Source organism: Pseudomonas palmensis (assembly GCF_049942755.1).
Classification (GTDB): domain Bacteria; phylum Pseudomonadota; class Gammaproteobacteria; order Pseudomonadales; family Pseudomonadaceae; genus Aquipseudomonas; species Aquipseudomonas palmensis.
Map to the genome: position 1 here is coordinate 1,143,289 of NZ_CP187958.1, position 56,272 is coordinate 1,199,560.

53 protein-coding genes, 1 tRNA gene and 2 pseudogenes (2 of these 56 running past the window's edge) are annotated in these 56,272 nt (G+C 62.6%); 18 read left to right on the forward strand and 38 right to left on the reverse strand.

Annotation, left to right across the window (positions count from 1 at the left end):
- Positions 1 to 954: the 5' portion of a FecR family protein gene (locus ACPRTJ_RS05330; RefSeq protein ID WP_426428297.1), read on the reverse strand. 21 nt of this gene lie to the left of the window's left edge; 954 of the gene's 975 nt are visible here — the first part of the coding sequence; it begins with the start codon at positions 952 to 954; its stop codon lies off the left edge, out of view.
- Positions 955 to 971: 17 nt separating this feature from the next.
- Positions 972 to 1,460 carry an RNA polymerase sigma factor gene (locus ACPRTJ_RS05335; protein ID WP_043862508.1) on the reverse strand — a complete coding sequence of 163 codons (489 nt, stop codon included), beginning with the start codon at positions 1,458 to 1,460 and terminating at the stop codon, positions 972 to 974.
- Positions 1,461 to 2,080: 620 nt separating this feature from the next.
- Between ACPRTJ_RS05335 and ACPRTJ_RS05340 the strand changes: the two genes are divergently transcribed.
- Positions 2,081 to 3,244 carry a type III PLP-dependent enzyme gene (locus tag ACPRTJ_RS05340; protein WP_043862509.1) on the forward strand — a complete coding sequence of 388 codons (1,164 nt, stop codon included), beginning with the start codon at positions 2,081 to 2,083 and terminating at the stop codon, positions 3,242 to 3,244.
- Positions 3,245 to 3,310: 66 nt separating this feature from the next.
- Here ACPRTJ_RS05340 and ACPRTJ_RS05345 read toward each other — a convergent pair whose 3' ends face one another.
- The 3 genes from ACPRTJ_RS05345 to ACPRTJ_RS05355 form a co-directional block, all read right to left on the reverse strand.
- Entirely contained in the window at positions 3,311 to 3,790 is a 480-nt protein-coding gene (locus tag ACPRTJ_RS05345; protein WP_054916403.1) for a hypothetical protein, read from the reverse strand.
- A gap of 111 nt (positions 3,791 to 3,901) precedes the next feature.
- Entirely contained in the window at positions 3,902 to 4,684 is a 783-nt protein-coding gene (locus tag ACPRTJ_RS05350; RefSeq protein WP_426428299.1) for a tetratricopeptide repeat protein, read from the reverse strand.
- A 3-nt stretch (positions 4,685 to 4,687) separates the two neighbouring features.
- A complete protein-coding gene (locus ACPRTJ_RS05355; protein WP_043862512.1) occupies positions 4,688 to 5,368 on the reverse strand; it encodes a Fe2+-dependent dioxygenase in 681 nt (226 codons plus the stop codon).
- Positions 5,369 to 5,585: 217 nt separating this feature from the next.
- Here ACPRTJ_RS05355 and ACPRTJ_RS05360 point away from each other — a divergent pair, with 217 nt between their 5' ends.
- Both ACPRTJ_RS05360 and ACPRTJ_RS05365 read left to right on the forward strand, forming a co-directional pair.
- Complete coding sequence (locus ACPRTJ_RS05360) at positions 5,586 to 7,877, forward strand: TonB-dependent receptor (protein ID WP_058541413.1); 2,292 nt, start codon at positions 5,586 to 5,588, stop codon at positions 7,875 to 7,877.
- A gap of 106 nt (positions 7,878 to 7,983) precedes the next feature.
- Positions 7,984 to 10,533 carry a PepSY domain-containing protein gene (locus ACPRTJ_RS05365; protein ID WP_123752923.1) on the forward strand — a complete coding sequence of 850 codons (2,550 nt, stop codon included), beginning with the start codon at positions 7,984 to 7,986 and terminating at the stop codon, positions 10,531 to 10,533.
- A 77-nt stretch (positions 10,534 to 10,610) separates the two neighbouring features.
- On the opposite strand, the gene ACPRTJ_RS05370 is transcribed toward ACPRTJ_RS05365, so the two are convergent.
- The 21 genes from ACPRTJ_RS05370 to trmJ form a co-directional block, all read right to left on the reverse strand.
- Positions 10,611 to 11,402 carry an amidohydrolase gene (locus ACPRTJ_RS05370; RefSeq protein WP_043862515.1) on the reverse strand — a complete coding sequence of 264 codons (792 nt, stop codon included), beginning with the start codon at positions 11,400 to 11,402 and terminating at the stop codon, positions 10,611 to 10,613.
- Positions 11,390 to 12,538, reverse strand: coding sequence for a pyridoxal phosphate-dependent aminotransferase (locus ACPRTJ_RS05375; RefSeq protein WP_116052914.1), 1,149 nt, complete (start codon positions 12,536 to 12,538; stop codon positions 11,390 to 11,392). Before ACPRTJ_RS05375 ends, ACPRTJ_RS05370 begins: the two co-directional genes overlap by 13 nt.
- A 145-nt stretch (positions 12,539 to 12,683) precedes the next feature.
- The gene (der, locus tag ACPRTJ_RS05380; RefSeq protein WP_043862517.1) at positions 12,684 to 14,147 is read right to left on the reverse strand and encodes a ribosome biogenesis GTPase Der; all 1,464 of its coding nucleotides are present in this window, start codon (positions 14,145 to 14,147) and stop codon (positions 12,684 to 12,686) included.
- Positions 14,148 to 14,264: 117 nt separating this feature from the next.
- Positions 14,265 to 15,416: an outer membrane protein assembly factor BamB gene (bamB, locus tag ACPRTJ_RS05385; RefSeq protein WP_054916600.1), complete on the reverse strand. Its 1,152-nt coding sequence runs from the start codon at positions 15,414 to 15,416 to the stop codon at positions 14,265 to 14,267.
- The gene (locus ACPRTJ_RS05390) at positions 15,409 to 16,050 is read right to left on the reverse strand and encodes a YfgM family protein (protein ID WP_043862519.1); all 642 of its coding nucleotides are present in this window, start codon (positions 16,048 to 16,050) and stop codon (positions 15,409 to 15,411) included. Before ACPRTJ_RS05390 ends, bamB begins: the two co-directional genes overlap by 8 nt.
- Before the next feature lie 39 nt (positions 16,051 to 16,089).
- A complete protein-coding gene (hisS, locus tag ACPRTJ_RS05395) occupies positions 16,090 to 17,379 on the reverse strand; it encodes a histidine--tRNA ligase (RefSeq protein ID WP_054916601.1) in 1,290 nt (429 codons plus the stop codon).
- Positions 17,380 to 17,407: 28 nt separating this feature from the next.
- On the reverse strand, positions 17,408 to 18,517 hold the full coding sequence (gene ispG / locus ACPRTJ_RS05400) for a flavodoxin-dependent (E)-4-hydroxy-3-methylbut-2-enyl-diphosphate synthase (RefSeq protein ID WP_043862521.1): 1,110 nt from the start codon (positions 18,515 to 18,517) through the stop codon (positions 17,408 to 17,410).
- 3 nt (positions 18,518 to 18,520) lie between these two features.
- Positions 18,521 to 19,513 carry a RodZ domain-containing protein gene (locus tag ACPRTJ_RS05405; protein ID WP_078479945.1) on the reverse strand — a complete coding sequence of 331 codons (993 nt, stop codon included), beginning with the start codon at positions 19,511 to 19,513 and terminating at the stop codon, positions 18,521 to 18,523.
- Entirely contained in the window at positions 19,513 to 20,271 is a 759-nt protein-coding gene (gene pilW, locus ACPRTJ_RS05410; protein WP_043864471.1) for a type IV pilus biogenesis/stability protein PilW, read from the reverse strand. Before pilW ends, ACPRTJ_RS05405 begins: the two co-directional genes overlap by 1 nt.
- Before the next feature lie 7 nt (positions 20,272 to 20,278).
- Complete coding sequence (rlmN, locus tag ACPRTJ_RS05415) at positions 20,279 to 21,427, reverse strand: 23S rRNA (adenine(2503)-C(2))-methyltransferase RlmN (protein ID WP_054916603.1); 1,149 nt, start codon at positions 21,425 to 21,427, stop codon at positions 20,279 to 20,281.
- Positions 21,428 to 21,455: 28 nt separating this feature from the next.
- Entirely contained in the window at positions 21,456 to 21,881 is a 426-nt protein-coding gene (gene ndk / locus ACPRTJ_RS05420; RefSeq protein ID WP_043864469.1) for a nucleoside-diphosphate kinase, read from the reverse strand.
- A gap of 91 nt (positions 21,882 to 21,972) precedes the next feature.
- On the reverse strand, positions 21,973 to 22,173 hold the full coding sequence (iscX, locus tag ACPRTJ_RS05425; RefSeq protein WP_054916604.1) for a Fe-S cluster assembly protein IscX: 201 nt from the start codon (positions 22,171 to 22,173) through the stop codon (positions 21,973 to 21,975).
- Between the two features lie 14 nt (positions 22,174 to 22,187).
- Positions 22,188 to 22,529, reverse strand: a complete 342-nt coding sequence (gene fdx, locus ACPRTJ_RS05430) for an ISC system 2Fe-2S type ferredoxin (protein WP_043864467.1) — start codon at positions 22,527 to 22,529, stop codon at positions 22,188 to 22,190.
- Between the two features lie 3 nt (positions 22,530 to 22,532).
- Positions 22,533 to 24,395, reverse strand: coding sequence for a Fe-S protein assembly chaperone HscA (gene hscA, locus ACPRTJ_RS05435; RefSeq protein ID WP_426428304.1), 1,863 nt, complete (start codon positions 24,393 to 24,395; stop codon positions 22,533 to 22,535).
- 41 nt (positions 24,396 to 24,436) lie between these two features.
- On the reverse strand, positions 24,437 to 24,958 hold the full coding sequence (gene hscB, locus ACPRTJ_RS05440; RefSeq protein ID WP_043864465.1) for a co-chaperone HscB: 522 nt from the start codon (positions 24,956 to 24,958) through the stop codon (positions 24,437 to 24,439).
- An 8-nt stretch (positions 24,959 to 24,966) separates the two neighbouring features.
- Entirely contained in the window at positions 24,967 to 25,290 is a 324-nt protein-coding gene (iscA, locus tag ACPRTJ_RS05445) for an iron-sulfur cluster assembly protein IscA (protein WP_043864464.1), read from the reverse strand.
- A 28-nt stretch (positions 25,291 to 25,318) separates the two neighbouring features.
- Entirely contained in the window at positions 25,319 to 25,705 is a 387-nt protein-coding gene (gene iscU / locus ACPRTJ_RS05450; protein WP_002552476.1) for a Fe-S cluster assembly scaffold IscU, read from the reverse strand.
- Positions 25,706 to 25,751: 46 nt separating this feature from the next.
- Positions 25,752 to 26,966, reverse strand: coding sequence for an IscS subfamily cysteine desulfurase (locus ACPRTJ_RS05455; RefSeq protein WP_043864463.1), 1,215 nt, complete (start codon positions 26,964 to 26,966; stop codon positions 25,752 to 25,754).
- A gap of 43 nt (positions 26,967 to 27,009) precedes the next feature.
- Complete coding sequence (iscR, locus tag ACPRTJ_RS05460; protein ID WP_043864462.1) at positions 27,010 to 27,501, reverse strand: Fe-S cluster assembly transcriptional regulator IscR; 492 nt, start codon at positions 27,499 to 27,501, stop codon at positions 27,010 to 27,012.
- A 154-nt stretch (positions 27,502 to 27,655) separates the two neighbouring features.
- On the reverse strand, positions 27,656 to 28,438 hold the full coding sequence (cysE, locus tag ACPRTJ_RS05465; RefSeq protein WP_054916605.1) for a serine O-acetyltransferase: 783 nt from the start codon (positions 28,436 to 28,438) through the stop codon (positions 27,656 to 27,658).
- Positions 28,439 to 29,212: a tRNA (cytosine(32)/uridine(32)-2'-O)-methyltransferase TrmJ gene (gene trmJ / locus ACPRTJ_RS05470; protein ID WP_043864460.1), complete on the reverse strand. Its 774-nt coding sequence runs from the start codon at positions 29,210 to 29,212 to the stop codon at positions 28,439 to 28,441.
- A gap of 145 nt (positions 29,213 to 29,357) precedes the next feature.
- Between trmJ and suhB the strand changes: the two genes are divergently transcribed.
- A complete protein-coding gene (gene suhB, locus ACPRTJ_RS05475) occupies positions 29,358 to 30,176 on the forward strand; it encodes an inositol-phosphate phosphatase (protein ID WP_043864459.1) in 819 nt (272 codons plus the stop codon).
- Between the two features lie 136 nt (positions 30,177 to 30,312).
- On the opposite strand, the gene ACPRTJ_RS05480 is transcribed toward suhB, so the two are convergent.
- From ACPRTJ_RS05480 to queA, 6 genes are all read right to left on the reverse strand, one after another.
- Positions 30,313 to 30,861: a glycine zipper 2TM domain-containing protein gene (locus ACPRTJ_RS05480; RefSeq protein WP_043864458.1), complete on the reverse strand. Its 549-nt coding sequence runs from the start codon at positions 30,859 to 30,861 to the stop codon at positions 30,313 to 30,315.
- Positions 30,862 to 30,982: 121 nt separating this feature from the next.
- On the reverse strand, positions 30,983 to 31,894 hold the full coding sequence (gene secF, locus ACPRTJ_RS05485; RefSeq protein ID WP_043864457.1) for a protein translocase subunit SecF: 912 nt from the start codon (positions 31,892 to 31,894) through the stop codon (positions 30,983 to 30,985).
- A 9-nt stretch (positions 31,895 to 31,903) separates the two neighbouring features.
- Entirely contained in the window at positions 31,904 to 33,772 is a 1,869-nt protein-coding gene (gene secD, locus ACPRTJ_RS05490; RefSeq protein WP_054916607.1) for a protein translocase subunit SecD, read from the reverse strand.
- A gap of 63 nt (positions 33,773 to 33,835) precedes the next feature.
- The gene (gene yajC, locus ACPRTJ_RS05495; RefSeq protein ID WP_043864455.1) at positions 33,836 to 34,177 is read right to left on the reverse strand and encodes a preprotein translocase subunit YajC; all 342 of its coding nucleotides are present in this window, start codon (positions 34,175 to 34,177) and stop codon (positions 33,836 to 33,838) included.
- 51 nt (positions 34,178 to 34,228) lie between these two features.
- Positions 34,229 to 35,344: a tRNA guanosine(34) transglycosylase Tgt gene (gene tgt / locus ACPRTJ_RS05500; RefSeq protein ID WP_162484886.1), complete on the reverse strand. Its 1,116-nt coding sequence runs from the start codon at positions 35,342 to 35,344 to the stop codon at positions 34,229 to 34,231.
- A gap of 14 nt (positions 35,345 to 35,358) precedes the next feature.
- Complete coding sequence (gene queA / locus ACPRTJ_RS05505; protein ID WP_043864453.1) at positions 35,359 to 36,408, reverse strand: tRNA preQ1(34) S-adenosylmethionine ribosyltransferase-isomerase QueA; 1,050 nt, start codon at positions 36,406 to 36,408, stop codon at positions 35,359 to 35,361.
- 108 nt (positions 36,409 to 36,516) lie between these two features.
- Here queA and ACPRTJ_RS05510 point away from each other — a divergent pair.
- The 4 genes and pseudogenes from ACPRTJ_RS05510 to ACPRTJ_RS05525 all read left to right on the forward strand — a co-directional run bounded on the left by ACPRTJ_RS05510 (position 36,517) and on the right by ACPRTJ_RS05525 (position 40,761).
- A tRNA-Leu gene (locus ACPRTJ_RS05510) sits at positions 36,517 to 36,601 on the forward strand.
- Positions 36,602 to 36,808: 207 nt separating this feature from the next.
- A pseudogene (locus ACPRTJ_RS05515) lies at positions 36,809 to 37,627 on the forward strand (tyrosine-type recombinase/integrase); the annotation flags it as partial.
- A gap of 62 nt (positions 37,628 to 37,689) precedes the next feature.
- A pseudogene (locus ACPRTJ_RS05520) lies at positions 37,690 to 38,829 on the forward strand (IS3 family transposase).
- A 150-nt stretch (positions 38,830 to 38,979) separates the two neighbouring features.
- Positions 38,980 to 40,761 (forward strand): DUF4209 domain-containing protein, encoded by a 1,782-nt coding sequence (locus ACPRTJ_RS05525; protein ID WP_426428309.1) that lies wholly within the window; start codon positions 38,980 to 38,982, stop codon positions 40,759 to 40,761.
- Positions 40,762 to 40,907: 146 nt separating this feature from the next.
- Here the strand turns inward: ACPRTJ_RS05525 and ACPRTJ_RS05530 are convergent, their stop codons facing one another.
- Positions 40,908 to 41,642, reverse strand: coding sequence for a hypothetical protein (locus ACPRTJ_RS05530; protein WP_426428311.1), 735 nt, complete (start codon positions 41,640 to 41,642; stop codon positions 40,908 to 40,910).
- Positions 41,643 to 41,960: 318 nt separating this feature from the next.
- On the opposite strand from ACPRTJ_RS05530, the gene ACPRTJ_RS05535 reads away from it, so the two are divergent.
- A complete protein-coding gene (locus tag ACPRTJ_RS05535; RefSeq protein ID WP_426428313.1) occupies positions 41,961 to 42,458 on the forward strand; it encodes a hypothetical protein in 498 nt (165 codons plus the stop codon).
- 695 nt (positions 42,459 to 43,153) lie between these two features.
- Here ACPRTJ_RS05535 and ACPRTJ_RS05540 read toward each other — a convergent pair.
- The gene (locus ACPRTJ_RS05540; protein WP_426428314.1) at positions 43,154 to 43,714 is read right to left on the reverse strand and encodes a hypothetical protein; all 561 of its coding nucleotides are present in this window, start codon (positions 43,712 to 43,714) and stop codon (positions 43,154 to 43,156) included.
- 453 nt (positions 43,715 to 44,167) lie between these two features.
- Positions 44,168 to 45,073, reverse strand: coding sequence for a LysR family transcriptional regulator (locus ACPRTJ_RS05545; protein WP_058541407.1), 906 nt, complete (start codon positions 45,071 to 45,073; stop codon positions 44,168 to 44,170).
- A 107-nt stretch (positions 45,074 to 45,180) separates the two neighbouring features.
- On the opposite strand from ACPRTJ_RS05545, the gene ACPRTJ_RS05550 reads away from it, so the two are divergent.
- Genes ACPRTJ_RS05550 through ACPRTJ_RS05560 form a run of 3 tightly spaced genes read left to right on the forward strand, consistent with a single transcriptional unit; the run spans position 45,181 to position 47,731 of the window.
- On the forward strand, positions 45,181 to 46,422 hold the full coding sequence (locus ACPRTJ_RS05550) for a D-amino acid dehydrogenase (protein WP_426428315.1): 1,242 nt from the start codon (positions 45,181 to 45,183) through the stop codon (positions 46,420 to 46,422).
- 25 nt (positions 46,423 to 46,447) lie between these two features.
- Positions 46,448 to 46,798 (forward strand): RidA family protein, encoded by a 351-nt coding sequence (locus tag ACPRTJ_RS05555; RefSeq protein ID WP_043864449.1) that lies wholly within the window; start codon positions 46,448 to 46,450, stop codon positions 46,796 to 46,798.
- Between the two features lie 30 nt (positions 46,799 to 46,828).
- Complete coding sequence (locus ACPRTJ_RS05560) at positions 46,829 to 47,731, forward strand: transporter substrate-binding domain-containing protein (RefSeq protein ID WP_054916324.1); 903 nt, start codon at positions 46,829 to 46,831, stop codon at positions 47,729 to 47,731.
- Positions 47,732 to 47,949: 218 nt separating this feature from the next.
- Here the strand turns inward: ACPRTJ_RS05560 and ACPRTJ_RS05565 are convergent, their stop codons facing one another.
- Both ACPRTJ_RS05565 and ACPRTJ_RS05570 read right to left on the reverse strand, forming a co-directional pair.
- Positions 47,950 to 48,249 (reverse strand): addiction module antidote protein, encoded by a 300-nt coding sequence (locus ACPRTJ_RS05565; protein ID WP_426428317.1) that lies wholly within the window; start codon positions 48,247 to 48,249, stop codon positions 47,950 to 47,952.
- 254 nt (positions 48,250 to 48,503) lie between these two features.
- Complete coding sequence (locus tag ACPRTJ_RS05570; protein ID WP_426428319.1) at positions 48,504 to 49,412, reverse strand: EamA family transporter; 909 nt, start codon at positions 49,410 to 49,412, stop codon at positions 48,504 to 48,506.
- 93 nt (positions 49,413 to 49,505) lie between these two features.
- Between ACPRTJ_RS05570 and ACPRTJ_RS05575 the strand changes: the two genes are divergently transcribed.
- The 6 genes from ACPRTJ_RS05575 to ssuD (ACPRTJ_RS05600) all read left to right on the forward strand — a co-directional run bounded on the left by ACPRTJ_RS05575 (position 49,506) and on the right by ssuD (ACPRTJ_RS05600) (position 55,783).
- Positions 49,506 to 50,288, forward strand: a complete 783-nt coding sequence (locus ACPRTJ_RS05575) for an AraC family transcriptional regulator (RefSeq protein WP_100633017.1) — start codon at positions 49,506 to 49,508, stop codon at positions 50,286 to 50,288.
- A gap of 238 nt (positions 50,289 to 50,526) precedes the next feature.
- A complete protein-coding gene (gene msuE, locus ACPRTJ_RS05580) occupies positions 50,527 to 51,105 on the forward strand; it encodes an FMN reductase (RefSeq protein WP_043864443.1) in 579 nt (192 codons plus the stop codon).
- Complete coding sequence (gene ssuD / locus ACPRTJ_RS05585) at positions 51,102 to 52,247, forward strand: FMNH2-dependent alkanesulfonate monooxygenase (RefSeq protein WP_043864442.1); 1,146 nt, start codon at positions 51,102 to 51,104, stop codon at positions 52,245 to 52,247. Before msuE ends, ssuD (ACPRTJ_RS05585) begins: the two co-directional genes overlap by 4 nt.
- On the forward strand, positions 52,244 to 53,434 hold the full coding sequence (locus tag ACPRTJ_RS05590) for an acyl-CoA dehydrogenase family protein (RefSeq protein WP_043864441.1): 1,191 nt from the start codon (positions 52,244 to 52,246) through the stop codon (positions 53,432 to 53,434). Before ssuD (ACPRTJ_RS05585) ends, ACPRTJ_RS05590 begins: the two co-directional genes overlap by 4 nt.
- 9 nt (positions 53,435 to 53,443) lie before the next feature.
- Positions 53,444 to 54,544, forward strand: coding sequence for a sigma-54 interaction domain-containing protein (locus tag ACPRTJ_RS05595; RefSeq protein ID WP_043864440.1), 1,101 nt, complete (start codon positions 53,444 to 53,446; stop codon positions 54,542 to 54,544).
- A 99-nt stretch (positions 54,545 to 54,643) separates the two neighbouring features.
- On the forward strand, positions 54,644 to 55,783 hold the full coding sequence (ssuD, locus tag ACPRTJ_RS05600) for an FMNH2-dependent alkanesulfonate monooxygenase (protein WP_043864439.1): 1,140 nt from the start codon (positions 54,644 to 54,646) through the stop codon (positions 55,781 to 55,783).
- Positions 55,784 to 55,821: 38 nt separating this feature from the next.
- Here ssuD (ACPRTJ_RS05600) and ACPRTJ_RS05605 read toward each other — a convergent pair whose 3' ends face one another.
- A protein-coding gene (locus tag ACPRTJ_RS05605) for a methionine ABC transporter ATP-binding protein (protein WP_058541401.1) crosses the window boundary here: on the reverse strand, positions 55,822 to 56,272 show its 3' end. It continues 602 nt past the right edge of the window; the window shows 451 of its 1,053 coding nt (coding positions 603–1,053); its start codon lies off the right edge, out of view; it ends in the stop codon at positions 55,822 to 55,824.

Sequence of the window (56,272 nt, forward strand, 5' to 3'; positions counted from 1 at the left end):
CGAGCCATCGGCATGGGCCTTGATGGCCACCGGCAGGATGCTGGGCAAGGCGCGCAGCAGGGCGTCGGTGTCATCGGTGCTGAAGCTGCTGCTGAGGCGCAGCGCCGCCGTTTTGCCGGGGGCCACGCGCAGCGGGTGTTCGCGGTAGCGCGACACCTCGCGCACCACCTCGCCCAGCGGCACATCGTTGAACACCAGTTTGCCGCCGCGCCAGGCGGTCAACGCGGCGGCGTCCACCGTATAGGGCGCTGCCACCGCGCCATGGGCATCGATGTGCGAACCGAGGCCGGCGCTCAGCAGCGCCTGCCCCTGGCCGTCGCCCTGCACGCGCACCGAACCCTGCTCGACCGCCACACGGGTCTGCTCGCTGTCGCGGCGCACATCGAAGCGCGTACCGGTGACCGTGACCTTGCCATGGCCGGTGCTGACCACGAAGGGGCGGGCCGTATCATGGGCAACGCTGAACATCACCTCGCCCTGCTCCAGGCGAATGTCCCGCTGCCCGGCACTGAAACTCACCTGCACCCGCGTGCGGCCGTTGAGCTCCAGGCGCGAGCCATCGGGCAGGTCGAGCTGGCGACGCTCGCCCAGGCCGGTCTGCATCTGGCCCTGGTAATTGAGCTGGTGCTGCTGCCAGCCTAACCAGCCAAGCCCTGCCGCGACCGCCACCACACTGGCTGCCAGGGCCTGGCGCAACAGGCGTCGACGCGGCAGCTGGCGCACCGGGTCGGGCGCGCACAAGGCCTGCAGGCGCTCGCGCGGCAGCAGGTCGGCCGCGCCCCACAGGCGCCCGAGCAGGTCGTACTCATATTTATGCTGGGGGTGCTGCGCCAGCCAGGCATGCAGTTGCGCCTGCTGCTGGGGCGTCAGGGGCGCATCGCGGCCACGGGCGAACCATTCGGCGGCCTGGTCGCGCACGGCGTCATCGCCGCAGGGGCATGTGCCCTGATTCATGAAAACATTTGCCTGACTCATCTCGTTGACACATCCAGGTGCTCACGCAGATGCCGGAGCGTGCGGATCATATACTTTTCGACCATGTTCTTGGTCAAGCCCATGCGCTCGGCGATCTCGGCCTGGGTCAGGCCTTCGAGCTTCTGCCAGATGAACACCTTGCGGCAGTTGAGCGGCAGCTCGGCCAGGGCGCGTTCCACGCTGTCGGCCAGCTCCAGTGCATGCACATAGGCCTCGGGGTCATCGCCCGGGGTGGGCGACAGGTCCAGCCCTTCCTGCTCCAGGGCCTGGCGCCGGTCTTCGCGCCGGTAGCCGTCCACGGCAATGTTGCGTGCCGTCTGGTGCAGATAGGCGCGCGGCTGCTCGACTGGCAGGGCGGGGTTTTCCAGCACCCGCACAAAGGCATCGTGCGCGAGGTCCTCGGCCTGCTGACGACTGCGCAGCTTGCGTGTCCAGGTGCCGATCAGCTCATGGTAGTGGTCGAGGAAGCCTTTGTGTCGAGACACGGTGCGGGGGTCGTCGCTAGGCGGGAGGGAGGTTGCGAATAGTAATGTTTCTTATTAAACCCGGCAATCACCGCCGAGCGATTGCCCTGCAACAGCGCCCATGCGAGCGGCTAAAAATATGCACACACGCCCCGCTGCGAACGGTGCCCGTGCCCTGCCCGTTCAAGCTGTTTGCGTGCGCTTGCCCAACCTTTTGGGGCCATCGTCGCCGAAGTTGACGCCATCGTTGTTTTAGCTGAGTTGGCCTGCAAAAGCTGCGAACGTGCGGGTATTTTTAACGCTTCGCAAAACTTCGGGAACATCTGCCTGTCATCCGGGTCGGTTAAAACGAGGGGTGTCTGCAACGTGCGTCAGCGTAGCGAAAAAACGCGAGATTTTTTGTTGATCTTGAATCCTTCAGGTCCTAAAGTTCGCGCCGAGCGTCCATGCTGGAAACGATCCATCCGGCTCAAGTACTGACGACGAGACAGCAAGGTCACCCGCTGCGCAGCTTCTGCGACCCGGTTGACCTTTTTGCTTTCGGCGACATGCCTTGGGAAGTAGGCGAACCAAAGTGGGGATACGGAGGGCGCTCAGTTGCAGCCACTTATTCATTCAGTTTGCCCATGGAGTCCCCCAGCATGTCGATCCAGGTCGAAGACTACTTCGCACGCGATACCTTCAACAAAATGAAGGCGTTCGCCGACAAGCAAGAAACCCCGTTCGTGCTCATCGACACGGCCATGATCAGCAAGGCCTATGACGACCTGCGCGCCGGTTTCGAATTCGCCAAGGTGTACTACGCGGTCAAGGCCAACCCTGCGGTCGAAATCATCGACCTGCTCAAGGACAAGGGCTCGAACTTCGACATCGCCTCGATCTACGAGCTGGACAAGGTAATGGCCCGCGGCATCGGCCCGGAGCGCATCAGCTACGGCAACACCATCAAGAAATCCAAGGACATCCGCTACTTCTACGAGAAGGGCGTGCGCCTGTACGCCACCGACTCCGAAGCCGACCTGCGCAATATCGCCAAGGCCGCACCGGGCTCGAAAGTGTATGTACGCATCCTTACCGAAGGCTCCACCACCGCCGACTGGCCGCTGTCGCGCAAGTTCGGCTGCCAGACCGACATGGCCATGGACCTGCTGATCCTGGCCCGCGACCTGGGCCTGGTGCCTTACGGCATTTCCTTCCACGTGGGTTCGCAGCAGCGCGACATCAGCGTGTGGGATGCGGCCATCGCCAAGGTCAAGGTGATCTTCGAGCGCCTGAAGGAAGAAGACGGCATCGTGCTCAAGCTGATCAACATGGGTGGTGGCTTTCCGGCCAACTACATCACCCGTACCAACAGCCTGGAAACCTACGCCGAAGAGATCATTCGCTTTCTCAAGGAAGACTTCGGCGACGACCTGCCGGAAATCATCCTGGAGCCTGGCCGCTCGCTGATCGCCAACGCCGGCATCCTGGTCAGCGAAGTGGTGCTGGTGGCGCGCAAGTCGCGTACCGCCGTGGAGCGCTGGGTATACACCGACGTGGGCAAGTTCTCCGGCCTGATCGAAACCATGGACGAGTCGATCAAGTTCCCGATCTGGACCGAGAAGAAAGGCGAGATGGAAGAGGTGGTGATCGCCGGCCCGACCTGCGACAGCGCCGACATCATGTACGAACACTACAAGTACGGCCTGCCGCTGAACCTGGCCATCGGTGACCGCCTGTACTGGCTGTCGACCGGCGCCTACACCACCAGCTACAGCGCGGTGGAGTTCAACGGCTTCCCGCCGCTGAAGGCGTACTACCTGTAACCACGGGTCAGTTGCACACGAAAGGCGACGGTTGCAACCGTCGCCTTTTTTCATGGGCCCACGCGGTCAGCTCAGCACACGCAGTACATGTGCCTCGAACTCGAGGTTCTCCCCGCTGATCACATTCAGGTAATCCATGCCGTCGGAGTGACGGTAGTTGCCGATGCTGCACTCGTAGGTGTCATAGAGCTTCAGTCGCAGCACGTCATGGTCGCCCCACTCCCCCATGGGCTTGACCAGCCAGGGCTCGCTGGTACCCCCCGGGAACAGGCCCACATAGTGATTGAAGTTCTTGCCCACCGCCGCGCCCCGATAGAACCCGGTATCCGAAGAGCTGGAGATGTTGTAGGTAATGCGCCGGTCGGTGTGGGAGACGTAGTCGAAACGAAAATTGACCGGCTTGATGAGCCGGGTGTCGGTCATCACCTGCAACCAGCCATCGTTGTCGATGCCGCCTTCGACCAGGCTGATACCGATACGGCCCTTGTGGCCCGGCGTCACCGAGTAGAGGCTGGCGATGAATGAGAAATTCCAGGTGTCACTCATGGCGACCCCCTGCGCAGGCAAGGCCCGGGTGACTGGCAAGACGGTGGTTGCTGTTCATGGTCGATCTTCCTTGAGAAGCATGGGAGTGATCGAGCATAGAAAGGCGGCAGGCTAAACCCGAGAGTGAAGGCTTTCCGTGGCCTGCCGCGACACCTGCTCCAGACGTTGCCGATAGGCCCCCGCCATCGCCTGGATCTGCGGCTGCTCGGCCTGCTCCAGGCTGGCCACTGCAGCACGCAGGAAGTTGCCGTTACCCTGCTCCAGGGCCTTTTGCAGCCACGCCAGCGACTGCTCCATGTGGCCTTGCTCGGCAAGGATCGCCGCATGGCTGAACTGCCCGCGAAAATCGCCGGCCTCGGCAGAAAGACGGTACCAGTGCATGGCGGCGTGCCGGTCGGCCGCGCAGGCCAGCCCCTGCTCCAGGTAACGTCCCAGCAGGTTCATCGACTTGGCGTGGCCGGCGTGGGCGGCCTGCTGATACAGGTGCAGGGCCGCAGCATGGTCCTGGCCCACACCCCGCCCCGTGGCCAGCAGGTTGGCCAGGTTGTACTGACCCCAGTCCAGCCCTGCGGCAGCGGCCGCACGGTAGTGAGCGGCCGCCGCCGCCAGGTCGGCCTGCCCTCCCCACCCATGCTCCAGGCAGCGCCCGAGCATGTTGTGCCCCATCGCACTGCCCTGGCGGGCGGCAATGCCGAACCAGGTCCGCGCCAGTGCCGGGTCCTGCTCGATGCCACGCCCGTCGAGCAGGATCTGCCCCAGCAGCAGCTGGGCCTCGACAACGTTCTGCGCGGCAGCCGCCAGCAGGGCCTGGGCCGCCTTGCCCGGGTTGTGTTCGATGAGTTGATGCAACTGGTCGATATCGACCTGTTCTTCACGACGCAGGCTGAAGGTCACGGCTCAGACCTCTGCCCAGCGGCGCAGCAGGTTGTGGTAGGTGCCGGTGAGCTGAATCAGCGACGGGTGGTCGGGCACATCCACCGTGAGCTGCTGGATGGCGTTGTCCATCTCGAACAGCAAGGCCCGCTGGCTGTCCTCGCGCACCATGCTCTGGGTCCAGAAAAACGCCGCATAGCGCGCCCCACGGGTTACCGGGTTGACCTTGTGCAGGCTGGTGCCGGGGTACAGCACCATGTCGCCTGCCGCCAGTTTGACCTGCTGCAGGCCATAGGTGTCCTGGATCTCCAGCTCGCCACCGTCGTATTCGTCGGGGTCGCTGAAGAACAGCGTCGACGACAGGTCGGTACGTACCCGCTCATGGCTGCCGCGCGGCTGGCGAATGGCGTTGTCGATGTGAAAGCCGAAGCTGCCCCCTTCGCGGTAGCAGTTGACCAGCGGCGGGAACACCTTGAACGGCAGCGCCGCCGACATGAAGCGCGGGTTGCTCCACAGGCGCTCGATCATCGCGCTGCCGATTTCCTTGGCCAGCGGGTGCGCCTCGGGCAGCTGCAGGTTGTGCTTGGCCTTGGCCGACTGGTAGCCCGCGGTGATCTTGCCGTCGGCCCAATCGGCCTGCTCCAGCGCCTGGCGAATACGCTGCACTTCTTCGCGGGTGAACAGGCCGGGAATGTGTAAAAGCATGGCGCAGGCACCAGGGGTCGGCTAAAGGGCGTCAATGGTATTGATTCTTATTGAACCAGTACAAGCCCCTTGCGAGGGGCGGGACGTTTCAGCAGGCATAAACCGCCACACAAAGGTGTAAAGAATGTAAATTCAGTACGAATAGCAATTGATCTCAATTGTTACTCATATTTGTTTACATTATATTTCGGCGCCTTCACACCTTGGGGACCTTCCGATGTCGCGCCATTACGTGCCTACCGCTGTCAGTTCACCACGCCTGCTTGCTTCTGCCATCGGGGTCGCGTTGAGCGCCACGTCCGCCGGCCACCTGGCCTATGCGGCCGACGCAGCCCCGGCCACAAGCGGCTCGATCGCGCTGGATGCCACCAGCATCAATGGCCAGGCCGATACCGCCAGCACCGACTACAAGGTCGAGAAGTCCTCATCGCAGAAGTACACGGCGCCGCTGGTGGACATCCCGCGCAGCGTGACCGTGGTGCCGCAACAGGTCATCAAGGACACCAACGCCCTGACCCTGCAGGATGCCCTGCGTACCGTGCCGGGCATCACCATGGGCGCCGGCGAAGGCGGCAACCCGTCGGGCGATCGCCCTTTCATTCGCGGCTTCGACTCGCAAGGCTCGATGTACCTGGACGGCGTGCGTGACGTGGGCTCGCAGACCCGCGAGATCTTCGCCATCGAATCGGTTGAAGTGGCCAAGGGCCCCAACTCGACCATCGGCGGGCGCGGTGCAGCCGGCGGCACCATCAACCTGGTGACCAAGAAGGCCCACCTGGGCAACAGCACCGACGGTGCCTTCACCTGGGGCTCGGACCAGACCAAGCGCTACACCTTCGATGGCAACTACCAGTTCCTCGACACCGCAGCGTTTCGCCTGAACCTGATGAGCCACGAAAGCAACGTGGCCGGTCGCGACGAGGTCAACTACGACCGCTGGGGCGTGGCCCCGTCCCTGGTATTCGGCCTGGGTACCCCGACCCGCGTGAGCCTGGACTACTACCACGTGGAGAGCGACGACCTGCCGGATTCGGGCATCCCCTACGGCCTGCGCTCGGGCAGCACCGCCGGGCGCACCTCGGCCAACCCGGACAAGCCTGACGATGGCGGCCGCAGCAGCAACTACTACGGCCTGGTCGATCGCGACTTCTACAAGACCCGTGCCGATATCGCGACCATCGCCGTCGAGCACGACCTGAACGATGCGCTGACCCTCAAGAACACCCTGCGCCACGGCAACACCCTGCAAGACTTCATCTACAGCCAGCCCGACGACAGCAAGGGCAACATCCTCAACGGTGAAGTCTGGCGCCGCCCGAACAACCGCGTGGCCAACACCCGCACCACCACCAACCAGACCGACCTGTTCGGCGAGGTGTACATCGGCGGGTTCAAGAACACCTTCTCCACCGGTATCGAGCTGAGCCGCGAGGCCTCCACCAAGGAAGGCTACGACATCACCGGCTTCCGTTCCGGCAACTGCTCTTCGGCCACCGGCCAGATCCCGGGTGTGTGCACCTCGTTCCCCAATCCCAACCCGAACGAGGCCTGGGGCGGCGACGTGACCCGTACCGATGCCGGCGCCGACACCACCAGCAGCACCCGCGCCATCTACCTGACCGACACCCTGGAGCTGAACCCGGCCTGGCTGCTGACCATGGGCCTGCGCTACGACCACTTCGACACCAAGGCCAAGACCAAGGTGGCGGGCGGTGCGACCAGCTTCAAGACCGAAGACACCAGCGAGTTCGTGACCGGCCAGCTGGGCCTGACCTGGAAGCCGACCGACAACGGCAGCGTGTACATCTCGTATGCGACCTCGGCCACCCCGGCCGGCGCTTCGCTGGGTGAAGGCAGCGACGGCAACCCGCTGCTGACGCCGACCACCACCAGCGACCTGAAGGCCGAAGAGACCACCAACTACGAAATCGGCACCAAGTGGGACCTGCTCGATCAGCGTCTGAACCTGACCGCCGCGATCTTCCGCACCGAGAAGGAAAACGCCCGCGTACTGGTCGATGCCAACACCTACCAGAACGCCGGCAAGAGCCGCGTCGATGGCCTGGAGCTGACCGCCACCGGCAAGCTGACCAATGACTGGCAGGTGTTCGCCGGCTACACCTACATGGACGCCAAGCTGGTCGACGGTGGCGCGCAGTCGGTCGGCGGTGTGCTGGTGGACGGCTACAACGACGGCAACCAGATGCCCAACACGCCGAACAACAGCCTGACCCTGTGGACCACCTACAACGTCACGCCAAAACTCACCCTCGGCGGTGGTGCCTTCTACGTCGACGACGTGTTCGGCAACGTGACCAACAGCGTGATGGTCGATTCGTACTGGCGCTACGACGCCATGGCCAGCTACAAGCTGACCAAGAACGTCGACCTGCAGCTGAACGTGCAGAACCTCACCAACGAGGTCTACTACGACAAGGCCTACGCGGCGCACTACGCCAACCAGGCGGCCGGTCGCACGGCGCTGCTGACCACCAGCTTCCACTTCTGACGGCAGCTGGCAGGCCCGGCCCCGTTCACTTCGGTGATCGGGGCCTTTGTGTATCAAGGCATAATGCGCGGCGCATTCACGCAACCCGCAACACAAGGTGGTCGATGTGGTGAAGAAAAGCCTGTTTCAACTGCACTGGTTCTTCGGCATCACCGCCGGGCTGGTGCTGGCGCTGATGGGAGTGACCGGGGCAACCTGGTCGTTCCAGGACGAATTGCTGCGCCTGTTCAACCCACAGGTGCTCAAGGTGCAGGTGCGCGACGAAGGCGTGCTGCCGCCGGCCGAACTGGTGCGCCGCGTCGAGGCCGAACAGGGCGACAAGGTGTCGATGCTGTGGGTGAACGTGCGCAGCGACGAAGCTGCGCGCATCTTCTTCACCCCACCGCCGGGCGAGCGCCGCGGCACCCTGCGCTATGCCGACCCCTACACCGGCAAGCTGCAGCCCCCGGTCAGTGGCCAGGGGTTCTTCGACCTGATGCTGCAGTTGCACCGCTTCCTCGCCATGGGCGACACCGGCCGGCAGATCACCGGCGCCTGTACCCTGATGCTGATCTTCTTCTGCCTGTCGGGGCTGTACCTGCGCTGGCCGCGCCAGGCGCTGAACTGGCGAACCTGGCTGACCCTGGACTGGGCGAAGAAAGGTCGTGCCTTCAACTGGGACCTGCACGCGGTGGCCGGTACCTGGTGCCTGCTGTTCTACCTGCTGTTTGCCCTGACCGGGTTGTTCTGGTCCTACGAGTGGTACCGCGAGGGGCTGAACCGGTTGCTGGGCGATGCACCGGCCGCTGGCGAACAGCGCAAGCGCGGCGAAGGCCGTGGCCGCCCGCCCGCACCCGGCAAGGATGCGGCGCCGCTGGTGGTGGACTACGACGCCATCTGGACCAGCCTGCAGGCAGCGGCCGGCCCGGGCCTGCGCACCTACAACCTGCGCCTGCCACCGGCCGGCGGCCAGCCCGCCACCCTGTTCTACCTGCTCGACAACGCCGAGCACGAGCGCGCGCTCAACACCCTGAGCCTGGACCCGGCCACCGGCGTGGTACGCCAGCACGATCGCTACACCGACAAGTCGTTCAAGGCGCAGCTGCTGGCCAGCGTGTATGCCCTGCATGTGGGCAGCTACTTCGGGCTCACCGGGCGCATCCTGGTGACCCTCGCCAGCCTGAGCATGCCGCTGTTCTTCATCACCGGCTGGCTGCTGTACCTGGACCGCAGGCGCAAGAAGCGCCAAGTACGCGAGGCCCGCAAGGGCCTGAACCCGGCCGGCGACACAGGCAACGGATGGCTGGTGGGGTTTGCCAGCCAGAGCGGCTTCGCCGAACAACTGGCCTGGCAGAGCGCCGGGCAACTGCAGGCGGCGGGCCTGGCGGTGCGCGTGCAGCCTCTGGCGACGCTGACCGAAACCGATCTGCAGCAGGCGCAACGCGCGTTGTTCGTGGTCAGCACCTTTGGCGACGGCGAGGCGCCGGACAGCGCCCGCGGCTTCGAGCGCAAGGTGCTTGGCCAGCCGTGGACGCTGGGTAACCTGAACTACGCCCTGCTCGCACTGGGAGACCGCCAGTACCCGCATTTCTGCGGGTTTGCGCGCAGCTTGCAGCACTGGCTGGAGGCTCGCGGTGCCACCGCCAGTTTCTCTGCCGTGGAAGTCGACAGTGCAGATCCTGCTGCCTTGCAGCAATGGCAGCAGCAGTTGGCGGCATTGACCGGCGCAGCGCCGCTGTCTGCCTGGCAGCCGCCGCAGTTCAGCGCCTGGACCTTGACCCGGCGCGAGCTGCTCAACCCCGGCAGCCAGGGCGCACCGGTGTACCTGCTCGGCCTGCAACCGTCGCAGCCAGAGCGCTGGGATGCCGGGGACCTGGTCGATGTACTGCCGCGCAATGCCGGTTCGACGGTCAAGGCGTTGCTCGACGGACTTGGCCTTGAGCCTCACACGCCTGTGCGAGTGGACGGCCTGGAGGAGCGCCTGGACCATGCACTGGGCGGGCGGCTGTTGCCGGCCAGCCGCGGCCACCTGATCGGCCTGCACGCGCAGGCGCTGGTGGATGCGTTGATCCCGGTGGCAGCGCGCGAATACTCCATCGCCTCGATTGCCAGTGACGGTGTGCTGGAGCTGATCGTGCGCCAGGAGCGTCATCCGGACGGCACGCTGGGCCTGGGCTCGGGCTGGTTGACCGAACACCTGGCGCTGGGCGCGAGCGTGAGCGTGCGGTTGCGCCGCAACAGCGGTTTCCATCTGCCGACGGCTCCGGCACCGATGATCCTGATCGGCAACGGTACCGGGCTGGCCGGGTTGCGCAGCCTGCTGAGGGCGCGAATCGTGGACGGCGAGCAACGCAACTGGCTGCTGTTTGGCGAACGTAACCGGGCGCATGACTTCCTGTGCGAGGAGGAACTGCAGGGCTGGCTGGCGAGTGGTGAACTGGCGCGGCTGGACCTGGCGTTCTCGCGGGACCAGGCGCAGAAGGTGTATGTGCAGGATCGGCTGCGCGAACAGGCTGATGAGCTGCGCCGATGGCTGGCGGAGGGAGCGTCGATCTATATCTGCGGCAGCCTTGAAGGCATGGCGGCGGGTGTGGATGCGGTGCTGGCCGAGGTGCTGGGGGCTGAAGAGCTTGAGCAGTTGATCGAGCTGGGGCGGTACCGGCGGGATGTGTATTGAGCGTCACTCTTTGCCGGCAAGGCCGGCGCCTAGGGGCTGGTGGATGCCCGTAGGCGCCGGCCTTGCCGGCGAAGGGGTCAGTGCAGGTCGAAGGTATCGGCATCCAGGTTGGCCGGGAACCGCGTGCGGTATGCAGCCAGGTCCGCCGCACTCAGCACCACGGTGAACACGCCGTCGGCCTCGCCGGCACTGAGCAGGCTCTCGCCCTGGAAGTCCAGCACCTGGCTGTCGCCGCTGTAGCCAAAGCCCTTGCCATCGGTGCCCACGCGGTTCACTGCCGCCACATAGCACAGGTTCTCGATGCCCCGTGCCGGCAGCAGGCGGTTCCAGTGCAGGCGCCGTGCCGCCGGCCAGTTGGCGGTGTACAGCAGCAGGTCGGTGTCCTGTGCATCGCGGCTCCACACCGGGAAGCGCAGGTCGTAGCAGATCAGCGGGCGCACCCGCCACCCCTTGAGCTCGAACTGCACCTGGCGCTCGCCGGGGGTGTAGTGCTTGTGCTCGCCGGCCATGCGAAACAGGTGGCGCTTGTCGTAGAACAGGATCTCGCCGTCCGGGCGCGCCCACAGCAGGCGGTTGCGGTGGCTGCCGTCCTCGGCCTGGATGATCACGCTGCCGGTCACCACGGCATCGAGCTTCCTGGCCTGGCTCTTGAGCCATTTGTAGGTGGGGCCGTTTTCCGGCTCGGCCAGGCTTTCGGAGTCCATCGAAAAACCGGTGGTGAACATCTCCGGCAGGATGATCAGGTCCGCGCCGCGGGCCTGCTCCAGCAGCACCTCGAAATGCTCGTAGTTGGCCATGCGGTCCTGCCAGGCCAGGCTGGTCTGCACCAGCGCCACGGTCAGGTTGGGCAATGTACTCAGATCGCGCATAGTTTTTCCGCTGCCTGACGCAGCGTCTCCTCGCGTTTGGCGAAACACAGGCGCACCAGGCGCTGCTCGGGAATGGGTTGCTGGTAGAACACCGACACCGGAATGGTCGCCACGCCGTGTTCGCGGGTCAGCCATACCGACATCTGCACGTCGTCGAGGTCCGGGCGAATCGCCGAATAGTCCACCAGCTGGAAATACGTACCGGCCACCGGCTTGAACTGGAAGCGAGAGCCTTGCAGCAGGCCACAGAACAGGTCGCGCTTGGCCTGGTAGAACGCCGGCAGCTCTTCGACATGTTCCGGGTGCTCGGCCATGAAATCGGCCAGCGCCCACTGCAGCGGCGTCACGCCGCAGAAGTTGACGTACTGATGCACCTTGCGCAACTCGGCACTCAGGGCTGGCGGCGCGATCACATAGCCGGTCTTCCAGCCGGTCACGTGGTAGGTCTTGCCGAACGAACTGACCACGAAGGCCCGCGCGTACAGGGCCTCGTGGGCCAGCACGCTGGCGTGGCGCGCGCCGTCGTACACCAGGTGCTCGTACACCTCGTCGCTGAGCACATAGATGTCACGGTCGGCGATCAGCGCCGCCAGCTGGTCCAGCTCGGCACGGGTAATCAGCGCGCCGCTGGGGTTGTGCGGCGAGTTGATGACGATCATGCGGGTACGCGGGCTCAGCGCATCGCTGAGTTTCTGCCAGTCGATGGCAAAGCTGTCGGCGCCCAGTTGCACGTGCACGCAACGACCACCGGCCAGTTCCACGGCGGGTTCGTAGCTGTCGTAGCAGGGGTCGAAGACGATGACTTCGTCGCCGGGGCGGATCACCGCGTGGATGGCGCAGAAGATCGCGGCCGTGGCGCCGGGGGTGATGGTCACCTCGTGGTCGGCATCGACCGTCACGCCATACTGGCGAGCGACCTTGGCCGCTACCTGCTGACGCAGGGCCGGCAGGCCGGTCATGGGGGAATACTGGTTGTGGCCGGCACTGATGTGCCGCCCTACCGCGTCCAGCAGCGCTTGCGGGCCGTTGAAATCGGGAAAGCCCTGGGACAGGTTCAGGGCGCCGGTTTGCACGGCGAGCTGGGACATGGTGGTAAAGATGGTGGTGCCGACGTTCGGCAACTTGCTGCTGATCATGGAGCCCTCTTTCCTGCGCGGTCAGGCTCCGAGCATAGCGGATTGGACCGCCAGGTTGTAGGAGCCAGCGTTGCTGGCGAAAGGGTAAGCGCGGTTCAGTTGATCCGCGCTGCCCATTTCGCCGGCAAGGCCGGCTCCCGCACCATCAGCGCTTGTCCTTGCGCTTCTTGGCCGACTTCTTGTGGTGCGACATCAGGCGGCGCTTCTTGTTGACCTGGCGGTCGGTCAGGGTGTTCTTGTTGCCTTCGTACGGGTTCTCGCCACCCTTGTACTCGATGCGAATCGGCGTACCGACCAGCTTGAGCACACGGCGGTAGGTGTTTTCCAGGTAGCGCGAGTAGGACTTGGGCACCTTCTCCACCTGGTTGCCGTGGATCACGATGATCGGCGGGTTGGCCCCCCCCAGGTGGGCATAGCGCAGCTTGATGCGACGGCTGTTGACCATCGGCGGCTGGTGCTCGCTGACCGCGTCTTCGAGGATCTGGGTCAGGCGGCTGGTCGGCCAGCGGGTGACCGCCGACTTGAACGAGTTCTGCACCGACTGGTACAGGTTGCCCACGCCAGTGCCGTGCAGTGCCGAAATGAAGTGAATGTCGGCGAAGTCGACGAAAAACAGCCGTCGTTCCAGCTCGGTCTTCACGTAGTCACGCTCGCCCGGCTGCATGCCGTCCCACTTGTTGAGCGCGATCACGATGGCGCGACCGGCTTCCAGGGCGAAGCCCAGCAGGTTCAGGTCGTGGTCCACCACGCCTTCGCGGGCATCCATGACGAAGATCACCACGTTGGCGTCCTTGATCGCCTGCAGGGTCTTGACCACCGAGAACTTTTCGACTTCCTCGTGGATCTTGCCGCGCTTGCGCACACCGGCGGTGTCGATCAGCGTGTACTTCTCGTCATTGCGCTCGAAGGGAATGTAGATGCTGTCGCGGGTGGTGCCGGGCTGGTCGTACACGATCACACGGTCTTCACCGAGCATGCGGTTGACCAGGGTCGACTTGCCGACGTTGGGGCGACCGATGATGGCGATCTTGATGCCATCCTTCTCGCTGGGGCCAGGAATGCGCACGGCTTCCTCGCCCTCGGCGACGTTCATGTCGATCTCTTCTTCTTCCTTGTCCCGCGGGAAGTCGCTGAGCACAGCCTCGAGCAGGTTGTTCACGCCACGGCCCTGGGCGCCGGCCACGCCGATGGCGTTGCCCATACCCAACGGTGCGAACTCGGCAATGGCGGTGTTCGGGTCGATGTTGTCGATCTTGTTGGCCACCAGGAACGAGCGCTTGTTGCGCTTGCGCAGGTGCTCGGAAATCATCTGGTCGGCAGCGGTCAGACCGGCACGGGCATCGACCAGGAACAGCACCACATCGGCTTCTTCGATGGCCAGCAGCGACTGCTCGGCCATTTTTTCGTCCATACCATGTTCGTCACCGGAGATACCACCGGTGTCGACCAGGATGTAGGAGCGCCCTTGCCAGCGCGCCTCGCCATATTGACGGTCACGGGTCAGGCCAGACAGGTCGCCAACGATGGCATCGCGGGTCCTGGTCAGGCGGTTGAACATTGTAGATTTGCCGACGTTCGGTCGGCCCACCAGGGCGATTACGGGAACCATGCGGCTCTCCACTGCTTGAATTCAAAAAATACAAAGGCCGCTGCAGTGCAGCGGCCGGAGTTCGGGCGGCGCCCCGAAGGCGCCGCAGCCCGAGGCCCGCAGGCCTCAAGCATAGACTCAGCGAATGGTCAGCGCCTCGAGTTTGCCGCTGTTGCCAAACACATAAATCATGTCACCTACCACCAGCGGGCGTGCACGCAGGCCATCGCTGTCGATGCGCTCGCGACCCACGAAGCGGCCGTCCACCTGGCTCAGCAGGTGCAGGTAACCTTCCAGGTCACCCACGGCCACGTAGCTGGAGAACACTTCCGGTGCCGACAGCTGGCGACGGGCCAGCGAGTCGTTGCTCCACAGCGCCGACGAAGAACGCTCGTCGATGCCTTCGACCGTACCGGACGCCAGGCTCACGTAGACGTTGCCAAAGCCCTGGGCCACACCGGCGTAGCTGGAGGCATCGCGCTGCCACAGCACGCGACCGCTTTCCAGCTCGAGGCCGGCGACGCGCCCCTGGTAGCTGGCCACGTACAGCACACCGCCCGACAGCAGCAGGCCGCCGTCGATATCCACCACGCGGTCCAGCTCGGAACGCCCTTGCGGAACGGCAACGCGTTGCTCCCAGACCGGCACGCCGTTCTGGGTGTCCAGCGCCACGACCTTGCCGGTCGAGAGGCCGGCCACGGCCAGGCGGTTGGTCACGATCGGCGCACCGGTACCGCGCAGGGTCAGTACAGCCGGGGTGCTTTCGTAGATCCAGCGGCGGTCGCCGGTGCTGGCATCCAGGCCGATCACGCGATCGTCCTGGGTCTGCACCACCACCACGTCACCGTTGGTCGCCGGGGGCGCCAGTACTTCACTGGTGACCCGCGCACGCCACTTTTCTTCGCCGGTGCTGGCATCCATGGCGATCACTTCACCCTTGAGGGTGCCGAGCATGACCAGGCCGTAGCCGACACCCACCGCACCGGATACCGGCAGGTCGAGGTCTTTCTTCCAGATCACGTCGCCGTTCATGCGGTCCAGCGCCATCACCACGCCGGTCACATCGGCGGCGTAGATGCGGTCGTTCTCGATGGCCGGGACGAGCATGTTGAAGCTCTCGCCCTGGCCGTCACCGATCGAACGGCTCCACTGCTTCTTCAGTACCACCTCTTCGGTGAACTTGGTCAGCTCGGCCGGCGGCAGTTCCTTTTTGCTGTTGCTGCTGCAACCAACGGCCAGAAGGGCCACGGCCAGCACTGCTGCATGTTTCCAACCGATCACGTCACGCATCCCCTTTGGCAAGGTCGTCGAGCTTGAGTTGCAGGCCACCGATCGCGGCGTCATCCGACAGCGCGGCCTTGGCCTTCTGATACGCGGCGTGAGCATCATCGGCGCGACCCAGCTGTACCAGCAGGTCGCCCTTGAGTTCTTCACGGCTGGCCAGGAAGGCCTTGTCGGCATCGCCATCGAGCAGCTTCAGGGCGTCATCGACCTTGTTCTGCGCGGCCAGTACACGGGCCAGGCGCTGACGGGCAATTTCGCCCAGGGTGGCGTCGGCCGGCTTGTCGAGCACGCTTTTCAGTTCGCTGGCGGCGTCGTCGAGCTTGCCGCTCTCGACCGCGACCTTGGCCACGAACAGGCTGGCGTACTGCGCGTAGGCCGTGCCGCCGAACTCGCTCTTGAGCTTGCCCGACAGGTCCGCGACCTGGGCCATGTCCGGCTGGCCGGTCGGCGTCAGGGTGGTTTCAAGCAGGGCCTGATAAAGGTTCGAAGCACCTTGGGACTGGTTGCCCTGGTACTTCTGCCAGGTCTGCCAGCCCAACACTACCACCAGCGCCAACAGGCCACCGGTCAGCAGTGGTTTGCCGTTGCGCTGCCACCAATCCTTGAATGCGGCCAGTTGTTCATCATCGCTACTCGACACCCCAATACTCCTTTTCACCAAATCGGCTGTTGACCCGCTTCACGCCTGCGCGAGGGAAGCTTCCAGGTGCTCGGCCAGAGCATCCCAGGCAATGTTTTGTTGTTCGCCCTGACCACGCAGGGGTTTGAAACCTACCACTTGTTGCGCCAGTTCGTCGTCCCCCAGGATCAAGGCATACAGAGCGTTGCTCTTGTCGGCCTTCTTGAACTGGCTCTTGAAGCTGCCGCCACCGGCATTGACCTGCAGGCGCAAGCCCGGCAGGCGGTCACGCAGACGCTCGCTCAGGGCCAGCCCGGCGAGTTCGGCCTGTTCGCCAAAGGCGCACAGGTAGACGTCGATCTGACGCGAAATCGACTCGGGCACCTGGCCCAGGGTCTCGATCAGCAGCAGCAGACGCTCGATGCCCATGGCAAAACCCACGCCCGGGGTCGGCTTGCCGCCCATCTGCTCGACCAGGCCGTCGTAGCGGCCACCGGCACATACGGTGCCCTGGGAACCGAGCTTGTCGGTGACCCACTCGAACACGGTCTTGCTGTAGTAGTCCAGGCCACGCACCAGCTTGGTGTTGATCACGAACGGAATGCCGGCGGCGTCCAGACGAGCCTTGAGGCCCTCGAAGTGCACGCGCGATTCTTCGTCCAGGTAGTCTTCGAGCTTCGGTGCACCCACCAGCGCCGCCTGGGTGTTGGCGTCCTTGCTGTCGAGGATGCGCAGCGGGTTGGTCTTGAGGCGACGTTGGCTGTCTTCGTCCAGTTGCTCCAGGCGCGCCGAGAGGAACTCGACCAGCGCGTCACGGTAACGGCCGCGGGCTTCGCTGGTACCCAGGCTGTTGAGTTCGAGCTTGACCGCATCGCGGATGCCCAGCAGGCCCCACAGGCGCCAGGTGAGCACGATCAGCTCGGCGTCGATGTCCGGGCCATCGAGGTTGAACACCTCCAGGCCGATCTGGTGGAACTGGCGATAGCGGCCCTTCTGCGGGCGCTCGTGGCGGAACATCTGGCCGATGTACCAGAGCTTCTGCACCTGGCCACCACCGCTGATGCCGTGTTCGAGCACGGCGCGCACACAGGCGGCGGTGCCTTCGGGGCGCAGGGTCAGGGAGTCGCCGTTGCGGTCGGCGAAGGTGTACATCTCTTTTTCGACGATGTCGGTCACTTCACCGATGGAACGCTTGAACAGCTCGGTCGGCTCGACGATCGGGGTGCGGATCTGGCGATAGCCGTAGGTGTCCAGCAGGCCGGCCACGGTGCTCTCGAAATAGCGCCACAGCGGGGTCTGCTCGGGCAGGATGTCGTTCATGCCACGAATGGCTTGCAGCGATTTGCTCACGGTAAATCCTTAACGAAATCGGTGTCGGTCAACCGCGGGCAATCACTGCCGCGTCGGCCTCGGCCTTCTCGGCCGCTTTCTGGCGGATGAGTTTTTCCAGCTCATCCACCAGGTTGTCATTGGTCAGCTTCTGCGCCGGCTTGCCATCGATGTAGATCAGGTTCGGCGTGCCGCCGGTGAGCCCCACGTGGGCTTCCTTGGCTTCGCCGGGGCCGTTGACCACACAGCCGATCACCGCCACGTCCAGCGGTACCAGCAGGTCTTCGAGGCGCCCTTCGAGCTCGTTCATGGTCTTGACCACATCGAAGTTCTGCCGCGAGCAGCTCGGGCAGGCGATGAAGTTGATGCCACGCGAACGCAGGTGCAGCGACTTGAGGATGTCGTAGCCGACCTTCACTTCCTCGACCGGGTCGGCGGCAAGCGAGATGCGGATAGTATCGCCAATCCCTTCGGCAAGCAGCATACCGAGGCCCACGGCCGATTTCACCGTGCCCGAGCGCAGGCCGCCTGCTTCGGTGATGCCCAGGTGCAGCGGCTGCACGATCTGCTTGGCCAGCAGGCGATAGGCCTCGACGGCCATGAACACGTCGGAGGCCTTCACGCTGACCTTGAAGTCCTGGAAGTCCAGGCGATCGAGGTGCTCCACATGACGCATGGCCGACTCGACCAGGGCCGCCGGGGTGGGCTCGCCGTACTTCTTCTGCAGGTCCTTTTCCAGGGAGCCGGCGTTGACGCCGATACGGATAGGGATGCCGCGATCACGCGCGGCATCCACCACCGCGCGCACGCGGTCTTCACGGCCGATGTTGCCGGGGTTGATGCGCAGGCAGTCCACACCCAGCTCGGCCACGCGCAAGGCGATGCGGTAGTCGAAGTGGATATCGGCCACCAGCGGCACGCTGACCCGCTGCTTGATGCGGCCGAAGGCTTCGGCCGCGTCCATGTCCGGTACCGAGACGCGCACGATGTCGACGCCGGCATCCACCAGGCGGGTGATCTGTGCGACGGTGGCATCGACGTCGTTGGTGTCGGTGTTGGTCATGCTCTGGACGGCGATGGGTGCATCGCCGCCGACAGGCACATTACCTACCCAGATTTTGCGCGATTCGCGACGTTTGATCGGAGATTCGCCGTGCATGACTTATTGTCCCAACTTCAGGCGAGCAGTCTCGCCACTGGTGAACGGCGCCACGTCGACGGGCTGGCCGTTGAAACTGATCTGTGCGCCACGGGCAAAGCCCAGGCGTACCGCGAACGGCGGCTTGCCGGTGAGCTCGAGGGTCTCGCCCTTGCGCTTGGTGGCATTGACCAGCACCTTGCCGTTGCCGTCGGTGACCGAAGTCCAGCAATCGGCAACGAACTGCATGTGCAACGAGGCGCTGCCGGCAGCCGGTGCAGCCGCTGGCGCAGCGGGGGTGGCAGGCGCAGGGGCGGCAGCCACAGCCGGGGCGCTGGCCGCAGGGGCCGGCGCTACGGGAGCCGGGGCTACGGGTGCGGCAGGCGCAGCTGGCGCCGGGTTGCTGGCGGCCGGGGCCTGTGCGGCAGCCTCGTCGGTGGCAGGCTGGGCCTGCTCGGCCGGTGCGCTGGCAGCCGGCGCTTCCTGGCTTTCGGCCACGGCCTGGTCTTCAGGCTCGTCCAGCGGGTGGATCTGGGTGGTACCGTCGGCGCTCTCGACCTCGACGTGTTCCATGGCCAGGCTGGCCAGGTCCTTGCCGCGCAGGCTGGTCTGGTCCTGCCACCAGAAGAAGCCACCGCCGATCACCAGGATCAGCAGCAACAGGCTGACGATGCGCAGGATGTTGTGCGACAGGCGTACCGGCTCTTCGATACGCCCCAGCGCATGCACGTCGCTGCCCTGGGAATTGCTGCCAGTGGCCTGGTCGAAGGCCAGCACCAGTTCGGCCTGGTCCATCTCGAACAGCTTGGCGTAGGCACGGATATAGCCGCGGGCGAAGGTATGCCCTGGCAGCTTGTCGAACGCGCCGGTTTCAAGGTTGTTCAGGGAACTCACGGTCAGGTTGAGCTTGCGGGCCACTTCGGCCTGCGACAAGCCCTTGCTTTCACGGGCCTGACGCAAGGTCTCACCGGGATTCTGGCGAGTCGCTGCTGCTACTTCGGGATGCGCCGCTTTCATCATTGCTCCGACAGGTATTGCTGATATTCCGGCGTACCGGGATAAAGTCGTTGTAATTGCACGCCCAGTTCGGCGGCCTTGTCAGGTTCTTCGAATACAGTTGCCAGGCGCGAACCCAGCAGCAGGCTGCGGGGGCCGTGATCGCTCAGCTGGCTGAAACGATCGTAGTAGTCGCGCGCCGGCACATAATGCCTGTCTTCGTAAGACAACTCAGCCATTTCGAGCAACGCGCGCGGTTGCTGCTGGTTGAGCCGTAAAGCCTTTTGCAGGTGTTCACGCGCCTGCTCGCGCTGACCCAGCTTGATGGCGGTCAGGCCAAGGTTCTCGAAAACCCGGGAGCGTTCAGGATACAGGGTATCGGCCGCCGCTTGGCGAAACATCTGCTGCGCCTGGGCATAGCGCCCCTGTGCATACAGGAAACTGCCGAAATTGTTGCGAATACGGGGGTCGTCGGGGTTGGCAGCCAGGGCCTTGCGGTAATACCCCTCGGCCAGCGCCGGCTCGTCCTCGCGCTGGAACACCAGGGCCAGCGCGGCATTGGCTGCCGGGTCGCGAGCGTCCAGTTCAAGGGCCTTTTTCAGCGGCACCTTGGCGCGTTCGGTCAAACCTTGTTGCAAATAACCCAGGCCCAGTTGCACATAGGCCTGGCGTGCCTCTTCGCGCCCCTTGCCGCTTTGCAGCGGGTCGGAACTGCCGCTGCCGACGCAGCCGGCAAGCAGCGTCAGCAACAGGGTTGGCAGCGCGGCGCGCAGGCCCATGTCGGCCTCAGTTGCCCGCCGCGCCGGTTTGCGGCATATCGGCGTCGGCATTGAGCTGCCGTACCGCGATATAGCGCTCACTGCGGCGCGTGCGGTCCATCACCTGCCCCACCAGCTGACCACAGGCCGCGTCGATGTCCTCGCCACGGGTGGTGCGCACGGTAACGTTGTAGCCGGCCTGGTGCAGGTGGTCCTGGAAGCGGCGGATCGCGTTGTTGCTCGGACGCTCGTAGCCGGAGTGCGGGAACGGGTTGAACGGAATCAGGTTGATCTTGCACGGGATGTTCTTGAGCAGCTCGACCATCTCGACCGCGTGCTCGAGCTTGTCGTTGACGTCCTTGAGCAGGGTGTACTCGATGGTCAGCACACGCTTCTCGCCGAGTTCGGCCATGTAGCGCATGCACGACTCGAGCAGCATCTTGAGCGGGTACTTCTTGTTGATCGGTACCAGCTCGTTGCGCAGGGCGTCGTTGGGTGCGTGCAGCGACAGCGCCAGGGACACGTCGATGTGCTTGGCCAGCTGGTCGATCATCGGCACCACGCCGGAGGTGGACAGGGTCACACGGCGCTTGGAAATGCCGTAGCCCAGGTCGTCCATCATCAGGTGCATGGCGGCGACCACGTTGTCGAAGTTGAGCAGCGGCTCACCCATGCCCATCATCACCACGTTGGTGATGGCGCGGTCGATGGTGGCGGGAATGCTGCCGAACGACTTGTTGGCAATCCACACCTGGCCGATCACTTCGGCGGCGGTGAGGTTGCTGTTGAATCCTTGCTTGCCGGTGGAGCAGAAACTGCAGTCCAGGGCGCAACCGGCCTGGGACGAGACACACAGGGTGCCACGCTTGCCCTGGGGGATGTACACGGTCTCGACGCAGCTGCCGGACGCCACGCGCACCACCCACTTGCGGGTGCCGTCGCTGGAGATGTCCTCGCTGACCACTTCGGGGCCGCGAATCTCGGCAACGGCCTTGAGCTTCTCGCGCAGGGCCTTGCCGACATTCGTCATGGCGTCGAAATCATCGACGCCAAAGTGGTGAATCCATTTCATTACCTGGCCGGCACGGAAACGCTTCTCCCCGATGGACTCGAAGAATTTTTCCATTTCCGGCTGGGTCAGGCCCAACAGGTTAGTTTTACCAGTCGATGTCGTCATGGATTCACCCTCACTCGTAAGCTGTCGCTTAGCGAGCGGTTACCTCGGTAGCTGCGAAGAAGTACGAGATTTCGCGAGCAGCAGCGGCTTCGGAGTCCGAACCGTGAACGGCGTTGGCGTCGATCGACTCGGCGAAGTCGGCACGGATGGTACCGGCAGCAGCTTCTTTAGGGTTGGTGGCGCCCATCAGCTCACGGTTCAGAGCGATGGCGTTTTCGCCTTCCAGAACCTGTACAACGACCGGGCCGGAGATCATGAAGGCAACCAGGTCACCGAAGAAGCCGCGCTCTTTGTGCTCGGCGTAGAAGCCTTCGGCTTCGGCTTTGGACAGTTGCTTGAGTTTCGAGGCAACGACGCGCAGGCCGGCTTTTTCGAAACGGGTGGTGATCTCGCCGATCACGTTCTTGGCAACGGCGTCAGGCTTGATGATGGAGAAAGTACGTTGAACAGCCATGGTGTAACTCCAGAAACAGTAAGTGAAGCGAAAAATTAAACCCGCGAATTATACGCGGGTTCCGGGGGATTGCCTAACCTGCCGAGTGCGCTCAGTCGGCTTCTTCGATCCAGGCGGCCTGAATGGCTTCAAGCACCTTCTCTCCGCCACGGTTCGGATCGTCGCTGAAGTCGGGCAGGGCCTGCACCCAGCGGCTCAGTTCGACGAAATTCACGTAGCGAGGATCGACTTGCGGCTTGCTTTCGGCAAGCTGAATTGCAATTTCAAGTACATCAACCCATTTCAGGCTCATGATGACTCCAACGGTCAGTGCGGCGCTTCGGCGGCGTGGTTGAGCGAGTATTTCGGGATCTCGACGGTCACGTCCTCGGTGCCGACCTTGGCCTGGCAGGTCAGGCGCGACGTGGGCTCCAGGCCCCAGGCGCGGTCGAGGTAGTCCTCTTCCAACTCGTCGGCCTCGTTCAGCGAGTTGAAACCCTCGCGGATCACGCAGTGGCACGTGGTGCAGGCGCAGACGCCGCCGCAGGCGCTTTCGATCTCGATGTGGTTGTCATGGGCCACTTCAAGGATGGACTTACCGGTTTCGGCCTCCACCACCATTCCGTCCGGACAGAACTTCTCGTGGGGCAGAAAAATCACCTGCGGCATCAGTTACTCCTCGATCTCATTCAGGTTGCGCCCGGCCAAAGCGGCTTTTACCGTCGAATCAAGGCGACGGGCGGCAAAGGCATCGGTCACTTGCGACAGACGCTTGGTCTGCTGCTCGATGGCGGCGCCATCGGTACCGTTCATCAAATCACGCAAGTCTTGCATCTGTTGTTCGATCGCCAGGCGCTCTTCGGCGTCCAGCAGGCGCTCGCCATCGGCGTCCAGCGCGCCCTGCACCGCTTCGAGCAGACGCTCGGCGTCGACCTGGTGCTCGCGCAACTGGCGCGCCACCTTGTCATAGCCGGCATGCTCGAAGGAGTCCTTGAGCATGCGAGTGATCTCGCCGTCGGTCAGGCCGTAGGACGGCTTGACCTGAATGCTCGATTCCACACCCGAGCCCAGCTCGCGCGCCGAAACGCTGAGCAGGCCGTCGGCGTCGACCTGGAAGGTGACGCGAATCTTCGCCGCACCGGCCACCATGGCCGGAATGCCGCGCAGTTCGAAGCGCGCCAGGGAGCGGCAGTCGCTGATCAGCTCACGCTCACCCTGCAGCACGTGGATCATCATGGCCGACTGGCCATCCTTGTACGTGGTGAATTCCTGGGCACGGGCAACCGGGATGGTGGTGTTGCGCGGGATCACCTTCTCCATCAACCCGCCCATTGTTTCCAGCCCCAGGGACAGCGGAATCACGTCGAGCAGCAGCAGTTCGCCGCCGTCGCGCTTGTTGCCGGCCAGGGTATCGGCCTGGATCGCGGCGCCGATGGCCACCACCTGATCGGGGTCGATCTCGGTCAGCGGGGTACGCCCGAACAGCGCGCCCACCGCCTCGCGCACACGCGGCACGCGAGTGGAACCACCGACCATGACCACGGCTTCGACTTCATCCAGCTCGATGCCACTGTCGCGCACGGCGCGGCGACAGGCCTTGAGGCTGCGCGCCACCATCGGTTCGATCAGCGCGTCGAAGCCGGCACGGGTCAGCTCGCCCTGCCAGGCGCCATGGCTCACGGACACGACATCGCTGTTGGTCAACGCTTCCTTGGCCGCACAGGCAGCTTGCAGCAGTTGACGCTGGGTGCCGGGGTCGAGGTCGGCAGACAGGCCCGCCTGCTCGATGATCCAGCCGGCCGCCGCATGGTCGAAGTCATCGCCGCCCAGGGCGCTGTCGCCGCCGGTGGCCATCACTTCGAACACACCGCCGGTCAGGCGCAGGATGGAAATGTCGAAGGTGCCGCCGCCCAGGTCATAGATGGCCACCACGCCTTCGGCGTTCTGGTCCAGGCCATAGGCCACAGCCGCAGCGGTCGGTTCGTTGAGCAGGCGCAGCACGTTCAGCCCGGCCAGGCGCGCAGCGTCCTTGGTGGCCTGGCGCTGAGCGTCGTCGAAGTACGCCGGCACGGTGATCACCGCGCCGACCAGCTCGCCACCCAGGGTGGCTTCGGCGCGCTGGCGCAGCACCTTGAGAATGTCGGCCGAGACTTCCACCGGGCTTTTCGGGCCCTGCACCGTGTCGATGAACGGCATATGCGACTCGCCGCCGACAAAGCGGTAGGGCAGTTGCTCGCCCAGTTGCTTGACGTCGGCCAGGCCGCGCCCCATCAGGCGCTTGACCGACAGAACGGTGTTCAGCGGGTCGCTGGAGGCTGCGTCACGGGCACGGTAGCCCACGTCGACATGGTTGGCGTGATAGCGCACCGCCGACGGCAGGATGACCCGGCCCTCGGCGTCTGGCAGCGGTTCGGAAATGCCGCTGCGCAATGCAGCGACCAGCGAATTGGTAGTGCCAAGGTCAATGCCCACGGCCAGGCGGCGCTGATGGGGCTGTGGCGTCTGACCGGGTTCGGCGATCTGCAGTAGGGCCATGCTTATCTGATACCAGGGGTGTCGCCAACGGCGCCACCGGGTTAATCGTCGAGGCGCTCTTCCAGCTGGCGCACTTCATAGGCGAGCTTGTCGAGGAACTGCATGCGGCGCATCAGGCGCTCGGCCTGTTCACGCTGCGCAGCATCCTCCCAGCAGGCGGCGAAGTCCTCGTTGAGTGCTTCCTGGGCGACCTTCAGGCGGCGCTTGAACGCGGCCACGCCATCGAGGTCGGCACTGTCCTGCAGGTCTTCGAGCTCTTCTCGCCATTGCATCTGCTGGAAGAGGAACTCGGGGTCGTGGACAGTGACTTCCTGCGGCACTTCGTGGCCCCCCATCGCCAACAGGTAGCGCGCCCGCTTGGGCGCACTCCTGAGGGTCTGGTAGGCGTCGTTGAGGCCGGCCGAGCGCTCCAGCGCCAGGCGCTGTTCACGCTCGGGGGCATCGGCGAAGCGGTCCGGGTGAACCTCGCGGGCCAGCTCGCGATAGCGCGCGGCCAGCTTGTCGAGGTCCAGGCGAAAGCCCGGCTGCAGGTCAAACAGGGCGAAATGACAAGGAGTACCCACGCGCAGCCTCAGACGTTGAAGCTTTCGCCGCAGCCACACTCACCGCGCACGTTGGGATTGTTGAACTTGAAGCCTTCGTTCAACCCTTCCTTGACGAAATCCAGTTCGGTTCCGTCCAGGTACACCAGGCTTTTCGGGTCGATGATCACCTTGACGCCGTGACTTTCGAACACCTGGTCCTCGCTGTCCGGCGCGTCGACGAACTCCAGCACGTAGGCCAGGCCCGAGCAGCCGGTGGTGCGAACGCCCAGGCGAATGCCGTCACCCTTGCCGCGTCCTTCGAGGGAGCGCCGCACGTGGTTGGCGGCGGCTTCTGTCATGCTGATAGCCATCGAGACTCCTTACCTGCAACAGGCGAACTTAGAGCAAACCTTTCTTCTGCTTGTAATCGCGCACGGCCGCCTTGATGGCGTCCTCGGCGAGTACCGAGCAGTGGATCTTCACCGGCGGCAACGCCAGTTCTTCGGCCAGCTGGGTGTTCTTGATGGTTTCGGCTTCGTCCAGGGTCTTGCCCTTCATCCACTCGGTAGCGAGGGAGCTGGAAGCGATGGCCGAACCACAGCCGTAGGTCTTGAACTTGGCATCTTCGATGACGCCCTGCTCGTTGACCTTGATCTGCAGGCGCATCACGTCGCCGCACGCAGGCGCGCCGACCATGCCGGTACCGACATCCGGGTCCTCGGCATTCATCTTGCCGACGTTGCGTGGGTTTTCGTAGTGGTCGATGACCTTTTCACTGTAAGCCATGGTGCTATTCCTTCCTCATCAGAGAGCCGCTCTTGCTGGCGACTACTTAGTGCGCAGCCCACTCGATCTTGGAGATGTCGACGCCGTCTTTGTACATATCCCACAGCGGCGACAATTCGCGCAGCTTGGTCACGGCCTCGCAGACCTTCTGCGCGGCGTAGTCGATTTCTTCTTCGGTGGTGAAGCGACCGAAGGTGAAGCGGATCGAGCTGTGCGCCAGTTCGTCGTTGCGGCCCAGGGCGCGCAGCACGTAGGACGGCTCGAGCGATGCCGAGGTGCACGCCGAACCCGAAGACACTGCCAGGTCCTTGAGGGCCATGATCAGCGACTCGCCTTCGACGTAGTTGAAGCTCAAGTTCAGGTTGTGCGGAATACGCGCGGTCATGCTGCCGTTGATGTACAGCTCTTCAAGGTTCTCGACCTGCTTGTAGAAGCGGTCGCTCAGGGCCTTGATACGCAGGTTCTCGCTGGCCATCAGCTCCTTGGCGATGGCGAAGGCTTCGCCCATGCCGACGATCTGGTGGGTAGCCAGGGTGCCCGAACGCATGCCGCGCTCGTGACCGCCGCCGTGCATGGTGGCTTCAAGACGCACGCGCGGCTTGCGGCTGACGTACAGCGCGCCGATGCCTTTGGGGCCGTAGGTCTTGTGCGCCGAGAACGACATCAGGTCGACCTTCAGCTTCTGCAGGTCGATCTCGACCTTGCCGGTGGACTGCGCGGCATCGACGTGGAACATGACGCCACGCGAGCGGGTCAGCTCGCCAATGGCGGCGATGTCGTTGATGGTGCCGATTTCATTGTTCACGTGCATGATCGACACCAGGATGGTGTCTTCACGCAGGGCTGCCTCGACCATGGCCGGGGTGATCAGGCCATCGGCGCCCGGCTCGATGTAGGTGACTTCGAAGCCTTCACGTTCCAGCTGACGGGTGCTGTCCAGAACGGCCTTGTGCTCGATCTTGGAGGTGATCAGGTGCTTGCCCTTGGTGCCGTAGAAGTGCGCGACGCCCTTGATTGCCAGGTTGTCGGACTCGGTGGCGCCACTGGTCCAGACAATTTCCCGCGGGTCGGCGTTGACCAGGTCGGCGACCTGGCGGCGAGCGTTCTCGACCGCTTCTTCGGCTTTCCAGCCAAAGACGTGGGAACGCGACGCCGGGTTACCGAAGTTCCCGTCGACCAGCAGGCAATCGCTCATCTTCTGGGCGACACGTGGGTCGACCGGGGTGGTCGCGGAGTAATCGAGGTAGATCGGCAACTTCATTGAATATCTCCTATCAGGCGGGCTCATCGCACAGTCGAAACGGTCATTCGACGGCGGATGTCTCAATCTTGTCCAGATGCGGTGTCCGGCCCGCCATGCGGCGCAGGTCCTGACGCTGGGCGACTTCTTGCACCTCACGGCGAGTAACAAGGTCAGCCAGGCTGATACCGCTCAGAAATTCGTGAATCTGCTGGCTGAGATCACACCACAAGTGGTGGGTCAGGCAGGTATCGCCAGCGTGGCAATCACCCAGGCCCTGGCAGCGTGTAGCGTCGACCGATTCGTTGACCGCATCGATCACCTGGGCTACCTGGATGCTTTCCATCACGCGCGACAGCTGGTAGCCGCCGCCTGGACCGCGCACACTGGAAACCAGACTGCTGCGACGCAGCTTGGCAAACAGCTGCTCCAGATAGGAAAGGGAGATGCCTTGGCGCTCGGAAATGTCGGCCAGGGACACCGGCCCGTTTTGCGCGTGCAACGCCAGGTCAAGCATGGCAGTCACGGCGTATCGGCCTTTTGTAGTCAGTCGCATGGCTATTTGGTACCACGGGAGTTACGGGATGTGTGCGAGTATGCGATTCCCGAGCATTTAAGTCAACTATAAGACCTACTGCTTTAGTCGGGATTGCGCCTGAGAGGCGGCGCAGAGTGTAGCAAAGTCGGGCGCGCCAGCGCACGCCCTTCTGTCAATGCGTCGACGCGTCGCTGCGGGCGTCGGCCTTCACATCCGCGAAGTCTTCGTCACGCAGGGCCGGCAGTTCCTTGGCGCAGTAGTCGCTGCCCAGGTTCTTGAGCGCACCGCACATGTCCTCCAGGCGCCCGTCCACCGCTTGCAGGTGGTCGAGCAACTGGCCGATGGCGCGGGCCACCGGGTCGGGCATGTCTTCGCTCACGCCGTAGGCGTCGAAGCCGATCTTCTCGGCCATGGCCTTGCGCCGGGCCTCCTGCTCGGCGTCGGACTTGACGATGATACGCCCCGGGATGCCCACCGCCGTGGCGCCGGCCGGCACCGCCTTGGTGACCACCGCATTGGAGCCGATCTTGGCCCCCGCGCCCACGGTGAACGGGCCCAGCACCTTGGCGCCGGCCCCCACCACCACGCCGTCCTCCAGGGTCGGGTGGCGCTTGCCCTTGTTCCAGCTGGTGCCGCCCAGGGTCACGCCCTGGTACAGGGTCACGTCATCGCCGATCTCGGCGGTTTCGCCGATCACGATGCCCATGCCGTGGTCGATGAAGAAGCGCCGGCCTACCTTTGCACCGGGGTGAATCTCGATGCCGGTCATCCAGCGACCGAAGTTGGACACCAGCCGCGCCAGCCACTTCCAGTCCCGTACCCACAGGGCATGCGCCGCGCGGTGCAGCCAGATCGCATGCATGCCCGGGTAGCAGGTCAGCACTTCAAAGGCATTGCGCGCCGCCGGGTCACGGTGGAAAACGCTTTGGATATCTTCACGCAGACGCTCGAACATTTACTGATCCTTCCGCTTGTGCGCATCGCCCCGGGCCGCTTTCTGGGTTTCGGTGAGGATGCCGCGCAAAATGCTTATTTCCGATCGACTCACCGCGCTGCGCCCGTACAGGCGACGCAAACGCGGCATCAGGTGCTTGGGCTTGGTCGGGTCGAGAAAGCCGATGTCCACCAGCGCGGACTCCAGGTGCTGGTAGAACAGCTCCATTTCGTCCATGGTCGCCAGCTCTGCGCTGCGCACCGAGGCCACTTCGACCTTCTCGACTTTCGACGCCTGCCCGTCGGCTGCCAGCCAGGCCATGCGCACTTCATAGGCCAGGACCTGGACCGCAGCCGCCAGATTCAGCGAACTGAAATCCGGGTTGGACGGGATATGCACGTGATAATGACATCGCTGCAGCTCGTCGTTGGTCAGGCCGGCATGTTCACGGCCGAACACCAGCGCCACCTCGGCACCCTCGCCTGCCTGCTCGACGACCTTGGCGCCGCATTCGCGCGGATCAAGCAGGGGCCACGGGATGCGCCGGTCGCGGGCACTGGTGCCCACCACCAGGGTGCAGCCCACCAGCGCATCCTCGAGCGTGGCCACCACCTCGGCACCCGCCAGTACGTCATCGGCGCCGGAGGCACGGGCACTGGCCTCGTGGGAAGGAAAGTCGTTCGGCTCGACCAGCACCAGGCGCGACAGGCCCATGTTCTTCATGGCGCGCGCAGCCCCGCCGATATTGCCGGGGTGACTGGTATTGACCAGGACGACACGAATTCTTGGCAGCACGGGCACGGCTCACAGACACGGAAGGAAGGGAGCAAATCTTACAGAAGCGACCGGCATTACGCTATGAAAGCAAATGTCGCCCTTCTTCGTTCAAAGTTTTCTGCTAGAATGTTCGGCTTTCTTTAACGACCCAGGTGAAACGTCCATGCAGCCCATGCTGAATATCGCGCTGCGCGCCGCCCGCAGCGCCAGTGAATTGATTTTCCGCTCCATCGAGCGCCTGGATACCATCAAGGTAGATGAGAAAGACGCCAAGGATTACGTCTCCGAAGTCGACCGCGCGGCGGAAAAAGTCATCGTCGACGCCCTGCGCAAGGCGTACCCGAACCACTCCATCTACGGTGAAGAAACCGGCCTGCACGCTGGCAACGGCGAAGAAGGCAAGGACTACCTGTGGGTCATCGACCCGCTCGACGGTACCACCAACTTCCTGCGTGGCGTCCCTCACTTTGCCGTGAGCATCGCGTGCAAGTACCGCGGCCGCCTGGAACACGCCGTGGTCCTCGACCCGGTACGCCAGGAAGAATTCACCGCCAGCCGTGGCCGTGGCGCCCAGCTCAATGGTCGCCGCCTGCGCGTCAGCGGTCGCACCAGCCTGGACGGCGCCCTGCTGGGTACCGGCTTCCCGTTCCGTGACAACCAGATGGATGGCCTGGACAACTACCTGGGCATGTTCCGCGCCCTGGTCGGCCAGACCGCCGGCATCCGCCGCGCCGGCGCCGCGAGCCTGGACCTGGCCTACGTGGCCGCCGGCCGCTTCGATGCGTTCTGGGAGTCGGGCCTGAGCGAGTGGGACATGGCGGCAGGCGCACTGCTGATCCAGGAAGCGGGCGGCCTGGTGAGCGACTTCACCGGTGGTCATGACTTCCTCGAGAAGGGCCACATCGTTGCCGGCAACATCAAGTGCTTCAAGGCGGTGTTGACGGCGATCCAGCCGCACCTGCCGGCTTCGCTGAAGCGCTGAGTTTCAGCCGGGCAATAAAAAAGCACCCTTCGGGGTGCTTTTTTGTGGCTGGCTTTCGGGCCTCTTCGCCGGCAAGGCCGGCGCCTACAGGTTGCGCATGGCTTTGTAGGAGCCCGCCTTGCCGGCGAAAGGGTCATCACTGCCCAGGCTGCGCCTGCGTCAGTACCAGCTTGCCATTCTCGTCCAGCGGGATCTGCGAACCCGGGTCGCGCTCCATGCGCACCTGCCCGGCCTTGTCGCCAATCGAATACTTCACGTCGTACCCCACCACCTTCTCGCTCAGGTCATTGACCGTGTTGCAGCGGGTTTGCGTGGTGGTGTAGGTATCGCGGTTCTGCATGCCTTCCTGCACCTTGTTGCCGGCATAGCCACCACCGACGGCACCGGCCACGGTCGCGATCTTCTTGCCATTGCCGCCGCCGATCTGGTTACCCAGCAACCCACCTGCCACGGCGCCCAGCACGGTACCGGCGATCTGGTGCTGATCCTTCACCGGCGCCTGACGGGTCACCGTGACATCCTTGCAGACTTCCCGTGGCGTCTTGACGGTCTGCTTGACCGGCTGCACCGACGTCACCTGCGCGTATTGCGGCCCGCCCTTGACCAAGCTGTAGGTAGCCACGGCACCTCCGGCAGTGACACCGACAGCACCCAGCACCGCACCCACCAGCATTGACTTGTTCACGTGAACCTCCTGATTTACCTGCGGGAACACGCCCGCGCTTCTCCCAGCCTTGGAGCATAAAAAAAGGCGCGAGTTCAATACTCGCGCCTTCTTGTACCGCTCAGGACAGTGGCAAAAAGCCTTATGGACGCTCGTCCACACCCTCGGTTTTCACCGGCGGGATCAGGTCTTCACTGTTCAGGTTCAGCCAGATCAGCACCACGTTGGCGATGTAGATCGACGAGTAGGTACCGGCCATTACACCGATGAACAGTGCCAGCGAGAAGCCCCACAGGTTGTCACCACCGAAGAACAGCAGTGCCGCGATCGCCAGCAAGGTGGACACCGAGGTGGCCACGGTACGCAGCAGGGTCTGGGTGGTCGAGACGTTGATGTTCTCGATCAGCGAAGCCTTGCGCATCACGCGGAAGTTTTCCCGTACCCGGTCGAACACCACGATGGTGTCGTTGAGCGAGTAGCCGATGATCGCCAGCACCGCCGCCAGCACCGTCAGGTCGAAGGTGATCTGGAAGAACGACAGGATGCCCATGGTCACGATCACGTCGTGCACCAGCGACAGGATGGCGCCCACCGCAAACTTCCACTGGAAGCGGAAAGCCAGGTAGACCAGGATGCCGCCCAGCGCCAGCAGCATGCCCAGGCCGCCCTGGTCACGCAGTTCCTCGCCCACCTGCGGGCCGACGAACTCGACACGCTTTACCGTGGCCGGGTTGTCGGTGCTGATCTTCTGCAGCGCCTCGGCCACCTTGTTGCCCAGCATCGGGTCGTCGCCCGGCATGCGCACCAGCAGGTCGGTGGTAGCACCGAAGCTCTGCACCACGGCATCGTGGAAGCCGGACCTGACCAGCTCTTCACGAACCTCGCCAAGGTTGGCCGGGCGCTCGTAGGTCAGCTCGATGAGCGTACCGCCGGTGAAGTCCAGGCCGAAGTTGAGCCCTTTGTAGAACCAGCTGAACAGTGCCAGCACAGTCAGCAGCAGGGTGACGCCGAACGCGACGTTCCGCACACCCATGAAGTTAATGGTACGTAACATGGCAGCCCCTTATACCCACAACTTCTTGATATCCCGCCCACCGCAGGTCAGGTTGACCATTGCGCGGGTGACCATGACGGCCGTGAACATCGAGGTGAAAATCCCGAGGGACATGGTAACCGCGAAGCCCTTGACCGGACCGGTACCCATGGCGAACAGGATGCCGCCCACCAGCAGGGTGGTCAGGTTGGCATCGACGATCGCGGTGTAGGCACGGTTGAAGCCTTCGTGGATGGCGCGCTGCACCGACATGCCATTGGCCAGTTCTTCACGTATGCGCGAGAAGATCAGTACGTTGGCATCGACCGCCATACCCATGGTCAGCACGATACCGGCAATGCCCGGCAGGGTCAGCGTAGCCCCCAGCAGCGACATCAGCGCCAGCAGCAGCACCATGTTGCCCGCCAGGGCGATGGTGGCGATCAGGCCGAAGGCACGGTAGATGGCCATGATGAACAGCGACACGAACAGCATGCCCCACAGCGATGCATCGATACCCTTGGTGATGTTGTCGGCACCCAGGCTCGGGCCAATGGTACGTTCTTCGGCGAAGTACATCGGCGCCGCCAGACCACCGGCACGCAGCAGCAGGGCCAGTTCGGACGACTCACCCTGGCCGTTCAGGCCGGTGATGCGGAACTGGCTGCCCAGCGGCGACTGGATGGTCGCCAGGCTGATGATGCGCTTCTCTTCCACGAACGACTGCACCGGCACGTCTTTCTCGACACCGTCGACCATCTGCTTGACGTAGCGGGTAACCGGACGCTGTTCGATGAAGATCACCGCCATGCTGCGCCCGACGTTGCTGCGCGTGGCGCGGCTCATCAGCTCGCCGCCGTGGCCATCCAGGCGGATGTTCACCTGCGGGCGACCCTGCTCGTCGAAGCTGGCCTGGGCGTCGGTGACCTGGTCACCGGTGATGATCAGGCCACGCTCGACCGCTGCCGGTGGGCGACCGCCCTCACGGAACTCGAAGGTCTCGGTAGTAGCCTTGGACGCACCCGGCTCGGCACCCAGACGGAACTCCAGGTTCGCGGTCTTGCCCAGGATACGCTTGGCTTCGGCGGTGTCCTGCACGCCTGGCAGCTCGACCACGATGCGGTTGGCACCCTGGCGCTGAACCAGTGGCTCGGCCACACCCAGTTCGTTGACGCGGTTACGTACCGTGGTCAGGTTCTGCTTGATCGAGTATTCACGGATTTCCGCGACCTTGGCCGGGGTAATCGCCAGACGCAGCACCGACAGGCCGTTACGCTCGGTGGTGGTCAGCTCGAAATCGTTGAAATTCTTGCGGATCAGGCTGCGAGCCTGTTCGCGGGACTGGTCATCGGAGAAGCCCAGTTGAATGCCGCCATCTTGCTGCGGCAGGCTGCGGTAGCGCACACGCTCCTTGCGCAGCAGGCTTTTGACTTCGCCTTCGTACACCTTCAGACGTGCCGCCATGGCCTTGTCCATGTCCACTTCAAGCAGGAAGTGCACACCACCGGACAGGTCCAGGCCCAGCTTCATCGGGCTTGCACCCAGGTTGCGCAGCCATTGCGGAGTGGTCGGGGCCAGGTTCAGTGCAACGACGTAGTCGTCACCCAGCGCCTTGCGCACAACGTCCTTGGCCGGCAGTTGGTCGTCCTGTTTGGCCAGACGCACCAGTGCGCCCTTGCCCTTCTCGCCCAGGCTTGCACCCTTGACCGCGATACCGGCGTCGGCCAGTGCCTTGGTGGCACGGTCCAGGTCGGCCTGGCTGACCTGCAGCGCCGTGCTGGCACCACTGACCTGAATAGCCGCGTCGTCAGGGTAGAGGTTGGGAGCGGAATAAATAAAACCGATCGCCAGTACCGCCAGGATCAGTGCGTATTTCCATAGAGGATATTTGTTCAGCATCACGCCGCCCGTTCAAGACGCGGGGCGCCTTGCGCGCCCCGTCGATTGTAGAAAATCTGAAACTTAGATCGCTTTGAGCGTGCCCTTGGGCAGGGTCGCGGCAATAGCACCCTTCTGGAACTTCAGTTCCACGGTGTCGGACACTTCCAGCACCACGAAGTCATCGGCCACTTTGACGATCTTGCCGGCAATACCGCCGTTGGTGACAACTTCGTCACCTTTCTGCAGGTTGCTCAGCAGGTTCTTCTGCTCTTTGGCACGCTTGGCCTGTGGACGCCAGATCATCAGGTAGAAGATGACCAGGAAGCCGACCAGGAAAATCCACTCGAAGCCGGTACCGGCTGGGCCGGCGGCAGCTGCAGGGGCTGCTGCGTCCGCGTAAGCGGCAGGAATCAGAAAGCTCATTTAGCACTCCAAGTTGCAAGTTGTTGTACGTGTGTCAGGTTCGACAGAACATCAATCCAAGGGCGGCACAGGCAGCCCGCGCTTGGCGTAAAAGGCATCGACAAAGGCGGCCAATGTACCCTGTTGAATAGCCTCGCGCAAACCAGCCATCAGGCGCTGGTAATGACGCAAGTTGTGGATGGTATTCAACATGCTGCCCAACATTTCGCCGCATTTATCCAGGTGATGCAGATAAGCGCGGGAGAAGTTCTGGCAGGTGTAGCAGTCACAGGTCGGATCCAGTGGCGAATCATCATGGCGATGGAACGCGTTACGGATTTTAAGCACGCCGGTATCGACAAACAGATGACCGTTGCGCGCATTGCGCGTGGGCATCACGCAATCGAACATGTCGACGCCGCGGCGCACACCCTCAACGAGATCTTCCGGCTTGCCTACCCCCATAAGGTAACGAGGTTTGTCAGCCGGCATCATGCCCGGCAGGTAGTCCAGCACCTTGATCATCTCGTGCTTGGGCTCGCCCACCGACAGCCCGCCAATGGCCAGGCCGTCGAAGCCGATCTTGTCCAGGCCCTCGAGCGAACGCTCGCGCAGGTTGCGGTGCATGCCGCCCTGCACGATGCCGAACAGCGCCGCGGTGCTGTCGCCGTGGGCGTTCTTGGAGCGCTGGGCCCAGCGCAGCGACAGCTCCATGGAGATGCGCGCCACATCTTCATCGGCCGGGTACGGGGTGCACTCGTCGAAAATCATCACCACGTCCGAGCCCAGGTCGCGCTGCACCTGCATCGACTCTTCCGGGCCCATGAACACCTTGGAGCCGTCCACCGGGGAGGCGAAGGTCACGCCCTCCTCCTTGATCTTGCGCATCGCGCCCAGGCTGAACACCTGGAAGCCGCCGGAGTCGGTGAGGATCGGGCCCTGCCACTTCATGAAGTCGTGCAGGTCGCCGTGGGCCTTGATCACCTCGGTGCCCGGGCGCAGCCACAGGTGGAAGGTGTTGCCCAGGATCATCTGCGCGCCGATGGCCTCGATGTCGCGCGGCAGCATGCCCTTGACCGTGCCATAGGTGCCCACCGGCATGAAGGCCGGGGTTTCGACCACGCCCCGGGGGAATGTCAGGCGGCCGCGACGGGCCTTGCCGTCGGTGGCCAGCAACTCGAAGGACATACGACAGGTGCGACTCATGCTTGATCCTCGGGCCCGCGTGGCGCCGGATTGCGGGTGATGAACATGGCATCACCGTAACTGAAGAAGCGGTAGCCGTTTTCCACCGCTGCGGCGTAGGCAGCCATGGTCTCGGGGTAACCGGCGAAGGCCGAAACCAGCATCAGCAGCGTGGATTCGGGCAAATGGAAGTTGGTCACCAGGGCGTCGACCACGTGGAACGGGCGGCCCGGGAAAATAAAGATGTCGGTGTCGCCGCTGAACGGCTTGAGCGTACCGTCGCGCGCCGCGCTTTCCAGCGAGCGCACGCTGGTGGTGCCGACCGCGATCACCCGCCCGCCGCGCGCCCGGCATTCGGCCACGGCGTCCACCACGTCCTGGCCCACTTCGAGCCACTCTTTATGCATGTGGTGATCTTCGATGCGCTCCACGCGCACCGGCTGGAAGGTGCCGGCGCCCACGTGCAGGGTGACGAAGGCGGTGCTCACGCCCTTTTCGGCGATCTTGCCCATCAGCTCTTCATCGAAGTGCAGGCCGGCGGTGGGCGCGGCCACGGCGCCGGAGCGCTGCGCATAGACCGTCTGATAGCGCTCGCGGTCGGCGCCTTCGTCGGGGCGGTCTATATAAGGAGGCAACGGCATGTGGCCGACGCGGTCGAGCAGTGGCAGCACCTCTTCGGTGAAGCGCAGCTCGAACAGCGCGTCGTGGCGCGCGACCATCTCGGCTTCGCCGCCGCCGTCGATCAGCAGCTGGGTGCCTGGCTTGGGCGACTTGCTCGAGCGCACGTGGGCGAGCACGCGATGGCTGTCGAGCACGCGCTCGATGAGGATCTCCAGCTTGCCGCCGGAGGCCTTCTGGCCGAACAGTCGGGCCGGGATCACCCGGGTGTTGTTGAACACCATCAGATCGCCCGGGCGCAGGTGCTCGAGCAGGTCGGTGAACTGGCGATGCGCGAGCGCGCCGGTAGGCCCGTCGAGGGTCAACAGCCGGCTGCTGCGCCGTTCAGCCAATGGATGGCGGGCGATCAGGGAATCTGGAAGCTCAAAGGAGAAATCGGCGACGCGCATGATGGTGATCGGTTTGACAGGGCCGCAAAGTCTAGCGGAAAGCGGCAAAATTGACCATGAAAGCTGATTGACCAACGGTAGGCGCCTCACTATACTTCGCCGCCACAAGCCCTGATGGCGGAATTGGTAGACGCGGCGGATTCAAAATCCGTTTTCGAAAGGAGTGGGAGTTCGAGTCTCCCTCGGGGCACCATCATATTGTTCCAAGCGGTCCCTACCAGACCCGGAACACCAGAGAAACCGGCCACTTGGCCGGTTTTTTTGTGCCCATCGTTCCCAGTGGTTCCCTTGTAAGCCCGCAAGTATGTGAGTAGATTTGTGAGTAGGACGAGTTCGGTCCAGAATCCTACTCACACACCGACCGCAATCCAGCGCGGTTCGGCACTGCAAGGGAATAGCCGTGGCGCTCACAGATACCGCCATCAGCACCGCCAAACCACGCGACAAGCTCTATCGCCTCGCTGACGCCCAAGGACTTTGCCTTGAGGTGACGAGCGCTGGCGGGAAGCTCTGGCGCCTTCGCTACCGATTCGAGGGCAAGGCCAAGATGCTGAGCCTTGGCGCCTACCCCGCCGTCACACTCGCCCAGGCACGCGAGCGCCGGGATGCCGCACGGAAGTTGCTGGCGCAGGGGATAGACCCAAGCGCCCATAAACAGCAGGCAAAAGCTGCTGCCGCCGCCCAGGTGCTCACCCTCGAAGTGCTGGCGCGGGAGTGGTACGACTACAACCAGCCACGATGGGCGCCAGCTACCGCGTCGAAGGCCCTGCAGTACCTGGAGTCAGACATTTTCCCGGTGATTGGCAAGCGGCCCGCCGCCTAGGTCCAGCGCCCCGAACTGGTAGACCTGGTGCGCAAGATCGAGCAGCGAGAGGCGTTCAACGTCGCCCGCAAGGTTCGCCAGTGGCTGAGCCAGATATTCCGCTTCGGGTTGGCCAAGGGTGTGGTACCCGGCAACCCCGCCACCGATCTGGACGTGGTAGCCGCCCACGCCCCACACACTCGCCACCATCCGCACGTATCAGAAGGCGAACTGCCCGAGTTGCTGGAGAAGCTGGACGCGGCCCAGTGCGATATCACCAGCAAGATCGCCATTCGCCTACTGTTACTCACAGCAGTGCGACCCGGCGAGCTACGACTGGCTCCCTGGGAAGAGTTCGACCTGGAGTCTGCAACCTGGACTATCCCAGCAGCACGGATGAAGGCACGGCGCCCCCACTGAATCGCCCCGGGTTTCGTAGACACCTCTTTGCCTTAAACTGAGGCCAATTAGGAGGTGCCATGAGCAACCCGCGTTACCCCGAAGAATTCAAAATCCAAGCAGTCAATCAAGTGACCGAAAAGAAGCTGCCTGTCGCTGAGGTAGCGGCCCGTCTCGGCGTGTCGACGCATAGCCTCTATGCCTGGATAAAGCGCTACAGCAAACCTCAAGAAGAACGGCAGCAGGATGATGATCAGCACGCTGAGCTGCGTCGTCTGCGAGCGGAACTCAAGCGCGTCACTGAAGAGCGAGACATATTAAAAAAGGCCGCCGCGTACTTTGCCAAGGAGTGCGGCTGAAGTACGCCTTTATCAAGCAGCGCGCGGGCGACTATTCGATTCGACGGCTTTGCCTGACGCTGAAAGTCCATCCCAGCGGCTATTACGCCTGGCTGTCTGAGCCGCAATCTGTACGCGCCAAAGACGACCAGCGACTGCTGGGTTTGATCAAGCATTCCTGGCTGGAGAGCGGCGGCGTTTATGGCTATCGCAAAATCCATGACGATCTGCGCGAGGTCGGTGAGGATTGTCGTCGTCATCGTGTGGCAAGGCTGATGCGTCTTGAAGGTCTGCGTTCTCAGTCAGGTTATCGACGTCGCCCTGGAAAGTACGGCGGTAAGCCAGCGGTCGCCTCACCCAATTTGCTCAAGCGCCAGTTTGATGTCGTAGAACCCAACAAGGTTTGGGTCACCGACATCACCTACATTCGGACGTACGAAGGCTGGCTGTATTTGGCAGTGGTGCTGGATCTGTTTTCTCGTCAGGTCGTTGGCTGGTCAATGAAGTTGCAGATGACCAGTGATTTGGCCATTGATGGCGGTTTGGAGGCGAAAACCGAAACAGGAGGTGATGGTTCACTCCGATCAGGGCAGCCAATACAGCAGTTCCGATTGGCGCAGCTTTTTGAAGGCGAACAATTTGGTTGCCAGCATGAGCCGCCGAGGCAACTGTCATGACAATGCCGTGGCCGAGAGCTTTTTCCAGCTTCTGAAACGGGAACGGAACAGGCGGAAAATCTACACCACGCGGGAAGATGCTCGGAGTGATGTGTTCGATTACATCGAGATGTTCTACAACCTAAAACGTCGGCATGGCTTCAACAATCAGCTGTCGCCGGTAGAGTTTGAAAAGCGTTACGCAATGAGCTTGCAAGGTGTCTAGAGAATCCGGGGCGATTCAGGTAACGGGTTTGACGCACAGATCCGCTAGCAAGATAGGTCTATTTTTTATGTGCTATTTTTACGCTTTATGTGTGGGATGCTGGGTTCTCTCGCTCGAGCCTCCACCAAACTTTGAATAGCTGAGGGATGCATGAGTATTCTTGAAATGGAAGTGTCGACTCTGGAGTTTTTGGATGTTCTGAGGCAGCCCGCATTTGACAAGATTTTGAAGTGCTCCGAGGTCTCTGAATTACTGAAGCTTGACGGCTCAGACGCTGAACATTTCCTTCATTGCATATTCACTATGATGTTCGAGCCTGAGAATAGCCGAGATCCTTTTTCTCCTTTCTTTAGATACGGACGATCTCACAGCCCCGGCATCGGTGATTTCAATGGGAACTCTATGTTTTGCCTCGCAGCAGCATGTCTTGAAGTCAAAAATCCGGAGCTTCGGGCTCGCATTTGCGATCTGATCTGGTGTGAGAAAAAGGGATCAAATGTTTTCATCGCACATATGGCTGTCGACGCATATATTGAATCGGCAGAGGCCCTTATTGAGGCGGGCGAGTCAATCAGTGCAATGCGCAGGATTGAGCGAGCCCTGCGCCTCAGTTATCTTCTGAGAAGGGCGCCGGAAAATCGTGTTGGCACGGTTACTGACTACGTTTTGAAAATTATAAATGATGATCAGTTCCTTGGTTATCCTGATCGAATGCTGAGGCTGGCATACGAATTTGGCATCGGGGAGCTAGAGCTTCTGTACAGCCTGTCAAGACAGCAAGCAACTGAAATGGGGGCCGAAGGGAAGTACCGTGCCGCGATCGATATGCTTGAGCTCTCGGTGAGTTGTGCCAAGCAGTTACAGGACAAGGCAAAAGAACATGAGGTGTACATAAATATGGCCTCATGCTATGAGGCCGAGGCAGAATCTATGCCCGAGGCACTTGGTTGTGGCCCTCTTATGTCTGCTATCGAAGCGCTCCGAGCGGTCCCCGAAACTCGAGAACGCCAGGAGGCGCTATTCCGAAAGCTGCGGGATCATCAACGCGCGCTGCAGCATAGCATGATCACCTTTTCGATCCCCTCGGGAGATCTTTCGGAATTAGTGAATAGATCCGTACGCATGGTACGTGGTCAAGATTTTATTGATTCTATATTCAGGCTGGTTCTGGCGGTGCATAGCCCTACAAATATTGATAAGTTGAGGCAGACTACCGCAGAAGCATTAGAAGGATCGATATTCTTCGATTTAGGAGCAGAGCATTATGACGGTGATGGCCTACCTATAGCGGTAACCCCCGGAGTTAACGACAGCACAAATGCTCGAGAAATAGCTTTAGAAAATCACTTGGCACAAGCATTAAAGCGTGACCATCAAGTCGTAGTTCGTGCTTGCTTGCTGCCAGCGATTGAAGAAATAGCTAATAGCTATTTTGTAGGAAAGGATGGCTGGGCGCCATTCCTAATTAACAATTACTTTGTGCCGAGAGATCATATAGAGTTCTATGACCGTGGTTTGACTGCGGGGCTAAAAGGTGATTTTATGCTTGCAGCCCATATCTTGATACCTCAGATCGAAAACTCACTGCGATATGTAATTGCGCAAAGTGGTCAAGAACCTACTCGCTTATTTGGCAATGGCGATCAAGATAGGGAGGGGCTGAAGGCTCTGCTTGCCAATCCAACAATCGAGCAAATATTCGGCAAGGATGCTACGTATGCTCTCAAGACGATCCTTACGGATAAGGTATATGGAGACTTGCGAAATCAGATCTCCCATGGCTACATATCCAGCAACGAAGCTAATGGTGACGCTTCGGTGATGTTATGGTGGATTGTGCTATGGATACTTGCACTGCCATACCGTGACTATTGGGCTGCAAAATATAGCGCTGAATTTTTCGCGGAGTGGCCACGGCGGACTGCTGACTAACAAGCGCGTCAAGCGGAAATAGCCCTGACGATATCCGAATAGGTCAACCAAATTGGGCGTTACTCCAAGACCCCATCTCTAGACCATTCACGTTTCGAAGGAGTGGAGGATATCGCCACTCCTTGAAAATCATAGTCGAGCTTATCTTAGTCCTGAGGAGTGGAGCTAGGATCGGAACTATCGCAGTTTCCTTGCTGCGCCTGCGAAACCTGGCTTGCGGCACGCGATCGCCGCATGCGACGAAACTCCCTGGCCACCCGGCGTTTTTCCTGTGATCTATCGATAGCTGTGTAGAGGTCAACTTTGAGACGCTTGGTGCCTGTCAGGCTGGACAGGCTCTTTTCCAGGCCCTCCAAGCTACGAGCTATTCCAATCACCGGGTCTCGCCCCAGCTCACTGGCTCCCGCATAGTCAGCCACATCCAGCGTATAGACGTTGATCTCTCTCGGTTTCTCCTTGCTGCCTCGGCGCCACGAAATCGTAACTTCGAAAGCCTTTCCCTCCAGAACGCTGATGTCAGCAAGGTAGCTTCGCAAGCCCTGTCCTGGCTTCAAAACGCTTACGCTTTCAAAAGGAATTTTTGCATCTTCCTCGCGAGCCTCACCGTTCTCAAGCGGAGGATCGAAGCAAACTTGAATGTCGTAAGCCGTAGCATTTCCTGTGTTATCCACAAGCAAGTCGAAATGCCGAAGTGACCAGCGATTAGGGCTCAGGGTCGCGACCACGTGCGGCTGATCTGATGCTTCAACCATCCTGGTGGTTTCTTTTGCAAGCAGCTTCGTCACACGCCAGAGAAATATCGTGGCGACGGCTGTCACGACTGTCGCAAGCATGCCCCCCACACTGAGCGCTGTGGTTAGCCATGATGGCTGATCGGGCATAGATTCTCTCCTGAGACGAGTTCCGTAAAATTCTCCAGGATTCTAGGATCTCCCCAGATCTTAGGACACCCTTTTTGATTGAGGTGAAGCACAATCTATGAAACGGGGAACGAACGGGGAAGGCGCCCTACCTTAAACAAAAAAAAAGGCCTGCGATTTGCTCGCAAGCCTTTGATTTTTATGGTGGGCCCACACGGACTCGAACCGTGGACCAAAGGATTATGAGACGGGCGATCGCAGCGCCAACATGTAGAAATTTTCCCATCACCAGAAACGCATGATATACGTCGCGATCCGCCAACCAATGAAGATGAGCCTATGCCCAGCCTACCCTTGCCCAGCGTCGCGGTAATCGAAAGCGCTGATAGCTACCTCGATTCCGCCTTGATTCTGACACGAGAGTCGCGGACGAACCTTGAGCTGTTCCGACCAGCCTGCGTGTTAGCAGCGCTGGCTATTGAAATCTACCTGAAGGCATTCACCGCAAAGGATCAGAGCGTTGCAATAGCGGAGATGAACGGCATCACGATCTACGGGGGTGCGCTGGGCACAGCTCATGGTCACCCTCTCACCAAAATCTTTAACAACAAAATTTCAGCGGACTGGCGCAAGGAAATTTTGGACCAGTCAGCGGCTATGAACGACGGGGTCGATTTGGTGGCTGGGTTGGCCGAGTACGACGAATTCTTTACCACCGCCCGCTACGGCCATGAAGCCGATACAGTTGGAGTCCTGCGCAGCGATTTGATTGACCTGGCGGTGCACGTCCGCGACTGCTGCAAGGCGCTTCAGCCTACCGCTGTTCAAATGGATTAGAGGCCTTTCACTCACAGCAAATTGTGAGTAGGAATGTGAGTAGCCGATAACGGAAAATCCAGAACGATCAGTAATGTCAGGGGTTGAAGGCTAGTCTTCGAGCCTCCCTCGGGCACCATACAAATCCTAGTAAATCAAGTACTTAGAGAAGTGGTAGAAAGACATTTCTACCCCTTTTCTATCCAGAAAATCTGTTCTTCTCAAACCCATTTCCCTCGGAAAATGCGGCCCCAAAGCGTTACACCACGCGAAGCCAAGATCATACAAACCCACAAAAATCAATAGATTTTATGGGTATTCAAAAACCTTCGCGTCTCCGGCAAGGTCGTTTTTTGTGGTTGAACGTGCTCAAGCATGAAAATTGAGCACACATAAAATCTTATATAGCAGCGCCGATTAAGGTCTACCCCTAACTTTTAATTTTTGACAACTACCATCCAACCCTACATATATTTTCAATCTACCATTGACACAATATTTCGTTGCATTAAGCCATTATTTGACTGTCATCGAAATTAAAAGACCGAACAAATCAAGCATTCAACAATGCTTGGCAACTGTATAGTAGGCATTGAAAAGGCCACCTTGAAAGGCAGCCTGATAGTTATCGACCATTATACGAACGCGGTCTATCTTCTCTTCATCGACCTCAAATCAACAAAAACACCGATGTGCTTTATTGTCGTTTACACACTTCAAAAAACAGTGCCATCATCCAAGGCAGACTTCAACTCGCTCTTGTAATTACTCTTATTAAAACTGTCGACTTTCTTGTAAGTATTCAGCTTTTCAGGAGAGCGATATTGCGTATCACTTGCGAACGATTGAAAGGTGTCATCGTCAACCATTCTTATATGCATTTGAAGCTCCCTTGAATCATAACCATAAAACTCAACAAAGCCGGGAATTTGACTTTGACGTGCAACCATCAACGCTTCTTTGACTGGCTTGTCATAGAGATAGAATGTAGCAGTCACCATAATGGCACCCCCGGATTCAGTATTGTTCTTACCGAATTGGGGATTCACATAAGGGGTGAACACGACCCCACCATCCATAGCCTTGGTTTGTCCTAGCCATTTACGCTCTTTAATAGCACTGATTGTCTTATTGATAGGTCCAGAATACTCAACGCTTCTTCTGTCTTTATCAAGCTCGACGTGTTCAAAGGTTTCTGCTGATGCTGTGCACGCAAAAGCAGCAATCAACGAGGCCAGCACAAAGTTTTTAATTTTTTCCATTTTTTCCTTATCCATTCAGTTGAATCGCGGGAGCCAAGTCTTGCCACCAAGGCAAAATGCTATCACCATTTGAGTGATAGTTAAACGCTAGCATTCCAACATCGCGGGGATGTAATATATTTAAGACTGGAACTTGTATGCGAGTTCTTCAAGTGCTTTCCTTCGGAATACCTGTCAACAGTCATCCGCAACAAACCCTCTGCTTTATGACCTACCCATGAAATGATGACAAGGTTTTTACATCTGCACGCTCTAATGTAGCAATTACGGTTTTCGTATGCGGTGGAAAACACATCGCTTATCAAAGCCCAACTCTGTTTTGGATGGGCTTACCGAATGACTTCCAAACCCATTATTATTTCGATGTACATAGCCGTCCAACGACGACTACGCAACACCCATAAAGCCCGCTGACTGCGAGCTTTTTAGTCTCTGGGGTTTCATCCCCTTCCCTGGCAAGTCAACGCATCAGCGCCAACAATCCAATTGCCCTTGCGCACGAGTGCTGAAGATCGTCAGCAGCTCGCCCAGTGTATGCGGTGGCGGTTCGGCAGCGCGGGTCACCGCGTACAGGGTGATCGGCAACGCTGGGGCCAGGGGGCGAATGGCGGTGGCCCCAGGCGACGCGCTGAGGGCGGTGAAGGGATCGATCACCGCCAGCCCTGCACCGGATTCGACCATCGCCCTGGCCAGTGAATAGGTTTGCACCGCGATGCTCACCCGTGGCGGCGGCTCTACCGCCTCGAGATAGCTGTCGAGGCGGGCCGACAGCGGATCGGCACTGGACAGCCCGATCAGCGGCGCGTCGGCCAGGGCCTGCAGCGGCAGCGGCTGGCCTTCTTCCTCCTGGGGCCAGTAACCGGCCGGCGCCAACGCCACCAACACCCCACTGGCCAGCGCCTGGGCCTTGAGCCCCGGGTGATCGGGTAGTTGCAGGGTCAGGGCGACATCGATTTCGCGCATCAGCAGGTTCTGCACCAGCTCGCGGCTATGGGCACTGGACAGCTCGCAGGCGATCTCCGGATAACGTTGCGTCCATTCATGAATGGCCGGCGGCAACAACGACAGGGCCAGTGCCGGGGTCGCGCCGATCCGCAGGCTGTGGCCCGGCTCGCGGCGCAGGCTCTGGGCCAGGCGTCGCACCCCTTGCAGGCTTTCGGTGACCTTGTCGACCTCACGCTCCAGCTCCAACGCTTCCGGGGTGGCCTGGAGTTTGCCGCGCACCCGTAGAAACAACGGGAAACCCAGATGCTGCTCAGCGTGTTGCAGCACTTTGGTCACGGCGGGTTGGGAGACGTGCAGTAACTGCGCGGCAGCGCTGACCGACCCGGTCTGGCGGATGGCCTGGAAGATCTCGATGTGGCGAAGGCGCATGGCGAGTCCATAACCTTTGTTTATGGGATGACCATCTTTATTCATTGTTCGGCGCCTGTCACCTGGCTCTAACCTCGGTCTCGTCTCAACCCCGGCTAAGGACTGACATGGCTCAGCGTATATGCATCATCGGCGGCGGCGTCATTGGCCTGGCAACAGCTTACGCACTGGTGCGCGATGGCGTTGAGGTGACCCTGGTCGAGGCGCGGGATTCGCTGGGCAGTGAAACCAGCTTTGCCAATGGCGGCCAGTTGTCCTATCGCTACGTAGCGCCCCTGGCCGATGCCGGCGTGCCATTGCAGGCCATCGGCTGGATGCTGCGCGGTGACTCACCGTTGAAGCTGCGCCCCCGCCTGGACCCGGCGCAGTGGCGCTGGATGGCGTCCTTTCTGGGGGCCTGTCGCTCCTCCGTCAACCGCACCAATGCAGCCCACCTGCTGCGCCTGGCGTTGTTCAGCCAGGCCACCCTGCAGGCCTGGCGCGAAGACGATGCCCTGGACGGTTTCCACTGGCGGCGCAATGGCAAGCTGGTGACCTTTCGCAACACCGCGAGCTTCGAGCACGCCCGCCACAGGCTGGCCGCCCCCCAGCAACAGCAGGTGCTGTCGTCTGCCGACTGCGCCCGCCTGGACCCGGCGCTGGCCGATGCCCCCTTTATCGGCGCGATCTACACCCCCGATGAAGAGGTCGGTGACTGCCACGGCTTCTGCCAGCAACTGGCGGCGCGTTTGCGGGCCTCGGGCCGTTGCGAGTTCCGCCTGGGCCAGGCCGTGACCGGTATTCGCCAGGCCAATGGCATGGTGAGCGCAATTGAACTGGGGGATGAAGTGCTGCCAGTGGAGCATCTGGTGATTGCCGCCGGCCATCGCAGCCCACTGCTGACGTTACCAGGGGTGCACCTGCCCCTGTACCCGCTCAAGGGCTATAGCCTCACCGTGCCGATCGGCGCCCACCACCGGGCCCCGGACCTGAGCATCACTGACTATGACCGCAAGATCGTCTACGCCCGCATCGGCGAGCAACTGCGGGTAGCGGCCATGGTCGACATCGTCGGCTTTGAACCGGCGCTGGACCCCAAGCGGCTGGCCCTGATCAAGCGCCAGGCGCGTGACACCTTCGCCAATGCCGGCGACTACGAGCAGGCCATCGAGTGGGCCGGTATGCGCCCGGCGACCCCTAGCGGCGTGCCGCTGCTGGGCGCAACCGCGTATCGCAACCTGTGGCTCAACCTCGGCCATGGTGCCCTGGGCTTCACCCTGGCCTGCGGCAGTGCGCAGTTGCTCGGCGAGCTGATCGGCCAGCGCCGCCCCTCCATTGATCTGCAGGGCTTTGCGCCCCGTGTGGCCTGAAATTACCCAAGAGAAGGACTATCCGATGACCATCAGCCGCATCCAGACCAATCCACGCTTGTCCGCTGCCGTGACCTTTGGCGACCTGGTGTTTCTCTCCGGCCAAGTACCGGGTGATGCCACCGACGCCGCTGGCCAGACTCGCCAGGTGCTGGCAAAAATCGACGCGCTGTTGGCCGAGGCGGGCAGCGACAAGGATCACCTGCTCAGCGCGACCATTTACCTGAAGGACATAGGTGAGGATTTCGCGGCGATGAACTACGTATGGTCGGACTGGTTGTCGCCTGGCCAGGCACCGAGTCGCACGACCTTGCAGGCCGAGCTGGCCCGCCCGCAGGTGCGAGTCGAAATCAGCGTTATCGCGGCCCGCCGCTAAGCAATCCATCACCCACAACGGAGAATAACAATGCAAAAAATCACGTTGCTCGGCTGCACCCTGGGCATATTGCTCGGCACTCAAGTGCAGGCTGAAGAAACCTCGCTGGGGCCGACCCTGAGCAAGATTGCCAGTACCAACAGCATTACCCTGGGTTATCGCGATGCGTCGGTACCCTTCTCCTACGTGGGCGATCACTCGGGTCAACCGATGGGTTACTCGGTGGACCTGGCGAACAAGATCGTCGAGCGCGTGCAGCAAAAGCTCGCGGCGCCCCAGCTCAAGGTCAAGTACAACCTGGTGACTTCGCAAACCCGCATTCCGCTGGTGCAGAACGGCACGGTCGACCTGGAATGTGGCTCGACCGGCGTGACCGCTGAGCGGCAAAAACAGGTGGCGTTTTCCTACGGCTTCATCTATGTCAAAGGCCAGTTGTTGACCGCCAACGACAGTGGGATCAAGAGCTTCGCCGACCTGCGCGGCAAGAACGTGGTGACCACCGCCGGCACCACCAACGAGCGCTATCTGAAGAGCTACAACATCGATAACAAGATCGACATGTTCGTGATCAGCGCCAAGGACCACGGCGAAGCCTTCCAGCTGTTGCAGTCCGGTCGGGCAGCGGCGTTCTACATGGACGATGCGTTGCTCTACGGCGAGCGCGCCAAGGCTCGCGATCCGCACAAGTGGGTAGTGGTTGGGGAGGAGCAGTCGCGGGAAATCTACAGCTGCATGGTGCGCAAGGACGATCCGCAATTCCTCGCACTGGTGAATTCGACACTGGGCGAGCTGTACAGCTCGGGGGAGATCAACGGGATCTACCAGCGCTGGTTTGAGCAGCCGATCCCGCCAAAAGGCTTGAACCTCGAGTTCCCGATGACCAGTGAACTCAAGGCGATCATTGCCAAGCCGGTGAGTGATCCGGTGCAGTAGCGATCAGTGCCCTCACCGGTTGGCGCGGGCTACCCGCCACCAGGGCTTGGGGATTGCTATCCCCCAAACGGTAGGTCGAGCAGCAGTGTTCCGCTGAGTTCTTCAGCGTTCACTCTGAGGCGATTCACTGAGGACACGGTGATTTTTCTGGGCTGCCACACAGGCAGCTCAGAAGTTGTTTCCAGACAAAAAAGTCGCTGAAGCATTCCAGAATCAACCTACACCGAAGCCCCTCGATGCGAGCGCGCACAGAGTTCGATTCCCAGCGCATGCATCACCTTCAGCACCGTATCGAAACGAGGCTTGGCGCCTGGCGCGAAGGCCTTGTAAAGGCTCTCTCTTCCCAATCCAGTCTCTTTGGCAACCAGCGACATTCCGCGCGCTTTGGCCACGTACCCTATTGCACGTAAAAGCTCGTCGCTGTCGCCCTCTGCCAGCACCTGAGACAAGTATTCTCTGATGGCTTCATCACTATCAAGCAGTGCCGCCATGTCGAATGGAATCAATGTAACGCTCATGGTCAAACCTCTTTGGCCAACCGCTTGGCCATCCGTATATCTGCCACTCAAGCAAGATCACGTTTGGATGCTTACCAGACTGCCGGTGAATCGCTCGCCTTTCGAACGAGCAACTGGAATACGATGGGCGCTTGCGCATGCCTCTGGAACAAGACAATTCCTTATTTGAAGCGGTACATTTCCCAAGGTTAAAAAACCTCCAGCTATTGCAGCTGCAAGAGCATGTCACCTCCCTTCGCCAGCAACGCTGGCGCCTACACCGTCTCGCGCTCCCCTGTAGGCGCCAGCCTTGCTGGCGAATGCGCCCGCCCAGGCCACTTCACGAACCCCGCCCCCAGCGCCGCCAGAATCAACCCGATCGAAACCGCCTCGTGCGCATCCACCCGGTGCCCCAGCAGCACCATCGACCCTGCCACCCCGAATACCGGGATCAGCAACGACAACGGCGCCACCTTCGACACCGGGTACTCGCGCAGCAGCAGGTTCCACCCCCAGTAACAGAAGTGCGTCGCCGCATACACCTGGAACACCAGCGAAAACACCGCCACCCACCCCACCTGCGCAGCCACCCCGGTGAACGGCGCGGTGCCATGCATCAGCCAGGTGAGCAGCACCAGCGGCAGCGGTGCGAACAGGCTCGCCCACACCACAAAGGCAAACATCTCGCGCACCTTCGAGCGCTTGATGATGACGTTGCCCACACTCCAGCTGAACGCACTCACCAGCAACAAGCCATAACCCACCACCGAGCCATCGCCGGGCCTGCCATCGATGATGGACACCAGCCCCAGCACTGCCAGCCCCACCCCGACGCCCTGCCCCACGCCAAGGCGTTCGCGAAACAGCAACACGCCCCAACCCAGGGTGAAAAACGCACTGAACTGCACCAGCAACGCCGCCGTACCCGGCGGCACGCCCAGCTCGATTCCCAGGTTGATCAACGCCCACATCGCCACGCCAAAGATCAACCCGTACGCGGCCACCCAGCCCAGGCCGACCGCCGGGCGCCGGATGAAGAACACCCACGGCAACGCCGCCAGGGTGAATCGCAACGCCGTCAACAGCAGCGGGTCAATTGCGGCCAGGCCGAGCTTGGTGATGGGAAAGTTGAACCCCCACACCGCCGTCACCAGCACGGCCAGGGCCAGATGTTTCTTTTGCATGGCGTACCTATCCCGAAAGTCAGGGCGCCACTATGCGCAATGAGCACACTGGCTCGCTTGCACTATCAGGTCATAGATCATTAAATTCGGGCCATGCGCGAAATCGACATCGACCCCTATGAACACACCCCCCGCGACGCCGTGGTCACGGCCAACGACTATGGCGACGGGCAGCATTTTGCCTTGCATACCCATCAGCGTGGGCAGTTCGCCTATGCGGCCTGCGGGGTGATCACGGTGTTCACCCGCCAGGGCAACTGGGTGGTGCCGCCGCAGCGGGCCATCTGGGTGCCCGCAGGCGTGCCCCACGAGATGAGCATGAACGGCCCGGTGACGATGCTGAACACCTATGTGCGCCAGCCTGCCGCCACCCGCCTCGGCCTGCCCGAACACTGCCAGGTGTTCGGTGTGTCGACGCTGCTGCGCCAACTGCTGCTGGGCGCCCGGGATGTGCCGGCGCTGTATGCCGAAGGCAGCCGCGAGGGCTACCTGATGAACCTGCTGCTGCACGAGATTGCCGACATGCCGGCGCTGTCGCTGAATGCACCGCTGCCCAGCGAACCCAGGCTCGCCCTGGCCTGCCAGCACTTGCTGGCACAGCCCTCGCTGGATACAGGGATCGATGACATGGCCCGCCAGGTGGGCATGAGCCGGCGCACCTTCACCCGGCTGTTTCGCCAGCACACCGGCATCAGCTTCGTGGCATGGCGACAGCAGGCATGCCTGATGGCGGCGGTGGTGCGCCTGGGCAATGGCGAGGCGATCACGCGGGTGGCGACGGACCTTGGCTACAGCAGCCCCAGTGCGTTCACCAGTGTGTTCCGGCGCGTGCTGGGCGCGGCGCCCAGCCAGTACTTCGCCAACGCGGTAAGTTGATGCAACACGATTCGCTGCAACCCAAGCAGTAGCGCGCCAGGCCTACACAGATAGCCAAGTGTCTGCCCAGCAACTGTTGCCCCAGCAACAGCCAGCCAACAAAAACCTCCCGCACCAACACCATTGCCACCTCACTACCGCGCCAGGCCCAGCAAAAACGGGGCCTGCGACTGTGGTACGGCTCTTGCTCAAGCCTGGGTAACGCTCTGAGCGCAGGGCCACACCACAGGACGCACACATGACCGCAGCACTCAAGGTCGTCGCCGTTTCCGGCGGCGCCTATCGCCCCTCACGCACCCTGGCACTGACCGAGGCGATCGTCGCCGAGCTGGGCAAGCACCTGCACATCGACGCCCAGCTCATCGAGCTGAGCGAGATCGCCCGCCCGGTAGGCGGCGCCCTGTCGCGCGCCGAACTGCCGGCCACGGTCGAACAGCAGCTGCAGGCCATCGAGCATGCCGACCTGCTGATCGTTGCCTCGCCGGTTTACCGCGGCTCCTACCCCGGCCTGCTCAAGCACCTGTTCGACCTGGTGGGCCAGGACAGCCTGATCGACACCCCGGTGCTGCTGGCCGCCACCGGTGGCAGCCCGCTGCATGCGCTGGTGATCGACCACCAGCTGCGCCCGCTGTTCAGCTTCTTCCAGGCGCTGACCCTGCCCATCGGCGTGTATGGCAGCGAAGGGGACCTGCAGAACTACCAGGTCAGCAGCCCGGTACTGCAAGCCCGTGTCAGCCTGGCCGCCGAGCGTGCCGCACCGTTCTTCGCCGCCCACGCCCACAGCCAGCGCAAGCTCGCCAGCGGGGCCGAACGATGAACGTGTTCTGGTTCCTGCCCACCCACGGCGACGGTCATTTCCTCGGCACCAGCGACGGCGCGCGCCCGGTCACCCTCAACTACCTCAAGCAGATCGCCCAGGCCGCCGATGGCCTGGGCTACCACGGCGTGCTGATCCCCACCGGCCGCTCGTGCGAGGACTCCTGGGTGGTCGCCTCGGCCCTGGCGCCGCTGACCGAACGCCTGCGCTACCTGGTGGCGATACGCCCCGGCATCATCTCGCCCACCGTGTCGGCGCGCATGACCGCCACCCTGGACCGCCTCTCCGGCGGGCGCCTGCTGATCAACGTGGTCACCGGCGGCGACCCCGACGAGAACCGCGGCGACGGCATCCACCTCAGCCATAGCGAACGCTACGAGGTCACCGACGAGTTCCTGCGTATCTGGCGCCGCGTACTGCAAGGCGAGTCGGTGGATTTCGAGGGCAAGCACTTCAAGGTCGAGAACGCCAAGGCGCTCTACCCACCGGTACAAAAGCCCTACCCGCCGCTGTACTTCGGTGGCTCGTCCGACGCCGCCCATGACCTGGCCGCCGAACAGCTGGACGTGTACCTCACCTGGGGCGAACCGCCCGCCGCCGTCGCCGAGAAGATCGCAGATGTGCGCGCCCGCGCCGCCAGGCACGGGCGCACGGTGAAGTTCGGCATCCGCCTGCACGTGATCGTGCGCGAAACCGCCGAAGAGGCCTGGCAGGCCGCCGACCGCCTGATCGCGCACATCAGCGACGACACCATCGCCGCGGCGCAACAGTCCTTCGCGCGCTTCGACTCCGAAGGCCAACGGCGCATGGCTGCCCTGCACGGCGGTCGCCGCGACCAGCTGGAGATCGCCCCCAACCTGTGGGCCGGTGTGGGCCTGGTACGGGGCGGCGCCGGCACCGCGCTGGTGGGCGACCCGCAACAGGTGGCCGCGCGCATCAAGGAATACGCCGACCTGGGCATCGAAAGCTTCATCTTCTCCGGCTACCCCCACCTGGAGGAAGCCTACCGCTTCGCCGAGCTGGTGTTCCCGCTGCTGCCAGAACCCTACGCCAGCCTGGCCGGGCGCGGCGTCACCAACCTGACCGGGCCGTTCGGCGAAATGATCGCCAACGATGTGCTGCCCAAGGCGCAGACCGCATGAGTGCCAAGCAACCGGAACCCACCCTGCTCAGCCCGCTGCAGACCGCGCGCGCGCTGGCCGCCGAGTTCGCACTGACCGCCGCCGAACGCGACGAGCGTGGCGGCACACCCAAGGCCGAGCGTGACGCCATTCGCCACAGCGGCCTCTTGGCCCTGAGCATTCCCACGCAGTTCGGCGGCATGGGCGCCAGCTGGGGCGAAACCCTGAACATCGTGCGAGAGTTCGCCAGGGTCGACAGCTCCATCGCCCACGTGTTCGGCTTCCAGCACCTGATGCTGGCCACCGTGCGCCTGTTCTCCAGCCCCGACCAGTGGCAGCCCTGGTTCGAGCAGACCGCCCGCAAGAACTGGTTCTGGGGCAACGCCCTGAACCCGCTCGACACCCGCACCGTGGTCAAGAAGTACGACGGCTGGCGCGAATTCTCGGGCAAGAAGAGCTTCTGCTCCGGCGCCAGCGACTCGGAAATGCTGATCGCCTCGGCGGTGGATGAAAGCGCCGGCGGCAAGTTGCTGATCGCCGCCATCCCCACGGCACGTACCGGCATCACCCTGCATGGCGACTGGAACAACATGGGCCAGCGCCAGACCGACAGCGGCAGCGCCACCTTCGAGCGCGTGCGCGTCGAGGAATCCGAACTGCTGCTCGACCCCGGCCCGCTGAGCACCCCGTTCGCCTGCCTGCGCCCGCTGATCGCGCAACTGCACTTTGCGCACATCTTCCTCGGCATCGCCGAAGGTGCGCTGGAAGAGGCGCGCCAGTACACGCTCAAGGAAGGGCGACCGTGGTTCAAGTCCAATGCCCGGCACGTCAGCGAAGACCCGTACATCCTGCGCCACTATGGCGACTTCTGGGTGGGCCTGGAAGGCGTTCGGCTGCTGGCCGAACGCGCCTGCAACCAGCTCGACGAAGCCTGGCACAAGGGCCCCACGCTGAGCAGCGACGAGCGCGGGCAGCTGGCGCTGTCCATCGCGGCGGCCAAGGTGGCGGCCACCCGCACCGGCCTGGACCTGTGCAACCGCCTGTTCGAAGTGACCGGCGCGCGCGCCACGCATGCCTCGCTGCGCTTCGACCGCTACTGGCGCAACCTGCGCACCCAGACCCTGCACGACCCGGTGGACTACAAGGTCCACGAGCTGGGTGACTGGGCCCTGAACCGGACGGTGCCCGCCCCGTCCTTCTACTCCTGAGGGCTGCCCATGCACCTGTTGACGCTCCCGCCATCGCCAACCCTGGCCACCTCGATCAGGGCCACCGCACAGGTGTTCGAAGACCCGAGGTCGCAGGCGCTGCTCGCCCACCTGCAGCAGGTCGCGCCGAGTGAGGCCAGCGTGCTGATCATTGGCGAAACCGGTACGGGCAAGGAGCTGGTGGCGCGACATATCCACAACCTCAGCCGGCGCCACCACGGGCCGTTCGTGGCGGTCAACTGCGGGGCGTTCTCCGAGTCGCTGGTCGAGGCCGAACTGTTCGGCCACGAAAAGGGCGCCTTCACCGGCGCCCTGGCGTCCAAGGCCGGCTGGTTCGAGGAAGCCGACGGCGGCACGCTGTTTCTCGACGAGATCGGCGACCTGCCGATGGCCATCCAGGTCAAGCTGCTGCGCGTGCTGCAGGAGCGCGAAGTGGTGCGCCTGGGGTCGCGCAAGAGCATCCCGATCAACGTGCGCGTGCTGGCCGCCACCAACGTGCAGCTGGAAAAGGCGATCAACGCCGGGCACTTTCGCGAAGACCTGTTCTACCGCCTCAACGTGGTCAGCCTGCAGCTGTACCCGCTGCGCGAGCGCCCCGGCGATATCCTGCCGCTGACCCGCCACTTCATGGCCAGCTACAGCGCCCGCCTGGGCTATGGCGATGTGCAGTTGAGCAGCGAGGCCGAGCACAAGCTGGCCAGCTACGACTGGCCGGGCAACATCCGCGAGCTGGAAAACGTCATCCACCACACCCTGCTGATCTGCCATGACGGCGTGATCCAGCAGGACGACCTGCGCCTGTCCAACCTGCGCATCGAGCGGCCCGAGGGCACACCCGCCCCGGACACATCCGCCAACGCCCTGTTGCAGCGCGCGTTTCAGAAGCTGTTCGAAGAAGAGCACGGCGCGCTGCATGAAAAGGTCGAGGAGGCGCTGCTGCGCAGTGCCTACCGCTTCTGCCACTACAACCAGGTGCACACCGCGCGCCTGCTCGGCCTGAGCCGCAACGTCACCCGTGCCCTGCTGATCCGCATCGGCGAACTGGTGGTGAACAAGCGCCAGCCGCCACCGGAGCCGAACGCCACACGCGTCATCAACCTGTCGATCTGACCCAGACTTGCCCAAGCAAGCAGCGACTTCACCCACCTTGCGTTGCACGCCGTCCCGGCCGGGGCGGTGGCCCATTCTTCCTGCAACGAGCACCCCACCATGAGCCTCGATATCTTCTGGTTTCTGCCCACCTCCGGCGACACCCGCTACCTCGGCCACTCCGCCAGCGGGCGCCCGGCCACCAACGCCTACATGCGCCAGATTGCCGTGGCCGCCGAGAACCTCGGCTATGACGGCATTCTCATCCCCACCGGCAGTAGCTGCCTCGACCCCTGGGTCACCGCCGCCAGCCTGGTGCCGGTGACCCACCGCCTCAAGCTGCTGGTGGCCCTGCGCACCTCGCTGGGCAACCCCACCGCGTCGGCGCGCCAGGCCGCCACCCTCGACCAGGCCAGCGGCGGACGCCTGCTGCTCAACGTGGTGCCCGGCGGCGATGCCACCGAGCTGGCCGCCGATGGCGTGTTTCTCGCGCACGACCAGCGCTACGACGCCGCCGACGAATTCCTCACCGTGTGGCGTCAACTGCTCAGTGGCGAACGGGTCGACTTTCACGGCGAGCACCTGCGGGTGGAGGGCGCGCAGAACTTCTTCGCGCCGGTGCAGACGCCCTACCCGCCGCTGTACTTCGGTGGCTCGTCAGCCGCCGCGCACGAGCTGGCGGCCAGGCATGTGGACGCCTACCTGACCTGGGGCGAGCCACCCGCCGCGGTGGCCGAAAAGATCGCCGACGTGCGCGCCCGTGCCGCCCGCCACGGGCGCACGGTGCAGTTTGGCGTGCGCCTGCATGTGATCGTGCGTGAAACCAGTGAACAGGCCTGGGCGGCGGCCGAGGAACTGATCAGCCACCTGGACGAGGCCACCATCGCCGCCGCACAGGCCAACTACGCAAGCATGGATTCCGAAGGCCAGCGGCGCATGGCCGCGCTGCACGGCGGGCGCCGCGACCGGCTGGAAGTCTCGCCCAACCTGTGGGCCGGGGTCGGCCTGGTGCGTGGCGGCGCCGGCACCGCACTGGTCGGCGACCCGGCCACGGTGGCGGCACGGCTGCAGGAGTACGTCGCCCTGGGCGTGGACCGCTTCGTGCTGTCGGGCTACCCGCACCTGGAGGAAGCCTACCGCTTCGCCGAACTGGTGTTCCCGCTGCTGCCCGGCAAAAGCAAGGTGACGGTGGATGGCGCCTTCACCGGGGGCGCCTTCGACGTGCGTGCCGGCCAGGCCAGGCCCGCCGCCAGCCAGTAACGGGCAGGGCCCGGGCTACCCGGTGCAGGCCGGTCGGCTCAGGCCCGTGCGGCCACCCGCTCGACGCTGTCGGCCACTGTGCGGGCCTGCTGCAGCACCTGCGCACACACCTGTTCAGGGGCCTCCACGCGCACGCGCAGACGGCCAAGGATACGCCCCTGGATACGCTCGATATTGGCCTGCACCAGGTGGGTCGGGTAACCCAGTGCCGCGCTGATCGCGCTCAGCTCCGGCGCCTGGCCACGGGCCCCGGTGTAATGCAGGTCGAGCAGCCAGTCGCCGGCGCTGGCTGGGGCCAGGTCATGGGCGCCGCCAGGGTGCAGGGTGCGCAGCAGGGTGCGGGTCACCTCGTGGCACGGGCAGCCGAACACCCGCCACACCTCGCCCTGCTCCACCACCTCGCCCGCCTCCAGCACCACCACGCGGTCGCACAGCTCGCGGATCACTTCCATCTCGTGGGTAATCAGCACGATGGTCAGGTTCAGGCGC

Excerpts from the sequence above, each read along its gene's own strand:
- ACPRTJ_RS05525 (WP_426428309.1), top strand. The coding sequence starts at position 38,980 with ATGAGTATTCTTGAAATGGAAGTGTCGACTCTGGAGTTTTTGGATGTT.
- tgt (WP_162484886.1), bottom strand. The coding sequence starts at position 35,344 with ATGTCCTTCGAGTTGCTGGCCACCGACGGCAAGGCCCGTCGCGGCCGC.
- ACPRTJ_RS05590 (WP_043864441.1), top strand. The coding sequence starts at position 52,244 with ATGAGTGCCAAGCAACCGGAACCCACCCTGCTCAGCCCGCTGCAGACC.
- ispG (WP_043862521.1), bottom strand. The coding sequence starts at position 18,517 with ATGCACGGCGAATCTCCGATCAAACGTCGCGAATCGCGCAAAATCTGG.
- ACPRTJ_RS05405 (WP_078479945.1), bottom strand. The coding sequence starts at position 19,513 with ATGAAAGCGGCGCATCCCGAAGTAGCAGCAGCGACTCGCCAGAATCCC.
- ACPRTJ_RS05565 (WP_426428317.1), bottom strand. The coding sequence starts at position 48,249 with ATGAGCGTTACATTGATTCCATTCGACATGGCGGCACTGCTTGATAGT.
- ACPRTJ_RS05370 (WP_043862515.1), bottom strand. The coding sequence starts at position 11,402 with ATGCGCGATCTGAGTACATTGCCCAACCTGACCGTGGCGCTGGTGCAG.
- ACPRTJ_RS05355 (WP_043862512.1), bottom strand. The coding sequence starts at position 5,368 with ATGCTTTTACACATTCCCGGCCTGTTCACCCGCGAAGAAGTGCAGCGT.
- secF (WP_043864457.1), bottom strand. The coding sequence starts at position 31,894 with ATGTTACGTACCATTAACTTCATGGGTGTGCGGAACGTCGCGTTCGGC.
- ACPRTJ_RS05545 (WP_058541407.1), bottom strand. The coding sequence starts at position 45,073 with ATGCGCCTTCGCCACATCGAGATCTTCCAGGCCATCCGCCAGACCGGG.
- ACPRTJ_RS05570 (WP_426428319.1), bottom strand. The coding sequence starts at position 49,412 with ATGCAAAAGAAACATCTGGCCCTGGCCGTGCTGGTGACGGCGGTGTGG.
- pilW (WP_043864471.1), bottom strand. The coding sequence starts at position 20,271 with ATGGGCCTGCGCGCCGCGCTGCCAACCCTGTTGCTGACGCTGCTTGCC.
- ACPRTJ_RS05560 (WP_054916324.1), top strand. The coding sequence starts at position 46,829 with ATGCAAAAAATCACGTTGCTCGGCTGCACCCTGGGCATATTGCTCGGC.
- cysE (WP_054916605.1), bottom strand. The coding sequence starts at position 28,438 with ATGTTCGAGCGTCTGCGTGAAGATATCCAAAGCGTTTTCCACCGTGAC.
- ACPRTJ_RS05345 (WP_054916403.1), bottom strand. The coding sequence starts at position 3,790 with ATGAGTGACACCTGGAATTTCTCATTCATCGCCAGCCTCTACTCGGTG.
- bamB (WP_054916600.1), bottom strand. The coding sequence starts at position 15,416 with ATGCGTGACGTGATCGGTTGGAAACATGCAGCAGTGCTGGCCGTGGCC.
- msuE (WP_043864443.1), top strand. The coding sequence starts at position 50,527 with ATGACCGCAGCACTCAAGGTCGTCGCCGTTTCCGGCGGCGCCTATCGC.
- suhB (WP_043864459.1), top strand. The coding sequence starts at position 29,358 with ATGCAGCCCATGCTGAATATCGCGCTGCGCGCCGCCCGCAGCGCCAGT.
- ACPRTJ_RS05550 (WP_426428315.1), top strand. The coding sequence starts at position 45,181 with ATGGCTCAGCGTATATGCATCATCGGCGGCGGCGTCATTGGCCTGGCA.
- ssuD (WP_043864439.1), top strand. The coding sequence starts at position 54,644 with ATGAGCCTCGATATCTTCTGGTTTCTGCCCACCTCCGGCGACACCCGC.
- rlmN (WP_054916603.1), bottom strand. The coding sequence starts at position 21,427 with ATGACGACATCGACTGGTAAAACTAACCTGTTGGGCCTGACCCAGCCG.
- der (WP_043862517.1), bottom strand. The coding sequence starts at position 14,147 with ATGGTTCCCGTAATCGCCCTGGTGGGCCGACCGAACGTCGGCAAATCT.
- ACPRTJ_RS05540 (WP_426428314.1), bottom strand. The coding sequence starts at position 43,714 with ATGGATAAGGAAAAAATGGAAAAAATTAAAAACTTTGTGCTGGCCTCG.
- ssuD (WP_043864442.1), top strand. The coding sequence starts at position 51,102 with ATGAACGTGTTCTGGTTCCTGCCCACCCACGGCGACGGTCATTTCCTC.
- iscU (WP_002552476.1), bottom strand. The coding sequence starts at position 25,705 with ATGGCTTACAGTGAAAAGGTCATCGACCACTACGAAAACCCACGCAAC.
- iscR (WP_043864462.1), bottom strand. The coding sequence starts at position 27,501 with ATGCGACTGACTACAAAAGGCCGATACGCCGTGACTGCCATGCTTGAC.
- ndk (WP_043864469.1), bottom strand. The coding sequence starts at position 21,881 with ATGGCTGTTCAACGTACTTTCTCCATCATCAAGCCTGACGCCGTTGCC.
- ACPRTJ_RS05360 (WP_058541413.1), top strand. The coding sequence starts at position 5,586 with ATGTCGCGCCATTACGTGCCTACCGCTGTCAGTTCACCACGCCTGCTT.
- ACPRTJ_RS05530 (WP_426428311.1), bottom strand. The coding sequence starts at position 41,642 with ATGCCCGATCAGCCATCATGGCTAACCACAGCGCTCAGTGTGGGGGGC.
- ACPRTJ_RS05575 (WP_100633017.1), top strand. The coding sequence starts at position 49,506 with ATGCGCGAAATCGACATCGACCCCTATGAACACACCCCCCGCGACGCC.
- fdx (WP_043864467.1), bottom strand. The coding sequence starts at position 22,529 with ATGCCGCAGGTGATTTTTCTGCCCCACGAGAAGTTCTGTCCGGACGGA.
- secD (WP_054916607.1), bottom strand. The coding sequence starts at position 33,772 with ATGCTGAACAAATATCCTCTATGGAAATACGCACTGATCCTGGCGGTA.
- yajC (WP_043864455.1), bottom strand. The coding sequence starts at position 34,177 with ATGAGCTTTCTGATTCCTGCCGCTTACGCGGACGCAGCAGCCCCTGCA.
- iscX (WP_054916604.1), bottom strand. The coding sequence starts at position 22,173 with ATGAGCCTGAAATGGGTTGATGTACTTGAAATTGCAATTCAGCTTGCC.
- ACPRTJ_RS05375 (WP_116052914.1), bottom strand. The coding sequence starts at position 12,538 with ATGATCAGCAGCAAGTTGCCGAACGTCGGCACCACCATCTTTACCACC.
- iscA (WP_043864464.1), bottom strand. The coding sequence starts at position 25,290 with ATGGCTATCAGCATGACAGAAGCCGCCGCCAACCACGTGCGGCGCTCC.
- hscA (WP_426428304.1), bottom strand. The coding sequence starts at position 24,395 with ATGGCCCTACTGCAGATCGCCGAACCCGGTCAGACGCCACAGCCCCAT.
- ACPRTJ_RS05595 (WP_043864440.1), top strand. The coding sequence starts at position 53,444 with ATGCACCTGTTGACGCTCCCGCCATCGCCAACCCTGGCCACCTCGATC.
- ACPRTJ_RS05535 (WP_426428313.1), top strand. The coding sequence starts at position 41,961 with ATGCCCAGCCTACCCTTGCCCAGCGTCGCGGTAATCGAAAGCGCTGAT.
- ACPRTJ_RS05340 (WP_043862509.1), top strand. The coding sequence starts at position 2,081 with ATGTCGATCCAGGTCGAAGACTACTTCGCACGCGATACCTTCAACAAA.
- queA (WP_043864453.1), bottom strand. The coding sequence starts at position 36,408 with ATGCGCGTCGCCGATTTCTCCTTTGAGCTTCCAGATTCCCTGATCGCC.
- ACPRTJ_RS05455 (WP_043864463.1), bottom strand. The coding sequence starts at position 26,966 with ATGAAGTTGCCGATCTACCTCGATTACTCCGCGACCACCCCGGTCGAC.
- ACPRTJ_RS05555 (WP_043864449.1), top strand. The coding sequence starts at position 46,448 with ATGACCATCAGCCGCATCCAGACCAATCCACGCTTGTCCGCTGCCGTG.